The organism is Francisella salina, from assembly GCF_000219045.1.
Classification (GTDB): Bacteria; Pseudomonadota; Gammaproteobacteria; order Francisellales; family Francisellaceae; genus Francisella; species Francisella salimarina.
In genome coordinates, this window is the sequence record NC_015696.1 from 1,845,487 (window position 1) to 1,903,157 (window position 57,671).

Genomic DNA, 57,671 nt, shown 5'->3' on the forward strand with positions numbered 1-57,671 from the left:
CACTCGTACTATCGCCACATCTGAGACACTTGTTAAGCCTTTAATAAGACCTTGGTCTTCATCCTTGTCAGCACTAATCTTAGTACCAACCTCATCTGGTGAATAACTACTTTTTATATAAATAGGTGTTCTCTCTAGAGCCATTGGAGCTATAGTTAAAGGATGTACAACAGATGCACCAAAATAAGCAAGCTCAAGAGCTTCTTTATATGTTAATTGTGTAAGAGGTTTTGCCTCTGGAACTACTTGTGGATTAGCACTGTATACACCAGCCACATCTGTCCAAATATATAGCTTATCAGCTTGTAATAACTTTGCAAAAATAGCTGCTGAATAGTCACTACAGTTTAAGCCTAATATTGTTCTCTTACCAAGCTTATTTTGAGCAATAAAACCTGTGATAACATATACATCAGCAGGATTTTCAGATTTTATAGCCTCGATTGACTCCAGGCTTTGTTGCCAATTAACGGTAACAGGATAATTACTATCATTGACAATCAAACATTCTGAAGCATCTATAAAATACGCATTCCTATCTCTTGATTGCAAATATAACGTAAGAATTTTAGCTGACCATATTTCCCCAAAGCCCAAAATAAAGAATCTCAAACTATCAGCGCAGAACCCTGTAATTACTATAGTACTGAGAATATGCTTAATATCTCTTAAATCTTTAAGAATCGTTTCTCTTAGGGTATTCTCAGCGGGAACTAAATCATGAAGTATAGAACTATGATGCTCAAAAATAAAATTAAGTGTTTCGCTATAATCTTGAGACTCAATTGCTTGATCTATAGCTTTTTGTAAATTACTAGTAGTTTTTGCTGATGCAGAAACTACCACAGCCTCATCGATACAACTAATTATATTCGAAACATTTTTTATCTTCTCTGATGTAGCTAAACTACTGCCTCCAAACTTATGTACTATCATATTCTATACTCTTACTCTTAACAAATATCAAATCGATTACTTTTGTATTATACTTAACCAATAAATTTTATCACTAATAATTATAGGGGTTTTATGCTTAAAGTTGGTTTTATTGGTTGGCGTGGTATGGTTGGCTCAGTTTTGATGTCTCGTATGGTTGAATCGAATGATTTTGATGATATATCACCAACGTTTTTTTCAACATCTCAAGCAGGACAACAGCCTTCAGGTTTTATGGAGAAATATGGCATACTGCAAGATGCTTACAATATCGAAGAATTAGCTAAAATGGATATACTTCTAAGCTGTCAAGGTGGTGAATATACCAAAGAAATTCACTCTAAGTTAAGAGAATATGGTTGGCAAGGTTTTTGGATAGATGCTGCATCTACATTACGTCTAGAGAATGAAAGTACCCTAGTGCTAGATCCGTTAAATCATAAGCAAATAATCAACGCTATTGATAGTGGTAAAAAAGACTTTATTGGTAGTAACTGCACTGTTAGTTTAATGTCTCTAGCAATCGCTGGACTACTCAAAGAAGATCTTGTCGAGTGGGTTAACTCTAGTACCTACCAAGCGATATCAGGCTCTGGTGCTGCAGCAATGCAAGAACTTCTCCAACAAGCTGACCTTTTGAGTAAAGCTGATGATATAAATGCAGATATCCTAACAAGAGAAAAAACTCTAAGAGAACTATCTAAAGATTCTTCAAAAATCCCTCAACAAAAAACTATAGAAACTTTGGCTTATAATCTATTGCCTTGGATAGATGTTGGTATGCCAAGTGGACAAACAAAAGAAGAGTATAAAGCCGCTACAGAACTAAACAAGATTCTAGATACCAAGAAAACAATTCCAGTTGATGGCGTATGCGTTAGAGTTCCCAGCCTAAGATCACACTCTCAAGCTTTGACAATCAAACTTAGACAGAAATTAACAATTGATGAAATTAAGCAAATAATATCTCAAGGTAATGAGTGGGTTAAAGTAGTAGATAATAACAAAGAAGATACTCTCAAGCATCTAACACCTCAGGCGACTTCAGGAACTCTTGATATTGCTATAGGTCGTATTAGGTCATCCCTATTAGCTGATGATATATTTCATTGCTTCACTGTAGGAGATCAGCTACTATGGGGAGCTGCAGAACCACTAAGAAGAGTTTTAAATATTATTAAAAATAAAATCTAAGATAAAATATTAGAAAGTTTAGACGATAATTATCAATCCTTTTGGACTACTCCCAAACATAACCTTTTGGCAAATCACAAGATACACCTTTTTGACTTAGCATCAAAGTTTTCATATTTGTAATAGGACAACTACAATTCGCATACTCTTTTGAACCTTTCTCATATTTACATGGTTGAGTCATACAACCTGCTACATCAATATTTTGACATTTAACTCCTTCACCTGGTTTTGCGATATCATAGTCCTTATTCATATCAAAACCATAAGTTGAAATTAAGTCAGCACCTGGGATAAAAGATACATTATCATCTTGAGTATTTTGATCAGCTATATATTTACATACTGGAGCTTCTACTCCTTTACAATCACCACTACCATCCGGTAGACAAGTAGAAAGGTTTTTACACTTTGAACCATCTTTACCACAAACTGCTACTGTCTCATAATAAACGCCTAAGTTCATAATTCCATCAATATTGACATAATTAGGACCTGTGAAAACCTTGCATCTACAATTAGCTGCTTTCCCATCTTCGCTTACTTTACATGGCATAGCTTGATTGTTTGGATTTATACCTGTTGCTTTTGGAGAACCTGAGTAGTGACAATTTGCATAAGTAGCTTTTGCACAATATAGTTGTTTAGTTGCACTAGTTGCTCCACCACCAGACCAAGCTGATCCATATTCAGTAGGCTTACATAAGGTAGGATAAAAAGGCATATTACTACAGTTATCACCACAAAATGGTCTTACAGAATCACAAAGTGCATTTGACTCCATTAGTGGATACTTTATGATATCTTTACCAAAAGATACACTTACAAGTAATACAAAAACTAATATGGCAAAAAGTCTTTTCATAATGTCCCTTATAAGTTTTCCTTAACAAATTTGACAACTTCTTCCATCTTAAAGCTTCTAGCTCCTTTGACAGTAAGTTTAGTATTTTGAGACTTATACCCATCAAGTACTTTTAATAGATCATTATTTAACTGTTGTTTATCATCATAATATTTAACATTTGAACCTTTATACTCTTCTAAAACAAACTTTATTAAATTTTTTTTGCCAAATAAAAATATATTATCCAAGCCAGCCTTATTGAGCCATTGTCCCATTTTACGATGATAATTCTCGCCCTCATCACCTAATTCTCTCATTGAAGTAATTGCTATAACTTTTTTACCATCAAATTCAGCTAAATCTGCTATAGCAGCTTGGACAGCACCAGCACTAGCATTATATGTATCGTCTACAAGAGTTAACTTATCATTTAGTTTTTCGGTTGAGAATCTGCCTTTATAGTTTTTGATATTTTGCGTATTTTGTAAGAAATCATTAGGTTCTAGTCCTGCAGCAATCACACTTGCTATCGCAAGCATACTATTAGACAAATTATGTTTACCTATGTTGGGTAACTGATAGCTATATTCTTTGTCAAAAATTCTAATCTTAACATCGTATAACTCTGGCGTAACCTGATAATCTAAAATGATGATATGTGCATCTTGATTACTCATTGAGCAAGTAATTTTGTTACAGTCTAATTTATCTGCATAGTTTGGTATTCTTTCATCATCAAGATTTACAATGCAAAAACCATCTTTTGGTAAAGCTTTAAGAAGCTCTCCTTTTTCAATCATTACACCATCTAGAGTTTTAAGATTCTCTAAATGACTAGCGCCAACATTTGTAATCATCGCAACATTAGGCTGGATAATTTCAGCAGCAGCTTTTATCTCACCTGCAACGCTTGTACCAGTTTCAATCACAGCAAAATCGACATCTTGTGGAGTTTCTAAAACTGTCATAGGCACACCAAGATAGTTGTTGAAATTACCTTGTGTAAAATGTACTTTTTTACTACCAAGTAGAGTTACAATCATTTCTTTAACCGTTGTTTTACCACAACTACCTGTTAAGGAGATAATAGGCATTTTTAAACTTTTACGATATTCCTTTGCTAACGCTCGAAGCCCCTTAATAGTATTACCACAAACTACTTGTGGAATATTTATATCTTGTTTCTTTGAAACCAACAATGCTTTTGCTCCATTAGCAATGGCACTCGGGATAAACTCATGCCCATCACGATTAGCTACAATTGCAACAAATAAAGCATCTTGCTTAATATCATTAGAATTAATGCTAACTGTTTGAATTAATACATCTTCGCCGATATATTCTAAGCCAGCCTGTGTTGCTAATTGTTTTAGTGATTTGATCATAAATATAAGATTAAATAGTTTAGTTAGATATATTCTAAGATAATCAGTAATTAAAGGCTAGTTTTATAATTTTCCACATCTATTAAGTGTTTAAATTTATCACGCAGTAAATCCACTATTTATACAACTTGAATTCATCAGATTCTGAAAGCTCGCACAAACCTTTTAACATACCATACAACCTAGCAATAGCTCCTACAATAGACTTACTATTTAATTTTTGTACATTATTAACTGTAGATACAAAACTGTTTATACGCTTATCTATATTTTCATCATTAAGAGTATGCGCTAGTTTATTACGAATAGCATTCAACTCTTTTATTTGCTTCCATAACCATACCGGTTCTTCTTGATCAAGACACATACTTTCAGCGATAGCTATACATTGAGCAGCACTAAATGTTTGTTTTTGTAAGGCGTCTGGATTAGGTAATCTAGAATTTATAAACTTCCTAACTTTTCTTTCAATTAATAGCTGACCTTTCAAAATAATTAAAATAGGATCTTCATTTTCATTGGGTAAATGTTCTACTAATTCATTATACGCAGACCATTCTTCTTCTGTTGCTGTCTTTAAATCATCTCTAATCTTAAGAAGCATCTCTAGAGTACTCTCACACCCTCTCCCATCTTGGACACGCTTTTCACATTCAAAAATATCTTTGTCTAAAGTATCAAGATCCAGCATCTAAATTCCCTAAAATTGCTATTAATAAGTAAATCTTATTTAAATAAGAACTTTTTATCAAGAATCCAAGCATTAGATAAAGATATCAATATTAATTAAACTAGTCCTATACTAACCACCCTTTCTCTACAGCCAAATCAATCTGTCCTTTTACATATTGCCATAGCTCTGGAGCAATGTCTTTTAATCCTGAGTTTCTACTGATAACTTTTTCTTTAGGTACTTTGCCATAAGCTACCCAACTACCACCATTATTCTGCATATTTTGTAAAACTGGAACTGCTCGCTCGATAGCTTTTGAATATTTTGCTTCTGCTGTTTGATTATCTTCAAACTCAATCCATAAAGCTTTATACTCATTAGCTTCATCTTCTGGTAACAATGAAAATATTTTCTCTAAAGCTTCTAGTTCTTTGGCGTTCTGTTCCTCAAGTACTGCATGATTATCAAAAGCATAAGTATCACCTGCATATATCTCAACAATATCATGAATCAATAGCATCTTAAGCACTTTTAGCATATCAAACTCTTCACTTGCATATTCTTCCAATATAACGCCCATAAGAGTTACATGCCAACTATGTTCTGCTGTATTCTCTCTACGATTATTATCACATTTTATCAATGCTCTACGATATACGCCTTTTAGCTTATCTATCTCTTGGATAAAACTTATTTTCTTTTCTAAATTTGTCATTTTATCTTTTCTTAAAAATTATACTTAGCGATAACTTCTCGCTCATCAAAATACTCTTTAATACCATTTTTATCAAGATAGCACTCATGTCCTTTGCCAGCTAATAGAATAACATCGTTAGCTTTCGAGTTTTCAATAGTATATTTGATAGCTTTTTCTCTACTATCAATAAAAGTATGCCTTTCAGGATGACTAAAACCTTTTTTGATATCATCAAAAATACTTTCAATATTTTCAAAACGGTTATTATCTTCTGTAACGACTATTTTATTAGCGTACTCTTCTGCTATTTGAGCCATTAGCGGTCTTTTGGTAGTATCTCTATTGCCACCGCAGCCAAAGATACACCATAAATTGTTTGGATGGTAGTTTACTAGAGTTTGTAGAGCTTTTTCTAAAGCATCTGGAGTATGCGCATAATCAATTATAATCTTTGCACCATTTACTAGTGCAATTACTTCCATACGCCCTTTTACAGGTTTTAATTTAGAAATATTTTCTAGAAGTTGTTCTCTAGTAGAGATATCATCTAATGCCGCTAAGCTCAAACCTAAATTCATTAGATTAAATTCGCCAACTAAAGATGTTTGATAAGTACCCATGTACTTTTGAGAAATATATAAATCAAAGCTTGTTTGCATATTCTCTATACTCTTAGACTCTATATATATATCTGCTTTTTTTGACTTTAGGCTGACTGTTATAATCTCAATACTATACTTTAAGTTAGTATCTATGGATTCCGTGGTCGGAGCCTGACGGAATGACGATTTATTGGTATTTCCCCAAAGTTTCAGACCATATTCATCATCTATATTTATTACCGCTTTTTTAAGGCTTTTAAACTGGAACAATTTTGCTTTAGCCTCAAAATAATTATCCATAGTCTTATGATAATCGAGATGATCATGACTAAGATTACTAAACACTGCAATATCAAAATCTAAACCTTCGGTACGCTTTTGATCCAATGAATGAGAAGATACTTCCATAACAAGATTTTGATAATTCTTATAATATGAAATAGTTTGATATAAAGATAATATATCTAATGTCGTATGGGTACTCTCTTGTAGATCTGGATAAATCCCATTACCATTTGTACCTAGTAACAATGACTTTTGACCAATTAATTTTTGCAATTGTGCAATATAACTAGAAATCGATGTCTTGCCATTTGTACCTGTTATACCAATTATATTTTGTGGCTTTTTATAATCATAAAACCATTTAGCAAGGTTCGATAACTTATCTTTTAAATTTTCAACATAAAAAATATTAGGTAATTCCCCTTCAGCTACTGAAGGGGTGGCAATCGAAGATTGACGGGGTAGTTTATCACTCAAAATAAGTTTTGTACCTTTAGCTAAAACATTATCAATATATTTATTACCATCATTTGATAGGCCTTTGAGAGCTATAAATACTGATTTTGCGTCACATTTACGACTATCTAAAGATAACGATTCAATTTGAAAGTTATTTTGAGATAAGGTTTGAATATCTAGAAATTTTAATATTTGATTTATACTTTTCATTTTAATTTTCACCACATTAAAGCACTTTGTGGCAAGCTTATGTCAAAGTCATTGATCCAGTGACAACAACTGTCTGAGCTTGCGAGTTTTGTATGCACCAATGACTTACATTAAAGCGCGAACATGTGCTAAGCAGTTTTGCATACTTTTTCTGCTATTGCAAAAAGTATGTCGCTAAAACTTACATCGTAAGTTAGCGAAAGCATTTAATCAATTGTCTTTTTTAAAAGCTGGAAAACCCAATTTTTCTCTAGCGCTATAATATTCTTTAGCTACTTCTAGAGCTAATTTTCTAACTCGTAGAATATAGCCTTGTCTTTCTGTCACAGATATTGCATGACGCGCATCTAATAAGTTAAAAGTATGTGAAGCTTTCAATACAAATTCATAAGCTGGTATTGGCAGATTTTTCCCTACTAGTCTATAACCTTCTTTTTCTAATAAATCAAACTGTTTGAAAAGCTCTTCAACATTAGCCTCTTCAAAGTTATAAGTCGACATTTCGATTTCATTCTGCATAAATACATCACGATAATACAAAGGACCATTTTGCGTATTAGCCCATAAGATATCATACATACTATCAACATTTTGGATATACATAGCTAATCGCTCAAGACCATAAGTAATCTCACCCATTACAGGCTTACACTCCAGTCCACCTACTTGTTGAAAATATGTAAACTGTGTAATCTCCATACCGTTTGACCATACTTCCCAACCAAGACCCCAAGCACCTAAAGTTGGCGACTCCCAGTTATCTTCAACAAAGCGAATATCATTCTCTAATGGATCTATACCTAGCTCTCTAAGTGAACCAAGATATAATTCTTGAATATCATCAGGCGATGGCTTCATCACAACTTGGTATTGGTAGTAATGTTGCGTACGGTTAGGGTTCTCACCATAGCGACCATCTGTAGGACGTCTAGATGGTTGAACATATGCTGCTGTCCATGGCTCTGGGCCTATTGCTCGTAGTGTTGTCGCTGGATGAAAAGTCCCAGCACCTACTTCCATATCTAATGGCTGGATAATCGCACAACCTTTAGATGCCCAGTAATGATGTAGTTTTAAAATAATTTCTTGAAATGTAAGCATACTAATTAAAAATTTTACATAATTATAATTTTGTAAAAGATTTTATCATATTTAGATATCAATAAATATTATATAAAAGTATCAATTTTATATTATTAAGTAACTATCTTAAGTTTTTAATATACAAGTCTAGTTGATTAATCTCTTGCTTGACAGAACCATCTTCCTGATATGTACTCCAAGGATATACAACATTTTTATCAGTTTTCTCAAACTTGTTAACCTGCCAAATATTTGACTTTTTAAAAGACTCTGGTTTTCTTGGATCATTATCTCGATTAACTATCAAAGCACATATCTTTTCATAATTATTTTCTTTTACATAGCCTATATGTTTCTGATACAGATCAAATGCAATACCTTTTCCCCAATGATCTTTCTTTATCATAATATCAGCAAAATAATACGCCTTGTCCATATTTATATCCATATCAAAAAGTGGTTTTGTTAAACCAAAACTTTTAGATATTGGACATCCTAAAGATGCTCCTAATATTTCTCCATTCTCTTCAACATAAAAAATATCAACATCAGAGCTCATTACTAAATAACTTTCAAAATAATCCTCTTCCTCTTGGATATTATATTTATATAGATAAGGAAAATATTTATATATCCTTCTAAGCTCTTTTATCTGATTAAAATATCTAAAGTCTTTTAAGCCTTTAAAATGTTTAACTTTCATAACTTTTTTATACTTCTTATTCAAGTTCTAAACTTCTGTTCTTAATAAGTCAAAATCAACCAACTTCCATTGCCAATTTGGCGAGCCAACAGTACCAGGTGTATTTAGCCTTGCACTTCCATCTAGTTCTAAAACATCTTGTACTGGCAGGATTACATATTCAGCATCACAATTTAGTAAATACTTAATAATCTTTCTAAAAATATTTCTATCATTAGCTTTAAAATATTTCTTTAATAGCTTTCTTTGGTATCTATTTAGTTCATCAAAATACCATCCTTTGAGAGTATTATTATCGTGAGTACCTGAGTATGCAATGATATTAGTACCCTCAACAAACTTAGCTGTTTTTAGATCAAAATGAAATGGGAATACTTTCATACCCTTTAAATTATAGTGATCACGCAACTCAAGTACTTCAGGGCGTAAATCACCTAAATCTTCTGCAATAATATTAGCATCTGGAATACGCTTATAAACTGTATCAAAGAAATCATATCCAGGAGCCTCAACCCACTCACCATTTATAGCAGTCTTTTCACCTGCTGGTATTTTCCAGTAAGTATCAAAAGCTCTAAAATGATCAATCCTAACGATATCAAATAGCTTGAAGTTACCATTTAGTCGATCTATCCAAAAATCAAAATTTGTTTCTTTAAGCTTATCCCAATCATATAGAGGATTACCCCATAGCTGACCAGTTTCTGAGAAAAAGTCAGGTGGAACACCTGCAACAAAACTAGGATTTAGATTCTCGTCTAATAGAAATATATCTTGATGCTCCCACACATCAGCAGAGTCAAAACCAAGATAAATAGGCAAATCACCCATAATTTCGATATTATTTTGATTAGCATATTCTCTTAGCTCAAACCACTGCTTATAAAAGATAAACTGCAAAAATATTTGATAATCTATCTCGTTTTGAAATTGATCAAGTTCTATAGCTTTATCTTTGATCCAGTTTTTATATTCTTGCGACCAAAAATTCCAAGCCTGGTTATTATTAGCCTTTCTAAAAGCTTTAAAAATAGCATAATTTCTAACCCATGAGTTTTGAGCTATAAAATTATTATATTCTTGTTCAAACTTATCTTTTGAACTTTGAAAATTGCTAAATGCTTCTTCGAGATACTTATCTTTGAAATTACGAACAAGTTCATATTCAACTTTGTCAGAGCTTACATTCAAACTTTTAAGAGATGATTGTTCAAGCAAACCATAATCTGCTAGTTTTTCTAAGCTAATATAGATTTCATCACCTGCAAAAGAAGAGCTTGACTGATATGGAGAGTTGCCAAAACCTAGTGGTGTAAGTGGCAACACCTGCCAAATTTTAGTATTTGCTTGTTTTAAAATATCAACAAATTCATAAGCACTTTTACCTAAATCACCAATACCATGTTGGCTTGGTAAACTTGATATGGCTAATAATAATCCAGATTTTTTCATATACTCTCTATATACATCATAGTAATGCACCTTGCGGCAAGCTGTTGTAAATTAATGATCTAACAGTTACAACTGTCTGAACTTAAGTGAGTTTTGTAACTGTCATTAGTTTACAACATACCGAGAGCAGAGTGCTAGGCAGTTTTGCATACTTTTTCTGCCATGAAAAAAGTATGTCGCTATAACTTGCAAAGCAAGTAGCGAAATCACATTTTATACTAAATCTTCCAGATATCTCTGTTATAGTCAGCAATAGTTCTATCTGAACTGAAGAACCCAGCTTTTGCAATATTTACTAAAGCCATAGACATCCACTCTTTACGGTTTTCATAATCTTTGATCATTTGATCTTTAACTTGTGTATACTCTACAAGATCTATCAAAGTCATAAACCAGTCTTTATTAAGTAGCTCGTTATACAACTCTTTCAAGTTAGATTTCTTACCAAGCTTAACAAGTTTTTTAGAGACTATAAAATCTACGATCGGCTTGATTGCAGGCTGCTTGTAATAATCTTTGGAAATATAACCACTAGTCTTGTATAGATCTATGATAGTGTCACTATCCTTACCAAAAGTATAGATATTATCCTGTCCAACTAGCTCAGCAATCTCAACGTTAGCACCATCCATAGTTCCTAATGTGATAGCACCATTTAGCATAAACTTCATGTTACCTGTACCACTAGCTTCTTTAGATGCTAGAGATATTTGCTCAGAGATATCAGCAGCTGGGATTAACTTCTCAGCAACACTTACATTATAGTTCTCAACAAACAATACTCTCATGTACTTATTCACATCAGAATCATTATTGATAAGCTCTTGTAAGCATAAGATTAGATGAATAATATCCTTAGCTATAATATAAGCTGGAGCTGCCTTACCACCGAAAATAAAGTTAATAGCTCTTGCAGGCTTAAGCTTACCTGATTTAATCTGTAAGTATCTATGGATTATATACAAAGCATTCATTTGTTGGCGTTTATATTCATGGATACGCTTGATTTGTACATCAAATATTCCATCTTTGATAAGTTCTACACCATAGTGCTCTTTTGCAAATTTAATAAATTGTGCTTTTTTAACCATTTTGATATCTTCAAGAGCTTTTAAAGTATCATCATTATCAAACTTCAGAAGTTTTTCTAAATCAGTAGCTTTAGTTTTAAAACTATCACCGACAACACTTTCTAAGTATTTTGTTAACTCAGGGTTAGATTGTAATAACCATCTTCTGAATGTTATACCATTAGTTTTATTATTAAATTTCTTCGGATAAATATCATTAAAGTGTTTCAACTCATCATTTTTAAGAATCTCTGTATGAAGAGCTGCCACACCATTCACACTAAAGCTATAATGAATACTCATATGAGCCATATGTACAATACTTTGATCATCAATGATAGATAACTTCTCATCAATATGCTCTAGCTTAACTTTGGCATCTAAATATCTAATAATATCGATTAACTCTTGAGTTAGTACTTTTTTAAGATATCTTAGAGGCCATTTCTCTAGCGCTTCAGCCAAGATAGTATGGTTAGTATACGCTACTGTTTTCTTAACTATTTCGATAGCTGCATCTATAGATATACCTCTAGCCATAAGCTGACGTACAAGCTCAGGAATCACTAAAGTTGGATGAGTATCATTAATTTGAATAGTTGCATGTTCATGAAGCTTCTCAATTGAGTAGCCTTTAGCATCCATATCAGCAAAAACTAAATGCACCGCATTACTTACCATGAAATACTGTTGGAAAATTCTTAATAAATGTCCTGCTTCATCGCTATCATCTGGATATAAGAAAAGCGTTACATTCTTTTCGATAGCTGTTTTATCAAAAGATATACCTTTTTTAACGATACTAGAGTCAACACTCTCAGCATCAAATAAGCATAATTTATTAACAAAGTTATTTTGATAACCAACCATCTCAATATCATACATCTGGGATTGTATACTAAAACCATTGAAATCAATCTTATAAGCAGCTTTTCTCTTATTAAGCCAGCCTTTGTCTTCTATCCATGGATTTGGTGTTTCTTTTTGTAGATTCTTTTTGAATTTTTGCTTAAATAAACCATAATGATAGTTCAAACTAACACCTGTTGCAGGAATAGCTAATGATGCTATTGAATCTAAAAAGCACGCTGCTAATCTACCTAAACCACCATTACCTAGAGATGGTTCTGGCTCACATTCTTCGATCAAAGCAATATCTTTATCATTAGCCTCAAATAGCTCTTTAACATCATTATAAATTCCAAAATTTATAAGATTATTTGCTAGCATTCTACCGATCAAAAATTCACTAGATATATAATATATTTTCTTTTTAAAATCAGGCGTTGGTAGTTTTTCTGTTTGCTCTTTAACATAAGATAATAGTGCATAATATAGATCTTGATCACTTGCTTTAGCTATATCACATCCTAAAGCATCTTGTAAAAAAAGCTTGATTTGATTTTTGTTGTCCATTTTTTTAGAAACCTTTGATAATAATTTATTGATAAAAAGTAATTACATTAAAAATCATAATACCATTTAAGTATTTTTTTTGGTAAAAAAATATTGATTTTTTGAACTTTTTTGAAAGTCTATTAAACTAATTGAGAATAAATTTGATGTATTTTATCAGCAGCTGCATTCCAATCTACTTTTTGTTGCATTGCAGTTTTTCTTACCTTCTTCCAGTCTGCTTTACGATTATATAATGCGAATGCTCGGCGAATTGCTAAAGTGAGCGACTCCACACTGAACTCATCAAAAACAAACCCTGTAGCCATACCATCTGCCAAATTTTCCAATGAAGAATCTGTAACAGTATCTGCTAGACCACCAACTTTGTGTACTAGAGGCAAAGTTCCATAAGTCAGACCATATAGTTGTGTCAATCCACAAGGCTCAAAACGTGATGGTACCATTATCACATCAGAACCAGCAATTATACGATGCGCTTGGTTTTCATCATAACCAATTTGTACAGCTATTGATTTAGGAGATTTCTTAGCCGCAGCTAAAAATGCTTCTTCTAAAGCTTTATCACCACTTCCCAATAAAACAACTTGACCACCTCTACTAGTGATTTCACCTATTGCTTCAATTAAAAGGTTTAGGCCTTTTTGCTCAGTTAAGCGTGTTACAATTCCAAAAACTACTGCATCCTCTTTTTTCGCAAGTCCAGTCATTTTTTGTAGAGCTGCCTTACATTTTGCTTTACCAACATTAGCTGTAGTAATCGAGTAGTTAGCCTCTATAAGAGTATCTTTTTTAGGATTCCATACTTGAGGATCCACACCATTAAGTACTCCATATAGATCATTATGACGATCTGCGAGTAGCCCTTCTAATCCACATCCCTGCTCATAAGACTGAATCTCTTTAGCATATGTAGGACTTACTGTGGTGATCTTATCAGCAAAATACAAACCTGCTTTCATGAAAGATACTTGACCGTAAAACTCTAAACCATTCATACTCAAGAATATACCTGGTAAATCTAACTCCGCAAAAACACTCATTGGGAAAAGACCTTGATAAGCAAGGTTATGCACAGTGAACACTGTTTTTACAGCTTTTTTGCCAGATGCTAGTTCACTTGCTTTAATATAAGCTGGTACTAATCCAGCATGCCAATCATGACTATGAACAACTTCTGGCTTCCACTTAGTATCCAAGCCTTCAGAAATTCTTGCTGCTACCCAACCTAATAAAGCAAATCTAAGATAATTATCTGCATAAGCTTGATTACTACTATCTGCGTATGGATTACCCGGACGAGCAAATAAACTAGGAGCATCTATTACATATATGTCGATTTTAGTATTAGGAATCTTAGCTAAAAATATGTTTATCTCTTCTGCACCAAAACGAGAAGGGATATTCATCAAAAGCTGCTTATCCTTAATAGCATTCATAAATGCAGGAAACCCTGGAACCAAAACCCTACTATCAACCCCAAAACTAGCTAATGCAGGAGGCAAAGCAGCTGTAACATCTGCAAGACCCCCTGTTTTTAGAATTGGATATAATTCACTACATACATGTAAAACGCGCATAAACTTCTCTTATTTTTCTTTTAGTTCATCTATCATCTTTTTAGTTACTAGTACCACACCCTTGTCGGTTCTAAAAAAGTTTTTAGCATCCTCTTTTGGATTTTCTCCAATCACCATACCAGCTGGGATATCACAACCTTTATCAATCACAACTTTTTTCAGACGGCAATTTTCACCTACTACTACCTCAGGCATTATCACGCACTGATCAATCTCACAACCTGCTGAGACTCTAACTTTCGAGAACATCAATGATTTAGATATTTGCGAACCAAGCACTATACAACCACCTGAAGCAAGAGTATTTGTAATCACACCATGATTACCCTTTCTATCTGGCACAAACTTAGCCGGAGGAAGCTGCTCTTGAGCTGTCCACACAGGCCAGTCTTTATCGTAGATATTCAACTCAGGCATATTAGCTGCTAAATCAAGGTTAGCTTCCCAGAATGCATCTATAGTACCAACATCTCTCCAATATGGTTCAACACCCTCTCCTCTAGGAACACATGACATACTAAATGGGTGTGCTAAAGCTTGTTTTTCACTAACCACTCTTGGAATTATATCTTTACCAAAGTCATGGCTTGATTCTTTATTTGCAATATCTTCCTCAAGTAAATCATACAAATAATCAGAATTGAATATATATATACCCATACTCGCATAACATCTGTCAGTTGTGCCAGGAATTGTTGGTGCATTATCTTTAGGCTTTTCGACGAAGCTTGTAATTTTACGATCTTCATCAATACCCATAATACCAAATGCAAATGCTTCTTCTTCTGCAATTTCAACACACCCTACAGTACACTTATAACCGCTTTGGGCATGATCTCTTAGCATTACTGAGTAGTCCATCTTATATATATGATCGCCAGCTAGAACTATGACATACTCAGGACCATAAGAGCGTAAAATATCAATATTTTGATATACCGCATCGGCAGTACCGCGATACCAACTCTCTTCATCAACCCTTTGCTGAGCTGGTAGCAAATCTATAAACTCATTTAGCTCACCACGTAAGAATCCCCAACCACGTTGGATATGACGAAGTAACGAGTGCGATTTATACTGTGTAACCACACCGATTCTTCTGATACCAGAGTTTAAGCAGTTGGATAGAGCAAAATCTACAATTCTAAACTTACCACCAAAATAAACAGCTGGTTTAGCTCTAGTGTCTGTTAGATTATATAAACGAGAACCACGCCCACCCGCTAATACAAGTGCCATAGCTTTTTTATATAATTGATGTGATGATGAATTATGATTATCCATGATAATTAACTCCTTAGTGTTAATGCATTTTTAAATTAAGTTACTACAGTTGGTTCAGTCATTCCTGTCAGAGATTTAATATTGGTTAAATCTCCAGCAATATCTATCAGACTAGCTAAAGCTTGTTGGGCAGGTATATTAAATTTAGAAGAATCAGACTCATATTTCTCTAAATATATACGCAAAGTAGCCCCCTGTGTTCCTGTGCCTGACAACCTAAACACAATTCTAGAGCCCTCTTCAAAAATAATTCTTATTCCCTGATGGTTAGAAACTGAACCATCTATTGGATCTGTATAACTAAAATCATCTGCTTTAGCCACTTTCTCACCATTTAACTGAATTCCTGCAAGACTAGATAATTTATCCCTTAAAGAACTCATGATAGAGTTAGCAATCACAGTATCTATAGCTTCATAATCATGTCTTGAATAGAAGTTACGACCAAATTTTTGCCAATGTTCCTCAACCAACTGATCAACATGTTCGCCTGTTGCAGCAACTAAATTCAACCAGAACAATACTGCCCAAACTCCATCTTTCTCACGAATGTGATCTGAACCTGTTCCATAACTCTCTTCACCACATAGTGTAATTTTCTGAGCATCTAATAAATTCCCAAAGAATTTCCATCCTGTTGGAGTCTCAAAACAAGGTAGACCTATTGACTCTGCCACCCTGTCAACTGCAGTTGATGTAGGCATTGATCTAGCAACACCTTTAATTCCTTTTGAATACGCTGGTATAAGATGCGCATTTGCAGCCATAATTGCTAGACTATCTGAAGGTGATACATCTATTTGTTTGCCTACAATCATATTTCTATCAGCATCACCATCTGAAGCTGCACCGAAATCATACTTACCACTACGCATATGCTTAACTAAGTCTTCAGCATTTACAGGATTTGGATCCGGATGAAAACCACCAAAATCCTCAAGTGGTTCAGCATTGACAACTGTACCAGCTGGAGCTTGCAAAAGAGTCTCAAAAATATACTTTGCATAAGGACCAGATACTGCACTCATAGAGTCAAAACGAACCTTAAAACCATTTGCAAATAGTTCACGAATTTTATCGAAATCAAATATTTGTTGCATTAACTCAGCATAATCAGTTACTGAGTTAATAACCTCGACGGTTGTATTTTCAATTTTGTATGTGCCTACCTTGTTTAAATTAACACTATCTTTAGGTGCATCACTTATTAAGTATTGGTCAATCTTTTTAGTTTCTGAAAAAATTCTATCTGTAATTTTCTCAGGTGCTGGACCACCATTAGAAACATTATATTTGATACCAAAGTCTCCTTTTGGACCACCCGGGTTATGACTAGCCGATAAAACAATACCACCAAAAGCTTGATACTTTCTAATAACACAACTAACAGCTGGAGTAGAAAAGATACCATTTTGTCCAACTATAATTTTACCAAACCCATTAGCTGCAGCCATTCTAACAATAATTTGTACAGCTACATCATTATAGTACCTACCATCACCACCAACAACTAGAGTCTTACCTCCTATATCATCCAAAGAATTAAATATAGATTGTACAAAATTTTCTAAATATCCTACTTGCTGAAAAGCAGTGACTTTGTTACGCAGACCTGATGTTCCTGGTTTTTGATTTTCAAAAGGTTTGGTTAATACTCTTTGAATTGCCATTTTTCTACCCTAGTATTATGTTAACAGAATAAACACACTAATTTGGCGAACTACCTAGTCACCTTAATAGAGCATAGGTGAAAGCCCATACATTTCATCTTATCACTATCTCTATGAATTTAAAATAACCAATATCTGTATTGCTGGTAAAATTATTTTTTAAATTAATTATTCAGTTTACTAAGCTTATATAAACGATTAAGATTGTAATTATAGAGATTTTTAGTACTTATTAGCGTCTACGCTGAAAAACACACTGATTCTATACTTTTGACTAGGAGCTTTTATGAAAAACGTAAATTCAAAACAAAATAAACATTCCACTATTGGCGAGCAAGATATACATTACTTCCATGAAGGCAAGCACATATATGCATATGAATTTATGGGTGCTCATGCAGCCTGCGAAGATGGTATTGATGGTATTAGATTTACAACCTGGGCTCCAAATGCAAAAAGTATTTGTGTCATAGGTGACTTTAGTCACTGGGAGATTCAAAGCAAAAATCAAATGAAACCCATTAGTAATTCAGGATTATGGAGTGTATTCATAGCTGGTGCCAAAAATGGACAAAAATATAAACTTGTTGTAACAAATAAAGATACTAATCATTACGTTTATAAAAGTGACCCTTATGCTTTTTTCTCAGAATTAAGACCGAATACAGCATCCATAATAAATACTCAAATGGAATATAAATGGCATGATGACAAATGGCTAAAAAAACGTGCTACTGATGACTATTACAATAGTCCAATGAATATATATGAACTACATCTTGCTTCTTGGAAAACCAAAGATGGCGAATTTATGAGTTATGAAGAGATAGCCCAGATGCTGCCTGAGTATATCAAAGATATGGGATACACACATGTAGAGTTTATGCCATTACATGAACACCCACTAGATGCTTCGTGGGGTTATCAACCAACAGGTTTTTACTCAGTGAATAGTCGTCATGGCGATTTAGTCGGTTTGAAGCACCTAGTTGATAAACTTCATACACATGATATAGGTGTAATTTTAGATTGGGTACCAGGACACTTCTGCAAAGATCAACATGGATTAATCAACTTTGATGGTAGTGCATGTTACGAATATCAAGAACCTACCAAAGCTGTTAACGAAGGTTGGGGAACTCATAATTTTGATCTGGGTAGAAATGAAGTAAAATGTTTCTTGATTTCAAATGCAATGTATTGGATCAATGAGTTTCATATAGACGGACTTCGTGTAGATGCAGTATCGAATATCTTATATCTTAACTATGATAGAGAAGATGGACAGTGGATACCCAACATTCATGGTGGGCATGAAAATTTGGAAGGTATTGCTTTCTTAAGAGAACTCAATGGTGTCCTAAAGCATACCTGCAAAGGAGTGATCACAATTGCTGAAGAATCATCATCTTGGCCAAATATCTCCACACCTGTTGAGCAAGGTGGTTTAGGGTTCGACTTCAAATGGGATATGGGTTGGATGAACGATACATTACGCTATATCTCTTTAGATCCAGTTTATCGTAAGTATCATCACAACTTAATCACTTTCTCTATGGTATACCACTATTCAGAGAAATTTATCTTATCTATTTCACATGACGAGGTAGTTCACGGCAAAAAATCTCTCATAAACAAAATGTGGGGAGACTTATGGAATAAATATGCTGGCCTACGACTATATATGTCATATATGATTGGTCACCCTGGTAAGAAACTTATTTTTATGGGAAGTGAATTTGGACAGTTTGTTGAATGGCGAGAATATGAGCAATTACAGTGGCAGGTTGTTGATGAATATCACACACATAAAGAAACACTACATTTCTTCAAAAAATTAAATGACTTCTATAAAGCTGAGACTGCATTGTGGGAGTGTGATTACGATCACCAAGGCTTCCAATGGATTGATGCCAACAACTCTGAACAGAGTATCTTATCTTTTGTCCGAGCTAGTAAAGATAACCAAAAAAAGCTAATATTTGTTTGTAACTTTACTCCTGTAACTTATTACGACTACAACATAGGTGTTCCTGATGCAGGATCATATATTGAGGCTTTTAATTCTGACAGCCTTGAGTTTGGTGGTTCAGGCCAAGTTATTTCAGATGAAATACTATCAGTTCCAGAAGCACAGCATGGCTTTGACCAAAAGATTGCCATAAAAATCCCGCCTATGGCCACCCTTGTTCTCAAACTCAAAAAATAAGGCTATAATAGCTTAACTAAATTTTTTAAAAAATATATAAATTATTAAGCAAAAGTTGTAAATATGCAGTCATTAAATAATATATGGATAGAAAAAGACAGCATCTTCGAAAAGTTCGATGCTGAATACTCTCTAGACCAAGACCCAGATACAAACAGTATTAGATTTAGAATAAATGCGCATGGCTTCTCATACGGTTATGTTACAGGGCAATTTAATCAATGGAAAAAAGAAGATAGATATAGGCTAATATGGGAAGCTGACCCTGATGATGGTAGCTTATGGCTGACAAAAAATATTCTTAAGATCTCTGGGCTTATCAATGGCTCAAATCAATATACTTTTATTTTGATAGATCTAGAGGGCAATGAAAGAAGACTTTCTGCAAGCAATAGAGTTTTTGAACCACTGACTTTCAACTGGCTTGTAAATCCTCAGATTCTTTCAATAAAAGCATCTGAAGACTATATAGTACCAGGTTATAAAGTTGACCTGATAGCGATAACAGAGTCTTTAACAAAAAAAAGAAGTATTGTTGATGTTACATGGCGAGTAGAGCCAAAATCAAAGCTTATTGAAGTCAAAGATAATAAATTAAGTGTTGACCCTTCTGTAACAGATATAAGTGAAGTCAAAGTATATTGTAGTAGCAAAAACAATCCTAACCATAAAGCAGAAAGAATTTTTAGAGTAGCTAGGGAACCTCGTAAAGGTCAACTTATTCACTTTATAAAAAAGGATGAACAATATCTAGGACAGGACTTTAGTTGGGATTTATGGACGTATGATGAAAAAGGAAAAACACGCCCAAAATCACTTTCTAAAAAGAGCGACTTTGGACTATATGCTGATTGTGTAAATAAAAACATAATAGCGCGCAAAAGAACATGGAGCACGTACTGGCAGAACGATTGGGCTGAACAAACAAGCTCATTCAAAATAGATGAAGATCATGATAACTATTATATAGTTTATGGAGATCATGATATTTATACTTCTCTAAGTGATGTTGTCAACAGAACTAATGCCAGAATAAATTATGCTGTACTTGATGAGCCAAATAAAATAGAGGCTTATTTATCAGATACTCCTCTGATAGGTACTATATTTGAACTATGGATAAATTCGAAAAAAGTTACAAACGCTGTAAATATCGTTAAGTATAAGTCTAAAAAAGTTATATTTACCAATTTGCCTTCTGAGCTTAAGCCAAGCGATTTAATAGAAATTCGTGCAAATAATACCTTTATGCCAACGAAAGTATTATTCGGTAACTTTTTGGATAAATACTACTATCCAAATGATGATATGGGTGTTGTCTTCTCTAATGACACAGTATCATTTAGGATATGGGCTCCAACAGCGAAACACGCCGAGCTTTTGATATATCATGAAGATGATAATGACAAACACGAGATGCCTGATGATGCATTTAATTTAATTCCAGAATTAGAATATGGTACACATAGTGCCTGTATACCTAGAGACCTCTGTGAAAATAAATTCTATATATATCGACTTTATTTTGATGATATAGACTATCGTGGTAATAAGTATACAAAAATAACTTATGCTATAGATCCTTATGCAGTTGGACTTGGTGCCAATGGTAGAAAAGGATTCATACTAGACCTTAACTCAGATGAGCTATCTCCTGAAAGCTGGAAAAACAGCTACTTCCATACACCTCAAAACCCTCAGGATACTGTTATCTATGAGTTACATGTCAGAGATTTCTCTATTGGCTCCGATAATGGAATACCAGAAAACATCAAAGGCAAGTTTTTAGGTACAGTATATGAAGGATCTGAAATAACTACTCCAAATGGTGAGCTATCTGTTTCAACGGGTATAGATAGTCTTCATGAACTTGGTGTCACTCATGTACATCTATTACCAATATTTGATTTTTCATCAGTTGATGAGTCAAATGCCAATATCAAAGATAATAGAAACTGGGGATATGATCCACAAAACTACAATGCACCAGATGGAAGCTACTCTATTAATCCTTTTGATCCAACTCAAAGAATCAAAGGTGCTAGAGAAATGATTGCCGGATTCCATAACAAAGGTATTGGTGTCGTTATGGATATGGTATATAACCATATGACTGATACATCGAACTTTGACAATATTGTGCCAAAATATTATTTCAGGACTGATAGCCAAGGCCACTTTACCAATGGTTCTGGGTGTGGTAATGAACTTGATACCGAAAAACCAATGGTGCGCAAGTTTATCAAAGACTCTGTTCTGCACTGGGTCAAAAACTATAAAATCAATGGTCTAAGATTTGACTTAATGGAACTAATTGATCTTGATACTATCAAAGAAATTACTGAAGAAGTAAAACAAATAGATCCAGGTATTATAGTCTATGGGGAACCATGGAAAGCTGGTGACTCACCTCTAAGAAATGGTACATATAGGGGCACTCAGAGAAACCAAGACTTCTGTGTATTTAATGATACATTCAGGGATGCGATTAGAGGCAATAATAGTCCAGGTAATGGTTACATCAATGGAGATGCTCATAATCCAGCTAATATCGGCAAGGTTATGGAAGGTCTTAGAGGCTCTATACATGATCTAACTGCTAACCCTAAAGAGACTATCAACTATGTAGATGCTCACGATAACTATATACTTTGGGACCAAATTGAAAAAAGCCTGCAAAGGAACATCCAAGCTGGAGATTATCGAAAAAATATTCCCGAAAATATCTTTGAAAGCCGTAGAGTTCGCCAAAACGGTTTAGCCCTTGGTATTTTATTAACATCTCAAGGAGTGCCATTCTTGCATGGTGGTTGTGAGTTTTTGAGAACAAAGCAAGGTGATCATAACAGTTATAAGAGTGGTGATGATATTAATGCTTTTCACTGGCAAGATAAATTACAATACAAGCCTTTTTTTGATTATGTAAAAGGACTTATAAAGATAAGAAAAGAACACCCTGCTTTTAGAATAACTAGTCCTGAGGATATCAGTAAACACCTAATTGTTTCAGCAGCATACCATGATCTTCATTCTGGAGTTATCGTATCTCATCTCAAGGATAATGCCAATGGAGATATGTGGAAAAATATTGTTATAGTTTATAATGCAACAGCAATTGATAACTATGACATCAACGATATTGTTCCAACTACCGAAACTAATGTGTGGCATGTGATTGCAAATCATGAAAGAGCTGGTACGGAGACTATAGAAAAAACAACTAAAGGCAAGCTCCCTCCTCTTAGAGCATACTCAATGTTAATTATTCATAGCTAAGGAGATAAGATGTCGGATAATTTTAAAGCTCCTCTTAATACTGAGACTAAGTTTTTATTTTCTACTTCTGGGAGTAACTCATCTATATCAAGACATAACACTGCTATACAGAAGCTAGGCTTAAACCTTTGTTATTTTACATTTTCTGGTGATATAACTGCTAAGACTTATACTGATGCTATTAGAGCACCTTTTGTCAATGGTGGTACAGTAACGGCTCACAATGGCCTAAAATCAAAAGTAATACCATTTTTAGATTACATAGAGCCTCTAGCTAAAGAGACTTTAGCAGTCAATACAATCATCAATAAAGATGGCAAGCTTTATGGTTATAATACAGACTGTCATGGCTTACAAACAGCTCTTAAAAAAGGTATCAAAGCATCAAACAAAATTATAAAAACCGCAGTAATATACGGTAATGGTGGCGTATCTGGAGTTGCTTTTAAAGTATTACAAGACTTAGGTATCAAAGTAACTATCGTCGGTAGAAGTGCCGAAAAAGTAGCTCAAAAAAGAAAAGAACTAGGTATAGAAAACATCCCTCATTTTGAAGGTCCGTATGATCTAGTAGTTGATGCTACACCAATATCATCATCACCAGAGCTAGAGCAAAATACCCAATTTATAGACTTAGTTAAAGATGCAAAAATTGTATTTTGTCACGCTATGCCTGAAAAAGATAATAAGAAAAACTATCTACTCGAGTATTGTAATAAAAATGATATTTTCTATATCTCTGGTGAAGATATGTATATTAACCAGCTAATTAAACAATATATAATCTACTTTGAAAATCTCAATCAAAAGAAAATCACTGAAGAAGATATTATTACTGCTTGGGGTTTATAATTCTGCTATTTAATATCTTTAATAATATCCAACCAATTAGAATAAAAAGTCTTTCTATCATTTTGCCATGAATAATTAATATTATTTTGGCTATCATAGTAGTTATATGGCTTATCTATATTATTGGTAGTTGCTTTATCCCTTAAATACTCTGCTTCTAGGGTATCTTGAGTATATTCTAGGTGATTAAACATATAGGTAATATCATACTTTTTATCAGCTAAACAATCTAAACCATCTATTGCAGATGCTAGGATAACATCTGTATGCTCCAATACTTTCTGATCTGTAATTTTTGTTTGTCGAGATATACAAGCTTTAAGCTCACCATCTATACCTTTTAATAGTGGATGATCATGTTTAATAGGTTTATGTTCATATACACCAAATAACTTATTTTCTAGACATTGTTTATTTATATCATATAAATAATTTAGACCAGCCTGAGCAGCCCAGCAAACTAACATCACAGATAATTCATACTCAAGGCTTTTTGAAATTATCTCACAAACTTCTGGATAAAAATCAACGCTCTCAAACTCTAATAACTCAACTGGAGCCCCTGTTATAATAATTCCATCTAAATCAGCAAAATCATAATCCTGCCAATTAGCATAATTTTCTTGTAAGTAACTCTCGCAAACTCTTGTACTAGGACGTACTAATGAATGAAAAAACACTAACTCAACAATTGTAGAGTTATTATGAGAAAGTACATCTGCCCAGTGCTTTTCAGTTTCTTTGACAGTTGGCATCAAATTTACAATAGCAATTTTTAATCTTTTGATACTAGAGTTATTCTTGATACTAATTTCAGTTTGATAATTAAGCTGTAAGTCTCTAAAAAACTCAAATGGCTTTTTTGCATTGATCGTCATACTGCACCTCCGAATAATCCAAAGCCTGCTTTAAGTCCTCTATTAGATCATTAGCATCTTCTAAGCCTATTGATAATCTTACCAAACCATCAGATACTCCTGATTGTATGCGCTCTTGTTCTGTTAACTGTGAATGTGTGGTTGAAGCTGGATGTATAATCAAGCTTCTAGCATCACCGATATTAGCACAGTGTGTGAATAGCTTTGTTTGCTCGACCAAATTCTTACCAGCCTCAAATCCTTCATTTAACTCTATTGTTAGCAATCCAGCGACACCTTTTGGAAAGTATTTATTAGCCAAAAGATTATATGGAGAGTTAACAAGACCAGCATAATTAACTTTTTTAATCTTGGGATGAGCATTTAAAAATTTTGCTACTTTTTCAGCATTTTTGATATGCTTATCTAACCTTGCTCCCAATGTTTCTAGACCTTGTATGGCCAAAAAAGCAGTATGTGGACTAAGAGTAGCACCTATATCTCGCAAACCAACCGCAAGCCCCCTAACGGTAAAAGCCAACTTGTCAAAAGTTTCATGAAATGAAATATTATTATAGGATCTATCAGGTTTTGCCAATAAAGGAAATTTATCATTAGCTGACCAATCAAAAGTTCCTCCATCAACAACTACACCACCTACTATAGAGCCATTGCCACTTAAATATTTTGTCAAAGAATAAGAGACAATATCTGCACCATGTTCTAATGGATTTAGTAGATAAGGTGTTGCAACAGTATTATCCACTATCAAAGGAATACCCGCTTCATGAGCAATTTTTGCAAGTGCTTTGATATCGGCAATAACTCCAGAAGGATTAGATTGAGACTCTATAAATAGTGCTTTGGTGTTCTCTTGGATAGCATTTTTGACCTCATCTAATTTATTTATATCAACTAGAGTTGACTGCCACCCAAACTGCCTTGGAAATGTATGTGTCAATTGTGTTACTGAACCACCATACAAATATTTAGAAGCAACTATATGATCTCCACTTTGAAGTAGATTTAAGAAAATCAAAAGTTGTGCTGCATGTCCTGATGAGCAGGCAAATCCTCCAGCAGCTCCATGAAGATTAGCTAACCTAGAAGCATACTCATCTACTGTTGGGTTAGTTAATCGTGAATATATACTACCAAACTCTTTTAATGCAAAAAGATTTGCAGCATGCTCTGTACTTTCAAATACAAAACTAGAAGTTTGATGTATAGGTGTTTGTACCGACCCGCTCTTTTCTGGTATAGAGCGATGTACAGCTAATGTTTCTAAAGAATATTTACTCATAGTTTTCTCCTACTTATAAAACTCTTTAGCTTGGGAGAAATCTGAGAGGAAAAGATGGAATAATCCAAAACACCTTTTAGCAGATTATTTTTCGTGTCCGCAAGCTGAGTTATCAAATCAACACGTTTATAAGACTATGCTTATAATTCATCTGGAATTAAATCCATACCTTTCAGCATATTACTTAGAATTATCTTTGTCAAATGATTATTTAACAAAATTTTGAAAAATCACTATCACTTATCTCTTGTGACAGGCCTAACTCCTAATTCTGACAATATATAGTTATATAATGCCCTATGCACTTGATAGGTAGGATGAACATGATCCCAAAACGCATAATCTTGGGGATTATCACACATACTACCAGCATATCCTGCATCTATAACACTTTGCATCGATGGCTGATCTAATAGATCATTCATTTTGACTTTAGAGTCTGTTTTGGCGTTAGCCTCTAGGCTATTATATGCACTATCAATACTAGACTTCTCAGATAAAAAATATCCTCCCAACCAACAAGAATCTTTAATATGATCCAAGCTTATAGTTGCATTATATTTTTTATTAAAGCTCTTAGTATTATTTACCATTTCATCAAATACTGTAGCAATATCTATAAACTTCATTTTATGCTTATCTGCATATTCTCTTAAAATTTTGTTATGCTGTTTGTATATTTTTTTGAGAATTTTTTCATTGCTAAGTGATTTAGACTCTCCTGTAATACTTAGATCCGGTAGTCCAACAATAACTGTCTGTTTCGCTGATACTTTTTCAATAGCATTGATAATACCATCGGTCACTTGTTTGACTGCTCCATCAATATCAGTCATCTCTGGATTAGTAGTTAGGTAGTCATTACCTCCGACAAAGAATATTGCTAAATTGTCTTTTATATCATCATTAGCCTCTAAATCTAGGTACAAGTTGACCTGATTATCTAAAACGTATGGGGTACTATTCTCAGCCCATTCAGGAAACACTATAACCGAACTACCACCTACTGCATAGTTACTCACAGGGATATTATTTAAATAAAGTCTATTTGCAAACTGTTCTGACCATACCTCACCATTAGAAAACATCCCTCTATAGTATGGTGTTGATTTTGGTAAAAGCTGTAATGAGTACTTATATAGGTTGCCTTTATCACTTAAGCTATCACCAAATATCATTATTCTTTTGACACCAAATAATAAACTATCAAATATATCTAGCTCTTGATGACATGCAGAAACTGTAAAAGTTGGTGTTATTAAACTACCGTTTATCAATGTTTTGAGGTTCACTGAATAGTTAGTCCAATAATATTCATAACCATCATTGTCAAACTGATGATTTATTTCTATATTACCTTTTGAATCTTTAAATAAAGCTCTATTTGCACCCTTTTTACCAAAATAAAAAAAGCCATTTGATAACTCGTATTCTACAGAACCTGACGAATCTTTAGATTTGAAGCCAATATCATAATACGATGTTGTTGAATCCATGAAGTTGTCATTTGCTAGCTCTTTCGTTATATAGTACTGGTGTGGTTTTAGTGTCTTTGTGAAAGTTGATTTGTTATTTTTTTCTTTAATCGTAAATACAGCATCAGTACTACAGTTATTTTCTAGCATTAAATGGGTATGTGCATATCCAAAAGTATAATTTATAGATAAAAAGGCCAATAAAAGAATACTAGATATTTTTAAGAAAATGTTACGCATCTAATAGTTTGAAAGGATTAGCATATAACGAAAATTATACACTAATGAGCATAAAAACTTTAGCTCTAAAAATACACCCACAAAAATATTAAAATTGTCATATCTGCAAATGTATGAGTAATGATAGGAGCAAATAATCCCTTGACTTTGCATCTCATCAAACCCAAAGCACAAGCATAGACAAAAGTCATCGCAAAACCTATTAACCCATTAGGGAACCCTCCCGCATAATGAAATCCGGCAAATAAAAATGCTTGTAAAAATATTGCTACGGAAATACTAAAAACTTTAGTCAATTCAGTTTGGATAATTCCTCTAAAAACAACCTCTTCAACAATTGCATTTAATAATGCTCCAACAGGTATTAGCATTAAAATTACAATAGTACTAAGCTTCGCAAGCTCTTGAGAAGTTGCCTCTCCAACTCCAGTTAGCTCACTTGTTAATATCTCCCAAACTATCAAGCTTATTGAAGCTACTACAGATACAAGCGCTACTGCTAACCAGATTTTAATATCTTTTATTTCCCCAAAATTAAATAGCCCAAAAATCTGCTTTTTATATACTAGTGCAGATATTAATAGTGTGATTAATAATGTTGCAAGCATTGGATTTTGATAAAGAGGTATTATCAAATAAATTGGCAAGGTTGATAAAAATAAAAATAGATTTGAATTGAAAATCTTCTTATCAAAAATCACACTTGTCATAAGTGATATAGCTGCACATAGTACTGCAAGATTACTAGATAATTCACTCTGAAAATAAAAAGATAAAGTTATAAAAACTATATTTATTACAAATATAGTTTTGACTATATTATGGTTTGTAGGCATGTATATATTTTTTTGATAAATCTACAAGGATTATAAAGAAATTTGTACTAATTCCAATGCGAGTTAATGCAAACAACTAGTGATTTAGTATATAGCTAGAATCAGATACCACGTAGATAAGTATCTGCACATTAGCGATTAGCTTTTACTGAAGACAATGAATTAAAAATAGAATTGTCCGAGTTCATTTTATTTTTTCATTGGATTGAAATGCGGTAGCGCAGTGCTAGGCAATTTTGCATACAGCACCCCTCTTGAGAGGGGTGCCATTTCTATGGCAGGGTGTGGTTGCCATGCAAAAAATATTTCGTTATAGCTTACGAAGTAAGCAACGAAAAACAAAGCTTCATGCTTTAGTTTAGATAATATTTTTACTTAGGCTGCCAAACAATATCTAGCTCTTTAGCTGCTTTGACATCATCAAGACGACGCGCTGGTAGATTATAAGGAGCTCCTTTTAGATACTGAGGATCTTTCTTAGCAATATCTCTGATTTCTACCATTGCTTGGATAAATTTCTCCATACTATCAACATTTTCAGTTTCAGTAGGTTCTATTAATAGACACTCGGGTACCAATAACGGAAAGTACATAGTAGGAGCATGTACACCTCTATCTATCAAGCACTTAGCAAAATCAGTAGCTGTTACACCATAATTTTGGAACTCAGGCTTCAAAGTTACAATGAACTCATGAGATGCTCTTCTCTCAGGATATGCAATTGTGAAGCCTTCTTCTTTTAAGCGAGCCATCATATAGTTAGCATTTAGAGTAGCTATTTCAGAGGCCTCTGTTAGACCATTGCCACCAAGCATTGCCCCATAAATATATGCTCTAATTAATACACCAATATTACCATTAAATGCTGATAATCTACCGATAGTATTTGGTATATCTTTTTCTTCTAGCCATACAAATTTATCATCTTTTTTACCAACCATCGGTACAGGTAAAAACTCTTTCAGCTTATCATTAACAGCTACAGGACCAGCACCTGGGCCACCACCACCATGAGGAGTAGCAAAAGTCTTATGAAGATTCATGTGTAAAACATCAAATCCCATATCACCAGGACGAGCTTTACCCATGATTGCGTTTAAGTTCGCACCATCATAGTACAGTAAGCCACCAGCTTCATGAACTTTCTTGGCGATCACAGCAATACTTCTCTCAAACACACCAACTGTAGATGGATTAGTCAACATAATACCAGCAGTCTTGGGCCCAAGTACTTTATCTAGGGCTTCGATATCAATATCACCACATTTTTTAGTTGGAATCTCGATAACCTTCAGACCACAAACTTTTGCAGTAGCTGGATTAGTACCATGAGCAGCATCAGGTACAATAATCTCATTACGTTCAAAATCGCCTCGCTTGTGATGATATGCTTTAATCATAGAAACACCAGCAAACTCGCCTTGTGCACCAGCCATAGGAGCTAATGATACACCTGTCATACCAGTTAGCTCTTTGATTAGGTCTTGTAAATCATACAAGCACTCAAGAGTACCTTGAACACTCTGGACACTTGCATAAGGATGCCTTTCTAAAAATCCTGCTAATGAAGCATACTTATGCGCCGCTCGCGGGTTGTATTTCATAGTACAAGAACCTAACGGATAGAAGTTCGTATCTATACAAAAGTTCTTGCGTGATAGTTGTGTATAGTGCCTGACAACATCAAGCTCAGCTTGTTCTGGTAAAATTGGTTTTTTAGAACGAAGCATATTTGCAGGGATATTTGAAACATCTCCTTTTTTGCTAGGCATTACAGATGGCGAGTTTTTACCTCTAGTTTTTTCAAAAATAACCATTTAAATTAACCTCCTATCCTAGCTAAAACTTTTTTGGTAGCTTCTATGTACTCTTTGATATCTTCAGATGTATGAATCTCTGTAGCACAAACCATAATAGAGTTAGCTAAATCAGTATGATACTCACCTAAGAAATAACCAGCATCTATACCTTCTTTTTCCATCTCAGTTACAAAATCTTGCGCATTTACAGGTAAATCGATCACTGCTTCATTAAAGAATAAATTATTAAATCTAGCATTTACTCCATCTAGTTTAGATAATTCATTTGCTAGCTTAGTAGTATTTTCATGAGATACACTCGCCACTCTTTCTAAACCTTCGGCACCTAATAGACTCATGTAAATAGTTGCAGCTGTTACCATTAAGCCCTGATTAGTACAGATATTTGAAGTAGCTTTAGCACGACGTATATGTTGCTCTCTAGCTTGTAGCGTCAAACAAAAACCTTCGTTACCATCTAAATCTACTGTTCTACCTACAATACGACCTGGCATTTGACGAATATGAAGCATCTTACAAGTCATAAAGCCAAAGTATGGACCGCCAGAAGCTAATGGTACACCCATAGGTTGACCCTCACCACATACTATATCAGCACCATTGTCACCCCATTCCGCAGGTGATTTTAATAGCGCAAGTGACATAGGATTAGTCACGGCAATTGCCAAAGCACCATGCTTATGTGCCCAGTTAGTCAAAGCATCAACATCTGCAAGCTGCCCTAAGAAGTTAGGACTCTGGATAACTACAGCAGCATATTGAGTATCGGCAAAACTATCTAATCCAGCTACATCAGTCTTACCATTTTTAGAGTCCAAATTTACAACATCAACTTCGATACCTTGATGCTTTGTAATAGTTTCAAGTACATTTAAATAAGTTGGATGTAGAGCTTCTGCTATTAAGACTTTTTGTGACTTGGCTTTTTTATTTGAACGAATCGCCATTAGTACTGACTCTGCCAAAGCAGTTGCCCCATCATACATCGAAGCATTTGAAGCATCCATGCCTGTCAGCTCTGCCATCATAGTTTGGAACTCGTATATAACTTGTAAGCCACCTTGAGACGCCTCTGCTTGATATGGAGTATATGCTGTATAGAACTCTCCTCGAGCTACTATATCCCATATAGCAGCAGGTATATGATGACTATAAGCACCAGCACCTATAAAATTTGTATTATGATGATTCTTATTTGCTCTTTTTCTAGCTACCCTAGCTAGCTCCATCTCATTGATTCCATCAGGAATTTGTAGAGTATCGGCTCTTAACTGAGCTGGAATTTCATCAAAGAGTTGATCTACGGAGTTAGCTCCAATAGTATCAAGCATTTTTTTGATTTGTTCTGGTTTATGTGGAATAAAAGACATATTTCCTCCATGTCTTTGTATATAGAATTTTATAAAGACTAAATAGAAATTCTAAAGGTTTATACTAATTAGTCTTCTAAAGTTTTTGCATAAGCATCAGCAGACAATAGATTTGCCAGTTGAGATTCATCAGAAATTCTGAGTTTAAATAACCATCCATCTCTATATGGTGCATGGTTTACTTGAGAAGGATCGTCACTTAATGATTCATTCACATCAATAACCTCGCCATCAAGAGGAGCATACACATCAGAAGCTGCTTTCACAGATTCAACAACACAAGTATCATCTCCAGCTGAGAATTCTTCTCCAACCTCTGGTAGCTCAACATATACTAAATCACCTAATAAAGATTGAGCATGTTCGGTAACACCTACTGTAACTTCCTCACCATCTACTTTAACCCACTCATGAGATTTTGTGTATTTTAATTCATTAGGAATATTCGACATTTTATACCTCCGTATTGACTACGATTAATTATTGTTGTGAAAATATTTATTGTTTTAAATCAAAGATTGTCCATTTTTGACAAACTTTGCCTTAACTAATTCTACTTCTAATTGTTTACCACGTATATTTACGACTGGATTAGCACCCTCTTTAGGTACATAAGCTAATGCTACTGCAACTTTAAGAGTAGGTGAAAAGCTACCACTTGTTATATAACCTTTCTCACCATTATCAAAATCAATCTCCTGACCTGCTCTAAGCACGCCTTTCGACTTCAAAACAACCCCTGTCCATTTGGTAGCTATACCCTGTGATTTTCTCGCAAGATATGCTTTTTTACCAATGAAATCTCTACTTTCATCAGAGAGATCAACACTCCAACCAAGCCCTCTCTCTAAAGGAGTTGTGGTTGTATTCATATCTGACCCATATAAGTGCATCCCTGCCTCTAAGCGTAAAGTATCTCGAGCACCTAAACCTACTGGTTCGGCACCATTTTCTAATAAATTATCCCAAAAATCTGCTACTTGATCTGCTGGCAGCATTATTTCAAAACCATCTTCACCAGTATAACCAGTTCGAGCGAACATCCAGTTACTAAAAAACTTAAATGTAAAAGGCTTCAATTTAGCTATTTCTTCTGCAATCTCAGTAGTCACAGTATGCTTGACAACCTCTACTGCTTTTGGACCTTGTACAGCAACGATAGCTAAACTTTGTTGTGGAGTTATAGCAACATCTAAATCCTGAAAGTTTTCTTTAAACCATGCTACATCCGACTCTCTATTACCAGCATTTACAACAATTCTGAAATTTTCAGAATCAATTTTATAAGTAATAAGATCGTCAACAATACCTGCATCATGATTTAACATACAGCCATACTGCGCTCTACCCGCTTCTAGTTTAGCAACATCATTAGCTAAGATATGACGTAAAAACTTTTCAGCATCTTTACCTTGGATATCAACTGCTAGCATATGTGATACATCAAATACACCACAGTTTTCTCTAACATTATTGTGCTCTTGAATTTGTGAACCATAATTAATTGGCATTGACCATCCAGAGAAGTCTACCATTTTAGCATTTGCTGCTATGTGCGATTCATAAAGAGGAGTTTTAAGCATTTTTCCACCTAAAATTAGACTCGATAAGCAACACTATACATTTTTTTTTAGCTGAATATAAGCGTTTTATTTCAAAAAAATCTAATATTATTCTTCAATCACTTTGATATATAATTTACCATCTTTTGCTCTCTCTGGACCATGTATATCTGTATCGAATCCTGGCAGCATTGATCCTATCTTTTCTAGCATCAATAAGAAGTCTAATATTACCTTAGAATCTTCTGTTACTTTTTCTCCAGGGAATATCACTGGTATACCTGGTGGATATGGTAATATCATCACAACTGAAGTCTGTCCATATAGCTCTGCTAGAGGAACTTTTTTGACCTTACCTTTTAGCAACTTCTGAAATGCCCTATGAGGATTAAGTCGCTGCTCTGGTAGCACATTAAAAGCATGATACATAAGATTAGGAAGATTAGCCTCTTTCATATACTGATGCAACCTTTCACTAACTTCTTGAACTCTCATATCTTCATAGAATTTAGGGTCTTCAGCATATAATGTTGGTAGCATTTTCTCAACTAATGTATTTTCATCATACATTTGTTTGAATTTATTAAGTACCGATATTAGCCTTACTGATTTTGCCTTTGTAGTGCCTAAACTAAAGATAAATAACAATGAATAAGGTCCAGATTTCTCAACTACAATATCATGCTCGTCTAAAAACTTAGCTACTATATCTGCTGGCACGCCCCAGTCCTCAACATTGTTATCTTTTATGCCTGGAGTTAAGATTGTTATCTTAATAGGATCTAGTGATAAAAAATCACCATCTATATTTTTAAATCCATGCCATTTATCAGCATTTCTTAGTAGCCAAGCCTCTTTATTAGCAATATTATCAGGTTGCCAAACATCAAAGAACCAATCACCAGCTTCTGATCTAAGCTTAACTAGCTCTCGTCTAAAATCTATCGCTAGATTGATAGTTTTGTCAATAAGATTATAGCCCTGCTCGCCCTCCATCATTGCTGCTGCTGTCTCAACACTAGCAACTATTGGATAAAAAGGAGATGTTGAAGTATGCATCATATATGCTTCATTCAAAACTTCATCGTTATAATCACCTTTTATGTGCAACATTGATGATTGGCTGAAAGCTGCTAGAAGTTTGTGAGTAGATTGTGTCTCAAAAATTATATGCTCTGGCTTTGGTTCAATCTGCATTGCAGACTTATGTTTATAGATTGGATGAAATATCGCATAAGGTATCCAAGCACTATCAAAATGTAATTTTTTAACATCTAGTTCATGATGAATAGTATCTGTATTATAGAGAATACCATCATAAGTTGAATTTGTGACAACAGCATATTCAGGCCATTTATCTGCAATGCTACTATTATCAATTTTTTCTTGGATAGTTTGGCGCTGAAATTCTTTTTTAGGTATACCTCCAATTATGCCATAAGCATTTCTTGTTGGTTTTAGATATATTGGATTAACATCTACCATCATCATTAGGTGTGTAACTGATTTATGGCAATTTCTATCTACAAGAATTGTATCGCCATCAGCAACACTATACATACCAACTATCTTATTAGCTGTTGATGTCCCATTGGTAACAATCAACGATCTATCAGCTTGGAAAACTTTTGCAATATACTCTTCTGCATCTTTGTGAGCTTCCGAATGATCTAATAAACTTCCTAGCTCTTTCATTGAAATAGATAAATCAGTCTTAAAAATATTCTCGCCATAAAAGTCATAGAATAAAGCGCCCACTGCCGAACGCTGAAAGCCATAACCTCCTTGATGTCCTGGTGTACAGAAAGATGAGTTAAAAGATTTGGAATATTTAAACAGCTCATAAGTTAAAGGTGGCAAAATATCATTGAAGTAGTTTGTGATAGTTCTATGGATAAAATCAGAATCCTCGCCAGCTAAAGCATCATACTGTAAGAAGTTAATATTTAAGTTAAAATCACGCAGATTGAGTTTGATACTTTGGTTATAATCAGAAACGACAAATACTGGTAACTTAGTGTTAAGATGCGCAATATTGTGAAATGCTTCAATACTAAAACTAGTTCTATCAAGGACTATACAACATATTCTTGAATTATCTTCGAGAATCTCTACAACCTCAGATAAATCATCTACTGTTAAAGTATGATATTCATAACTTTGTAGATCTTTTTCAATCTTTAGTAAAAATTTTTCTTTATAGGATTTTAAAGAGTCTTTATATACAAATACAATTGTCTTCATTAGCTTTACCACTTATAGACTATATATTTATGCAGTATACTAAAAGTGAGTCAGATAAAAATATTTTTTGCTAATGAAAATCAGTAAATAATAAATTAGTTAGTATGTTCAACTAATTCTAATTCACCATCTACTAATCTATAGATTTTATTCATACGACTAGCTAGTCTCTCATCATGCGTAACAATTACAAAGCTAGTTCCAAAATCATCACTAAGCTGCTGCATCAAAGCAAATATACTCTCAGATCTTTGGCTATCTAAGTTTCCTGTAGGTTCATCTGCTAAGATACAGTTAGGATTGGTAACTAAAGCTCTCGCAATAGCAACTCTTTGGCGCTCACCACCAGAAAGCTCGGCAGGTTTGTGATGTGCCCTATGCTCTAAACCAACTTTTGTTAGAATTTCATTAGCAAGCTTTATTGACTCTTTTTTTGTATATTTTTTGGTAATAGCTAATGGAATCATTACATTCTCAATAGCTGTAAACTCTGGCAATAAATGATGTAACTGATAGATAAAGCCTAAATGCTTATTTCGCATCTTTGCACGCTTATTAACAGACTGATTATCAAATCTCTCGCCCATAAGCATTACTTCACCTGAACTACATTTATCTAGTCCACCCAAAACATTTAGCAATGTTGTCTTACCTGATCCTGATAGACCCAATATAGCGACTTTTTCACCTTTATTAATTTCAAGGTTTACACTTTTGAGTATAGCTATATCTGTCTTAAATTCTGTGTAACTTTTTGAGACATTCTTACAACTTAAAACTATATTACTCATATCTAAGCGCCTCCACTGGTTGAACCTTAGAAGCACTCCAAGCCGGATAAAGTGTAGCTAAGAAACTTAAAAACATAGAAACTAAAGTAACCTTAAGTACATCCGACCACATAAGCTCCGATGGGATATAATTAATCAGATACACGCTAGCACTCAAGAATTGTCTCCCTGTAACATGCTGGATGAAATTAACAATCTCTGTAGCATAAGTCGACAGTAAAATCCCCAATAGAACTCCTATAACTGTACCAATTAAACCAATTATAAATCCTTGGTAGATAAACACAGTTATAATTTGTCTTGATGGCATCCCCATTGTTCTAAGAATAGCTATATCACTTCGCTTATCAGTCACAACCATCACTAAAGATGATAATAAATTAAATACAGCAACCGTAATTATTAGCAACAGGATAAAGAACATCATTGTCTTTTCCATTTTTAAAGCATCAAAGAAAGATTTGTTTTCATCAGTCCAATCACGAGTGAAATAATACGGAGGTATAGCGTCATCATTAAGTTTATTTTTCACGATAGGTGCATCGTAGATATTTTTTAGGCCTAATTGAAGAGATGATACTGAATTTCCAGTCTCAAATACTTTTTGAGCATTTTTGATATTAATCATCGCATAATAAGCATCGTATTGATAACTTACTGAGAATATACCAGATACTTTAAATTGCTTGATTCTAGGAATCATCCCTGCAGGTGTTAAGCTTACTTTAGGGACTATTAAAGTAACTTTATCTCCTACGGTAACACCTAAGCTATTTGCTAAAGCACTACCTAAAACGATATTATACCCCTCATTATCATCTAGTGATGATAACTTACCTTCTATGATATGATCACCAATTGGTAACACCTTAGTTTGATATTTTGGTTCTATACCTTGTATCTGTACAAAAGCAGTTGTACTACCACCATTATTTGCACTTAACAATCCTTGAGACTCCACAATAGGAGCTGCTGCTGTAACACTTGGTGCGCTTTTCTCAACTTCTTTTGCTAATTTTGGCCAATCAGTAACTTGCCCACCCATCTGATATACTTTCAAAGGTGGTACCATCATCAAAATTCTATTTTTGATTTGTTGATCGAAACCATTCATCACAGACATTACTGTAATTAATACAGCAACTCCCAAAGATATACCCAAAAAAGATATAGCAGAAATAATAGATATAAACCGATTACGCTTCTTAGCACGGATATATCTTAATCCTATAAAAAGAGGAAGACTTCTAAACATTTAAGCTTTATTTTACATATAAAATTACCATGTATAATAACATATTAAGGGGCTAAAAACATTTCAAATAAACTTAGCTGAATTTATCAAAAAAATATCTAATTATCAAAATTTGATTAGCCTTGTTAATTTTTACTAATTGTTGAAATATTTATATTGCTATATTATATGCCTCATTGACAAAAAGACATGTAAGTGGATAAATATGAGAAGAAATTTAAAACCTCAGTTTTGTGCTTTACCAATATATTTAGGTGGACTAACTATAGCTTACATAGTAACAGCATCAATAATATCTAATTTGTTGTTCTAAATATGGCTGGCTTAGTTAGGTTTTGATTTAGAAGGTTTATGTTGATCCGCCCCCACACAACTGGACACATAAAGCTATATAACGAGTCTATACATAACTAACTTGAAAACTAACTTCGGTCAGCTATATTTAAACTTCCTTCGGAAAAAAACTTAAAATATTTTGAAAAAAAGATAAAAAGTTGAAAAAGGTTTGACGATTACCTACTTTCACCTGGGCATTGCCAGACTATCATTGGCGTGAGACCGTTTCACTTCTGAGTTCGGAATGGGATCAGGTGGTTCCAGACTGCTATTATCGTCAATGCGTGATATAATACTCTCATTAATTATTATGTCAACTCTATATTTAAGAGTTTTGTCAAAAAACAGGCACTTCCTAAATATCGTTACCGATAACATAATCATCTATGATCAATGGTATTTCATCACCACAGTCTTCATAAGCGTTGATTTCTCCGCTAGCAAATCTTGATTGAAGCTCTTCGTTATCCATATATTCAGTATCAAAATCAACATACACAGAACCAAGCAGATGATTGAACTCATGTTGAAATATTACCGCAGCTATGGAATCTAACTTACCTGTAATTTTCTTACCATGCTGGTTATATGCTTCATACTCAATCTCTTTATATGTTGCTAACTTACCTCTTTTTTCTTCTAAGGCACTTAAACAGCCATGCCAAAAACTAACTCGTTCCTCAGACACTTTTGTAATTTTAGGATTTATAAAAACTTGAAAAGGAACACTATCAAAACTTAATGGATATCTTGCATTAGAACTATCAAACTCTATCATAAATATTTGATAAGGATAGCCAATTTGATTAGCCGCAAGTCCTATACCATTGCCTTGCATTTTTTCATACATTTCAGCTATGATATTTTGTATTTCAGAACTTTGAATATCATTTACAGGTTTGCACCTTTGATATAGCACCTCATTATTTGAGTCATTATATTGTATAAATTGTGATTTCATACTAAAAACTACATTTCCTAACTTTACTTAATTATAGGCGCTAAAGGATTACCATACTTTTTAAGATACTCTTTAGCTATCTCTTGAGAACCTAAGTAATTTAGGTGGTGACCATCTAAATATACTGGTATACCATTTAGAGAGGTCTTACAATAACTATCATTACATAAGACCTTTTTAGGATTTATCAACACCATTTCAGGATACTTGGCTTTAAGCTTATAAATCAGTTTAATAAACTTTTCTTGTTGCTTCTGCACATACTCCAAAGGTAATTCACAATGATGAGGATCAAACAGTAAAATAAACTTAGCTGTTGAAACAATACAATAGTTATTAAAACCTTTTGGTAGTTTTGGTGTATCCAGTATTACTACTGGAACGGCATGATTTTTTATTATCAATTTTATAGATTCTTCAATGCCTGAGATATAAGGTTGATTACTTTTCTCAGACCAATCACCACCCAAAACAACATATTTAAAAGACTGCTTTCTTATTAAGTCTTTCAACGCATTGTTTCTATCAATCATTGATACTCCTAATTCTGTATTAGGAAGATTTTCTATAAAAGGAGTACTTCTTTGAGATACTAAGTAGGCACTTTTATGAATATTTGATAACCATACCCCCAACATTGGAAACTCTGCACGAGCGTGAGAATCACCAATAAATAGTATATTTGTATCTTTATCTTGTGAAGCATCGCCTATTAAACATTTACTTTCCGGAGGCAGCATTTTTGATGTAAACTCTGGAGATGAGTTTTGTAAAAAACATTTATTCTCATCAACTCTTTCAAATCCATAAATACCATTTAATTTACGAAGATCTACAATCGGCGGTGGAATATTAACAGCAAAGTTTTTGATATATCTAGTACATAAGGCAAATGAAGATGCTAGTAATACTGGGATTATCCATAATACAACTAATGTTTTAGAAAATGGCATCTTAAACTTATATCTAAAAGGTTTCTCTACTAAGAAATAAGTAAGTGTAGCTAAGCCAAAACTAGCAATAAGAATAATAGCCTTGATAAAGTAAGTACTATCAATACTCAGGTAATTGACATAAGCAATTATCGGCCAATGCCATAAATATAATGAGTATGATATTAAACCAATCGCAACTAATGGTTTAAGTGAGAAAACTCTGTGTATAAAAGAGACATTATTATTCAAGCCTACATATATAAATAAAGCAGCCCCAAGACAAGCTTCTATCATACCCAAACCTGGATAAAATACTTTTACAAAGAGTATAGGTACTAGCATCAATACAACAGATATTAATCCTAAAATATTTGCGGTCAACTTACTTAGAGTAATTTCTTTGTTAACTGAATATATCGCCAAAAAACAGCCAAACAATAACTCAAATGCTCTTGTAACTGGAAAGTAGTAATACTCTGAGCCATTTAAAAATATCAAAGAAACCAACGACAAAATGGTCAAAATTATACAACCATACAATAGTTTATGATGTATAGACATCTCAACTGGGTTTTTTAGCTTAACAGGAATACTAAAAGCGGCTATCAAAAACAATGGCCAAAAAATATAAAACTGCTCTTCAATCCCTAGAGACCAAGTATGCAATAGAGGTATCAATTCTGAGTCGGTACTAAAGTAGCCAAAACTTAGTGAATGAAAGAAATATAAATTTGAAAATGACCCTAAAGCACTAACTAACGACTTAGAATAATCTCTTAAATCTTGAGGTAATAAAATTAACCATGCAAAAATTGTCGAAAATATAAGCACCACAATTAATGCAGGCAAAATACGCCTCATTCTTCTTAGATAAAAGTTCTTGATAGAAAAAGTCTTATTTTCTAAATCACGAATAATAATACTAGTTATTAGAAACCCTGAAATAACAAAAAATATGTCAACTCCAAGAAAGCCTGACTTAATCCAACTAATATTTAAATGGAATAACACTACAGCTAAGACTGCTAGTGCTCTAAGACCATCTATATGCTTATAATACTTCATTATAAAAATCTACTTTTAATCTTGCTAATAAGTATAGTACAAAAATCCAATCAAAGTAATAACTTTGAACCAACCCATTTGGAGAGTATTTTGCATTTTAGGACAAATTTACAATAGTCTATAAGACTAAATTATCACGGTAGGTAGCATCTAATAAGCTTAACTGATTTGTGAATTTTTATTCAAGAAAATAATAAAAATCTCACTTTCATGATAAAAAAGTTCCAAACGAGATGTTTTTAAACTATCATATATGAATAATTATTCAAAATAATGAAATATGAAGCAGTTTATAGGTGTATTTTTGATTATTGGTTCGACTATAGGTGGTGGCATCATAGGTTTACCTATAGCTGCTGTTAACTTAGGATTTGTGGGAAGCTTATTGGCAATATGTTTAGTATGGTTAATAATGACATTTACAGGATTATGTATATTAAAGATATCTTATAACCTCCCAGTTAAGCACAATACATATTTCTCGCTATCTACCAAATTCTTAAACTTTAAAGGAGCTAAGGTTACTGTTTTTGGAGGTTATCTATTAATATTATTATTTAACACTGACAACTTACATATCTGGCATTAGTTCATCCGTAAGCTTATACTTTGCACAAAACAGTAATTTAAGTTACTTATTATCTGGTGTGATTCTAGTATTTATACTAGGTGGAATTACAACTTATAACTCTAGAATTATAATCAAGAGTAATGTTATATTTGTCGTAGCTAAACTCTCGCTTATTATTGTAGCTATATTTCTAATTTTTTATTCTACAAGCAAAATTAGTCTTAGCATTAATAGCTATCCTATTCAATCAATAGGAACATTTTCATTCTTATTTGTATTATTTAATGCTTTTGGTTATCACTTTATTATCCCAAGTTTAGTAAAGTTTTATGATAATCGTATTTCTTTTAAATCTTTTGTTGCGTTACTTATCTTTAGTACGACAGTCATAGCGCTGATTTATATAGCATGGATTTTGGCAATTTTTTTGACACGGAAACCATGGAATGATGAGTATTTATAATAGTAAAAATCAGCTTATAGCTTTTAATAATAGTATTAGTTTTTTTACTCAGTCATACACTATCAGCAATATGTTGAGCGCTTTTCAATTAATATCTATGATAGGCTCTTTCTGTTGTATTTCAATAGGTGTAATCGATGCACTAAAAGATGCTTTTGGACAAAATGCTTACATTAAGGTCTTAATATGCACTTATTTGCCACCACTAGTTTTAATGAGTCTTTCTCAAAATATGTTTCTAATTGCAATGTCATTAGCTGGAATATTAACATTTTATATTGAGGTTTTTGTACCAATTTTAGGTGTTAGAAATTATTATAAAACTTCTAGCAAGGTAAAAGATAAATCTTTATTTAGTCATCAATACTCAAAGGCTTTTAGTTAGATTTTGAATAATCACTATTCGCTTAGGTTTTCGGCTTTTAAAATCTTTTGAAGTTTTTCTTTTAATAACTCAACAAATCCCTTGTAACTAACATTATCTGCTAAATGTAGATCTATTGTTGATATTTGTAGATTAAAGCCTATATCTTTCGAACTAAACTCATTATCAAAACTCTTTACAAACTGTGGATATAAGAGAATACATTTCTCAGTCCTATAATACTGACTATAGGCAAACATCTGATATACATCACTTTGAGAAACTTGCTTTTTAGTGGAGTTAGACTCTTTTATAGTTTCTATAAGTTTATATTTTGTATCGACAATTATCGTCTTTCCACCCTTTTCAATATAAATATCTGGCTTCATTTTGAAGTTAGCAACACTACCCTTATCAAAAATTTTCTTCTGTGGACTTTGTGCTTTAATATTGGTTATGTCAAAATCACTTTTGTTACTATCTAAAATCTCAAAGATTGCTTCTTCAAATAATGCGTTCATATCAAACATTATTGAAAATGTATAATTATCCTTAGTTGTCAACTTTGGAGAATTGCCAAAAAGTAAAAGTTTAGCTAAGTTAAAAACATATTCATATTTTTGATTTAGACGAGTGAATTTAACTCTCTTACAAATATTAGGATTTGTAAATCTTTTATCATCGACATCTGTCAAAAGCTGATCGCATTTTTGTAATATTGCAAAACTAGATTTTGTAGATGATATACACTTTTTGATAGTTGCTTTTAAGAGCTGATTTAAAAGAATATTTGATTCATACTCATCATAATTACAATAGAACTTTGATTTATCAATATAGTTATGGCGAAGATGTTTTGTAAAATTGATTTTGCCTTTTACAAATTTAAGATTATCCTCTTGAGCAACATAGTTTCTACGATAATCATTTTGCAGCAACTCTAATAAATTATCAGCAAAAAGCCTAATAAAAACTTCTAGCATGCTATCCGTATGCTTACATAATTTAGCTAGCTCAACTTCATTAATCTTTAGCTTTTTAGTTATCTTTAAAAGATACATTAAGCCCGTGATACTATCATTTATAGAATTAGATTCTATGGTCACAGCCTGACGGAATGACATCTTATGAGATTGTTTACTAAAAACTTTTGGTAAAACTTGGACTAACTGACCACCTAGAGAAATAACTCCGACATATTGCTTAGCTTTTATACCTTTTGCAGTGTATTTAAATGGTTTGAAGTTTTGCTGTTTCTCTAACCATTCGAGAGTTTTTATAGCTTTAGATTTATTAGAAACCTTAGACCACTCTAACTCTTGATGTTCAAATATAGTTTTAGCATTTTTCAAACTCATAAACCATTACCAATTTTTACTCTCTATATTCATCGTCATCCTCGTGCTTGACACTGGGATCTTATGGCTATCTGATATTCCCGCCTTCGCGGGAATGACAAAATTCTCATACATGCACATAAGCGGTTAGTAGCTCTAAAAATAAATGATTAGAAAATAAAACTGTTTTAACGCAGTGAGTTTTTTATTTTCCATTTATTTTAAGCTACGCTAGCGAAGTGCTAGGCAGTTTTGCATACTTTTTCTGCCATGAAAAAAGTATGTCGCTATAGCTTACGCAGTAAGCAGCGAAACTTTATAACTAAAGAGTCACCCCTCATCATCCATTCACAATCTAACTATAGATTCTACGATCATAGAATGACACGTTTTTATTCAGTTTTATCCTCAGCCTTTTCACCTAGTGAGCTATCAAAATCTTTCCCTAGTTGAAACCAATAATCATACTTAGTTTCTTTATTAGAATTTTCTAGCAGCTTTTTGATATTAGCTATATCTTTATATTTTTCATGCTTCTCAAATTTTTCAGATGATAAGTTATTATTACCCAAAACCAACTGTATCTTCTCATAATCACCATAAAAATACTCTTCTAGCAAAGGCACTATTTCATTTTGCATAATTGTCGATATTTTATTATCTAAATTACTTTCGTTTTCTGAAATACCACAGAAAAAACTATGCCCTATTAGATGATCTTTATCTAAAAGTATTTCTATTCTTTGATTTAACTCTTCTAATAATTTTGCACAAGAATCATCTAATAAATTTTCTCCATTACCATCTTTAAGGTCATATTTTGGCAACATCTCAACAAAACCAAAACGACGTCGCAAAGCAATATCTAAATGAGCGATACTTTTATCAGATGTGTTCATTGTGCCAATAATATATAGATTTGGTGGTATACCAAACTCATCTTTTGAATATGGGAGTGTCGTAGTTAGCTCATTATCTTCACCAAGTCGTTTGCTGGATTCTAAAAGAGTAATTAGCTCACCAAAGATTTTTGAGATATTACCACGATTTATTTCATCGATAATTAGGTAGTAGTTTCTAAGCTTATTATCCTCTTTTGTCTCTGTAATATCTTTAAAATTTTTAGATTCTTTATCAAATTCTTTTAAAATATTTAAGATATAAGTATCTACTTGCCATTGAGTAGTCCTTTTAAAGATTTTTAAGGCATACTCTTTAGATGTCGATAATTTTTCTCTTTCTTCATAGCCTAAAGCTGTATAAAAATCATTTAACTTAATTTCTATTCGATGATTATTATATTTACTATCATCAGAATTAATAACTAAACTTTGACTATCTATAGATATTATTGTGAAAGTTTTATTTTTCTGTGTTTTAGAAAATTCTCTTTCATTTTCTATAGAGTCATTTACAAAAGATATAAACTTTTGCTTTATTTGTTGTTCATGGTTAACTTGTTGAGTACTTTTAAAACTATTTATATAGTTTTCTTTTGCTTTTTCACAAAGTTCTTTAAATATACCATTTTCAACCTTGTAAGAAATATTACCCTCAACTTCTTCGTTTAAATTTGGTTTTATCCCCTCGATAAAATCCTCATAAGCAAAAGATTGATGAAAAGTTACAAATTCTACTCTGCCTTGATCTTGTAGCTCTTTATATCTTTCATCTATTTTATCTTCATCTACATTATCAAAGGCATGATTCACAATAATATTTTTTGTATTATAAGTCTTACCTGTACCAGCTGGACCGTATAGGATTATTTGTTTTTTATTATTTAAAAGTTGTTTTGAATCAGTTGTCAACTTACTGTTTATATCTATCATAATCTTTCCCATTTTATATTCTTCATTAGCTTCTTTAAAAATGAGATCTTTCTGAGCTTCAAAATCTTTAACTATTTCATCAATAATAGTGCTGTTTATTTCTTTAGATGCAAAGTTTGTCCTACTAATATGTTTCTTATCTTGATGTTTATAAGTACCAAACTGAATACCTTCTTGGCTAATATTTATAAAATACTGTATGCCTTCACTTTGAGATTTCTTTTTAGGATCATATAACGCTATCCAACAAATATCCGAACCAAAGTTTTGTGCTCCATCAAAACTATTCATGGTAACATTGAACGAAATATCTGTTTTGTTTTTTATCTCTTCCACTATATGATTTAACTTCTCAACTACTGTATCCTTTATTGGATTGTAAAAGTACACATAAAGTATTGAAAAAGGTTTTTTCCAACTTTTTGTTATATCAGTAGGATAGTCACTATTAACTTTTTTCTTAATTTTACCTAAAGCACTATGATCGAGCTTCTTATCTAACATTAAGTTTGCAGCTAAATACCTGATTTGATTAATTTTTTGTTTGTTTTCATAACTCTGTTGAACTAACTTAACTTTATCACTATCTAAGTTATTAGCTTGATTAAAAAGGAATTCTTCATTGTTTTTTAATTTATGAAAATATTCAGCTTTTTCAACTATATATCTAAAATCATCTCTCACTTTCACCCCTCATACATTTAAACCCTACAAACAAACCACAAAATGACAGCTTTTTTACTAAAACCTAACATATATCCACCAGTCGTCATACTACGGCTTGACCGTAGTATCCAAAACCAAACAAAAAATTAATCAAACCATCTATCTTAAAATACTAGCACATTTTTAATACTTCACATATCAGCCAAAGAAAGTTTCAAAATTACCCCACCCAATCCACTACTACTTTCCATCCTAGTGGTTGATACTGTTTATTCATCAAACTAACAAACTTATTTTTCGCCTCTTCAATATGCTCTTTTGATGAAGCTTCATTATCTGTAAGTTTTTGAACTTCTTTATATGCGATATTTGCCAGATGATTATCAGGATCAGTATTTATAACGCCTAATCTAGGCAATACCTTAAATGTATATGCTTGCCTACTTAATTGCTTAGTTTTATCAAAATCTATTGTAACGGATGTTACTTTGGGTGGTTTAACTCTTAGTGTTATAGTTTTATCTTTCTCATCAATTTTGATATCAGATTCATCAATATTCATCGATAAAGCAGCAGATGCTTTATAGCTATATTTAGCAGTATTTTCTACTACTGTAGCATTATCAGAGACATATAAAGAATTACCACTGACTGTGACTTTTAATGTAGATAATTCACCGATTTTTTGAACGCTAACAACTGTTGGAACTATCTCAGTATCTTTCTTACTTGTAATAAGTGACACTGTAATTATCAGTATTGCAATAATGAGGATATACTTTAAAAATTTAGACATCTATCCACTCCTCTACAAAAAAAGTAGAGCTAGAATAATCAATATTATCAATATCACTACATATCGCATTTTTTGTTACCTCTGTAATTTTTTTATATTATTTGCCCAAGTGTTACGCGCCGATGTAGCGTTCCATTACATTTACTCGCTAGAATATACACAAATGCCATTGCTAAACCTTTCTTTGGATTCTACGATCAAGTCGTAGAATGACAACTTTTTTACTAAGTCCTAATATATATCCACTAGTCGTCATACTACGGCTCCGACCGTAGTATCCAAAAACCAAAATGTGAAATTAAATCCACTATGCTAAAATACTAGCATACAAATCTAACCACCTAGGATTAAACTTATTTATTAAGTCTAGTTTCCATTTTCTTTGCCAAGTTTTTAATCTTTTCACACGATAAATAGCGTCTGTTATATTGTTAAACTGCTCATAATATACTAGCTTTTTGACATCATATTTTTTCGTGAAACCATCAGAATAACCCTGCTTATGCTCGTAAACTCTTTTGATTAAATTTGATGTTACACCTATATAAAGAGTTCCATTACATTTACTCGCTAGAATATACACAAATGCCATTATCAAGCTCTTCTTTAGATTCTATGGTTAGGCCATAGAATGACTTTATATGTTTTAAAGCCCACTCAAACTAACAGTAGTACCCTCAGCTATTAACCTACTAATATCATTAACAAACTCATACACCGAGAAGGGCTTTCGAAAATATTCAAACTTAGCATCAACATCATCTAGAGATACTTTTATTTCTAAGACATTTTCTCTTTGAATATCAATAGTGGCTATATTTTTCTTGAGGTTATCTAATACTTTTTTTAGGTTTGTAGGGTTTACATTTTGACTTCTAAGATTCAGCTCAACTTTACTAAAATTCTCATCAATATATTGTGATATCGGTTGTACCTTATCAACACTTAGTTTATTGCACTCTCGTTGTTTATCATAGCTAACTTTACCCTCTACTACAACCACATCATCAACTTGGATATTATCCTTAACTGCAGCAAATACATCTTCACCAACTAGACAATCTGCTCTTTCGAACTCATCATCAATATTAATAATATACAGAACTCTACCAGTTTTAGTTTTTCGTCTAGCTGGTGGTGTTATCATACTTGCAATAATTCTTACAGAATTACCATCCATATTTGGTTTTTGGATTTTCTCAAGATCACTAAAGCTAACATGATTACGCCAATGACTTTCACCATCAATAATATGCCCTGAGAAATACATCCCTAATGCTTTTTTCTCATTAATCAAAAGCTCTCTAAGATTCCACTCTTCTACAATACATTCTCTTTCAAGCTCTGTATCAGTATCACTCTCTTGTTCTGTGAAACCAAATAAATCATTTTGCCCTGCAGCAGCCATTTCATTCACATAACCAGCGTTTTTGATAGCTTTTTCGATAGAATTAAAAGCTGTTGCTCTATTTTTAGATATATCCTTGATAGCTCCTGCAAAACATAAGGCTTCGAGTGCTTTTTTATTAACCTTACGCAAGTCCACTCTACGAGTTAAGTCAAAAATAGAACTAAACTCACCACCTACCTCACGCTCATTAAGTATACTTTTAATTGCTTCACCACCAAGACCTTTGATAGCACCTAGACCCAATAAAATTGTTCCTTTTGAAGCTGCAATACAGTCATGTACACTCTTATTTACATTTGGGGCTAAGACTGTGATACCCATATTCTTAGCATCTAAAATAAATTTAACCAACTGATCTGTATTACCCATATCTCCTGACATAAGAGCAGCCATATATTCATCAGGATAATGAGCTTTTAACCAAGCAGTTTGATAAGCAATCAACGCGTAAGCCGCAGCATGAGATTTGTTGAAACCATAGCCAGCAAAGGCTTCCATTTGGTCAAATATTTCATCAGCAAGTCCAGCTTCGATATTATGATATTTAGCGGCACCCTCTTTGAAGATTTTACGCTGTTGCTCCATCTCTTCTGGCTTTTTCTTACCCATCGCACGACGCAATAAATCTGCTCCACCAAGAGTGTAACCAGCTAGCTTCTGCGCCATTTGCATTACCTGCTCTTGATAAACTGGGATACCATAAGTCTCTCTAAGAACTTCTTCTAATAATGGATGTAAGTAGATAGTTTGCTTTCTGCCATGTTTGCGATCTACGAATGTTGGGATATTCTCCATCGGACCAGGACGATATAGTGCTACTAAGGCGATAATCTCCTCAAAGTTTGATGTGCCAAGATCTTTGACAATCTGTTGCATACCTTGTGACTCTAGCTGAAATATACCGATAGTTTTACCAGCTTGAAGCAGTTTAAATGTTTTCTCATCATCAAGAGGAATATCAGAAATATCTAGAGGCGTTTCATTAGCTGGTCTTTTAGCATTGATGCTTGCAATAGCATTTTTGATAATTGTTAAGTTCTTTAGCCCCAAGAAGTCAAACTTAACAAGTCCAACATCTTCCACATCGCCCTTATCAAATTGGGTAACTATATCTCCACCTTTATCTTCACAATATACAGGAGCAAAATCTGATATCACAGTTGGCGATATCACAATACCCGCGGCATGCTTACCCAAGCTTCGTGGTAGACCTTCTAATTTTTGAGCTTTTTCAACAATCTCTGCTACTTCTTCATCTGCTTGCATTTCATCGTACAGGGGCTCTCCCTCATGGAGAATCTTCTTAAATGTTGTCCCTGGCGTTTCTGGTATTAGCTTAGCAATCCTATCTCCAAAACCAAAACTCTGCCCCATCACACGCACTACATCTCGCACCACACCTTTAGCAGCCATAGTGCCATAGGTGATAATTTGCCCAACACTTTGCTTACCATATTTTTGCTCTACATATTTGATAACTCTATCTCTACCTTGGATACAGAAATCAATATCAAAATCAGGCATAGATACCCTTTCAGGATTTAGAAATCTCTCAAAAAGTAAACCATACGGTAAAGGATCAATATCGGTAATAAGCAATGAATAAGCTACTAATGAGCCAGCACCAGAACCACGCCCTGGACCTACTGGTATATCATTCTCTTTTGACCATCTAATGAAATCTTCAACTATCAAGAAATAGCCAGGAAAGCCCATATCGCAGATAATATCGATCTCGCGTTGTAGTCTATCTTTGTAAACTTTTATAATATGCTCATGCTTATCAGCTGGTCTATTTTCTAAAATTTTTGCTAAACGTTTATCTAAACCTTGATAGCATAGCTTTGAAAAGTACTCTCTTTCTGTCAAACCATCTGGAATATCTACCGTTGGCAAACATGGTTTACCTAAATCAAATGTTACATTACATCTTTTTGCGATTGCTAAAGTATTCTCTAACAATACTGGTAGCTCTGAAAAAATTTGATATATCTCATCAGCTGACTTTAGATACTGTTCTCTTGTAAATTTAGATTTACGCGACTCATCAAGAATTGTTGTTTTTTCATTGATACAAGCCCTAATTTCATGGATATCATAATCATCTGATTCCATAAAAACAGTTAAATTTGTAGCTACAGCTATAAGATTATGCTTACTTACAAGTTCAAGTGCTTTCTCGTTATACAAGCCCTCATTTTCATATCCAAGCTTATGAATCTCTACGATATAGTTATCAACACCAAATATTGCGATATTTTCAGCTATTACTTGCTCTGCTTTTTCAATATCTTTAGCCAATACAGCTTGTCCAAATTCGCCATATTGACCACCATTTAAACAAATAACATTATCTAATTTAGTATCTTTCAAACAACTTTTGGGAATTAGTGGAATTGAGCCAAACCTCTCAGCTTCTTGATATGCTTTTGAAACTAAATCAACAATATTTTGATAGCCTTGATTATTCTCTGCCAATAAAACCAGATCACAAACACCAAACTCAGTATCAATCTTTAGCTCTACACCAAAGATAGGCTTAATCCCATTTGACAAAGCTTGCTTATAAAATTTAACTGCAGCAAATAAATTACATACGTCCGTCAGTGCTACTGCAGGGATATTCTTATCTTTTGCTCTGGCAAAGAGATCACTCAAACGAACAGTACTATCGACAACAGAAAATCCAGTATGGATACGAAGGTGAGAAAACATCTTAGTTACTTATCATTTATAAACTTAGCTACAAATATTACTATAAATAATATTTAAAATCATATCTCTTTACGTATGATAACTTAGTTAATATCTCCTAGCCTTATCAATACACAAGGCTAAAAATAAATTGCATAGCTTTTTTCATTAATCTAAAATCACTTAGTTACTTATCTTAAAGTTTATAAAATATGAATAAAAATAAGAATCTATCTAAAACCCTACTATTTTTAAAAATAGTTTTTCTCATATTGTTCATAGTATCCGCATACCTCTATATTAAACCAATGGTTAATGCCACATATTTATCAGAGGCTCAATATAAGGCTCTAGAAGATGGTTCATTCGGCTTCTTGAGTAAGAGTGAAATGGATAAATTCAATAATAAAACACCTCAAAATTTATTTACTAATTTCACATACAAAGCTTTAAGTCTATGGATGGGATACCATAATTACTATTATGATGTGATAAATACTATCTCTCCTGAACCTGTCAAAGTTAATGATTATACTAGCAGTGAAAAAGATATAGATATTGATACCATGCTAGTAGCCATACTAAAAACTGATTTTAAAATAAGTGATGTGCCTATTAATACCACAGGAAATAAACTAGATTTAACGCTGGGTAAAGGTAATAACAAACAAACATTTTATTTAGCAAAAAATAGTCATGGAAACTGGTATTTTACAAAAGAAAATTTCACAGACACTAATACACTCAAGAAATTTGCCGACTTCAAAAAAGAAAAGAGCCTAGGCGAAGATAATATAAGAAATATATCAATGCCAGTATTATCATACATGCAGTTCATATTTGGAGCTAATGATGCATATAAGTTCAAAATGGCAGATGCTTTAAACATAATGGATACCAGCTGGATTAAGGAGAATATTAGAAAAGATTTTGCTTCATTTATAGCTTTCAGTATGGATAGAGTCTTCAAAACTGCTAAAATCACTATACGAAATATACCTGGAGAAGTTCTTCCAGGTAGTAATTTAGTAATGGTCTACACCTCACCTATTTCAGGCAAAAGTATATATTTAGAAAATATTACAAATAAGGATAGCAAGACTAAAAACTGGATTTTCCCTAAAAATGCTCAGATAGATGGGGTAAGTATATTTTTAGATGATTTAGATAGCAATATAAGAGCTCCTTTTGGATCTAATCTACGTAACTCTATCTGGGAAAATATTCCTAGCCTTCTAAAAGAGTATGGACCAAATCTGTATATTAGTATTATATCAATAATCTCACTAATGATATTTTATGTAATTTATAAAGTATTATTTATAGTTTTAAGGCCTATATTTAGAATCACACGTAGTCTTTTTGAAAATAAAGATTATAAAACAGTGAGGAAATTAAATATTGCGACATCACTAATAGTATCAATGTATGCTGCATATTTTTTCTTTTTTAACTCATTAATCATATTCACAAATGCTTCCAACTATTTCAATATAATTTTTAAAATTGTATATGGAATTGTAATAATGTTCTTATGTACAGAGATTATGAATGTACTATGCTCATTCATAATCTCTTCTTACAAAAAAGTTAAGGACCAAAATAGATCTGCAAGATTTGCATTTGCCATAGTAATAGCTAATAAAGTAATTAACCTTATTATTATATTAATAATTGCCGGAATCATAATCGAAGAGCTAGGAGTTGATATGATTCACTTCTTAACAGCTCTTGGAATCGGTGGTGTTGCTATTGCATTAGCTGGTAAAGATACAATTGAAAATCTCTTTGGCTCAATAATCCTAGCCATGGAAAGACCTATAAAAATTGGAGACTGGGTAATCATAAAAGACAAAGAAGGAATAGTTGAAAAAATAGGACTAAGAAGTACAACTATTAGAACTTTCGAGGACTCTGTTCTTATTATACCGAACTATGCTTTTGTAACTTCACAAATTAATAATATGGGTGAGAGAATATATAGAAGATATATGACTACTCTTGAAATTGACGAATCAACACCTACCTCTAAACTTAGATCTTATGTTGATGGTATTAATGAACTAGTATTAAATACCCCTCATATGAGAAAAGAGGGATACTATATACGTGTAAATGATTTAAAACCTGCATCTATCAAAATATTAGTCTATGTTTTCTTTATATCTACAGATTGGGGAGAAGAGCTAGAACAGAGGGAACAATTTATTATGAGCGTACTAGATTTGGCTGAAGAAATCGGTATCAAGTTGGCACCATCACAAAAAATTCAGTTTGATGCTAATTATTCAGAGTAACTCATACCCTAAAAACTTTATTGATAGGTATGAAAACAAAAAGCCTCTTATTTAGTATAATTCTTTTTTTGATAGCAAACCAAGCGTTAGCAAATACTGAACTTGATACTAATATTAAATCAGACTCCAGTAAGCTTGAAAAAGATACTAGAGGCCTTTATCAACTACCTCCGAACTACTATAACATTAACGATCTTGACGATATAACTAAGAAAACATTTAAACCATCAATATATGTAGCAATTAATGGTGGTTGGGGACAACAAACTAACATGTCTAAAGGTGGTGGAACTGTAGTTGCTAACTTAGGATATAGATTTAGCGAATCTTATGCTGTAGAGTTTGTTTACCAAAACTTTCTTGTTAGCCAATATAATACAACCCAAGTTAATAACTACTTTGCTGGGGCTGCAAAATACTATTACAAAATAAATAACTATATAACCGCCTATGCTGCCGCTGGACTTGGAATAGGACATACTAATATTAATGGTATAGCCAACCAGCGTAACGCCCCTAGTAGCTATTTAGATACAAATAATACATGGGGAGGATTTGCAGTCTTCCCAGTAGGTGTAATGTTCCCTATCAAGTATATCGACAACCTTAGTCTAAAAGTAACATATACATATACCATTTCATTCTCTGGAGACTCTCAGAATTTTGTAACATCAGGCTTACAATATTCTTTCTAAAAAAGAATACCTAGCTAAATAAATTGCCTATGAGATACTGTCAATTTGGAATCACCGGAAGAACACCTTTTATTGAGTATATAAGTATGTAAAAAAACTTAAAATATCATTATTTTATGGGTTCTTGAAAATTGCTTTTATTTTGTTGCTCCTAATCTCAGAAGTTTTGAAAATTGGAAAAGATATGGGAATCAAATTTGTTTCCACAAAAGAAATTCAGCTTGAATCTAGTAATAATCAGGGCCAGAAATAAAATTTATGATTTTATTTTTGATTTCTATCCAAGACGAAAACTATAATAATCTTAAGCAATAGTGCTAAACTAAAACTAATCCACAAAGCCAATAGTATAAAATGATAATTTGACATATTAAAGTGTGCTTTTAGAAATCCCCATATTGACATACACAGTGCCACTGAGAATGTTATCATCGCTGCCGCTGTACCATGCCCTTTAGTGATATTGCTCATAGCAGCACCTGTAGCCATTGGTATAAAAAAGCCTAAAAAATAACATATTAAATGCAAGGTTGTCACAGTACTATATGATGATATTTCTAAAAAACTATATAGAGCTATAAAGATAAATATAATAGCTAAAACACCTAAATTATAGCGTTTCTTATGACTACTATCTGCCTTAATACGATAACTAAATATCCCAAGAATATATAGTAAAGATGTTACCAAAAATACCATAGTAAAGACATCCATCGACATATTTAATTCATCAACTAACAAACCTTTAAATGAGCTCACCAAGACACCTAAATAAAAAGAAAAGAGTATCGCTACAATCATTACATTTAACAAGTATCTAGGCTGAGATAGTGCATGAGCAAAGCCAGAGAATATTTTAGATGCTGGAATTACGACCTGTCTTTGAGCATCAGCAGTTAATATCTTTATTGAAAAAATAAATAATACCACTTCAATTGTTGCCATACAAAAATAAGCTGCTCGCCAAGAAATCGGAATCAATAATAAAGCTAAATATGTACTAACTATCGGTGCAACTATTATCATTACTGATAAAACCGAATGTGCTTTTTTCATTTGGCTATTATTGTCAGCATTACGTGATATCAATGCTCTAGCGATAGACGAGTAACATCCTGTACCAAGCCCCAAACTCACAAAACCAATATATACAGTATAGATACTATCTGATAGTCCTATGCAAACTAAACCAAATATAGACAAGCTCTGTGAAAAAAATAGTACTCTCTTTGCTGTAAAAACATCTGATAAAGTCGCAAATAAAATCGCAGAAACACTAAACATAAAAAATGATAGACTCATAGCTATCTGAGTTACATAATTAGACAGATGCAAATTAGATGCTAACGATGGTGTTAAGGTCATTGAGATTGTTAGAGTCATATACCCAACGTATGTCAGAAAGTATGCTAATAAATTCTCTCTTTTAACACCACTTATTACACGCATTAGCTTTATACTATAACGAAATAATTACCATTGATTATAATATACTATTTAGATTTTTAAGAGTTTATTTTCTAAAGCTCTGTTTATCAGATATTTTATAGTCCAAGAAATTACTAATATGATTCTTTTTGTCTTTAAATACAAAATTATTATATACAATCATATACATTAGAACCTTTCTAACATAATGACGAGTTTCGCCAAATGGAATATTCTCTATCCAAATGGTTGCTGGAACCTCTTTACTGTTTAGCCATTTAGCAACATTTCCTGGACCAGCATTATAAGCAGCTATTCCCAATACAGGATTTTTATCAAAGAGCTTTTCCAAGAAATATAAATTAGCTGTACCAAGCTTAATATTATTCTCCGGTATAAATATCTGGCTAGCCATGCCTTCGGATTTATTACCAACAAGAGGTAATTTATATTTCTTTGCAATAAATTTGGCTGTAGGCTCTGTTACTTGCATTAGCCCCTTTGCTCCTGCCCATGATCCGGCTTCAACATCAAATAATGACTCTTTACGCATTATTGATAATACAAGATCTTGGTCTATGCCAAATTTTTTAGCATTCTTCTCAACTGTAGCCAAAAATGCTTTTGGGAACAACATATCAATATTATTGTATTTACCAATTACAGCCATATTAAATATTGCAGCATAGTACATTTTATTATCTTCTGCTAATCTAGCTAGCTCTTTGATCTGTGTAATATCTTTATTCTTAAGTTTATTACGTATTGTCCATTTCCAAAGGCTTGTAGAATCCTTAAATTGCTCAATCTGATATAAATCTATCGCTTGTTGAATAGCTTCTTCTGATTCAAGCTTCTTGGCTTCACGACTATCTAATTTATCAGCATTATCATTACCAAAGTTATATGGCTTACCAAGCTTGTCAGATGCTAGGAATGAATAGTAATCCAGAGAGGTCTTAGTTAAATTTTCAAACACTTCATTAGCTTTTGCTTTTTGTCCTGTTTGTTCGTAACTATATGCTAGCCAATATCTCCATGCTTCATCCTGTTGAGACTTTTTAGGTAACTGATTATATGTTTTTATATAATCTTTGAAATTTTGATTATATAAATCAACTCTCAATAGCCATTCCCATGCAGTGGTATCAAGATATTTTTTATCAACCCTCGCTAGCCAATGTTTAGCTTGAGGTGATTGTGACCTAGCAAAACTAACTGCTATAGCTGAAATACACTGCTGCTTGGTCTGATTACTAAGATATCTTTTATTTCTTAAACTATCCCATATTTTTGCATATTTCTCAGAATTTTTTCTAACCAAATCTTTCGATATATCAACGAATATTTTGTCAAAATTTCTATAATTGTGAAATTTACTTATAAAATCGTCTAGATTATTAGGATTTTTTATCGCATTTCGCCATGCTGATATATAGTTCACATAATCTTTATTGTCTTTAACATAAGTGTTTAGTAACCATAAACTATCATCAAACTTATTAGCAAAAGCTAGAGTATATGCCTTTGTAGTTAGATAGTCTCTTGATTTATCTTCAGAATTATCCCAATACTTTTGCATATCATTACACGCTGATGGCATATAGACACGATTTTGCCAAAGCTGTCCGTACTCATCTATAGCTTTAGACTTATTGCCTAACTCATATTCAGCCTGCATTGACCAACATTTCCCTGATATCCCTAAACCACCGGCATAATACTTTTTAAAGTCTTGCCAATCTTTTTTATTAGCATAATAACTAGCAAGATCTTCTTTGATTTGATTATTCCAATAGCTATCTTGATGTGTTCTTAAATAATCATCAATTGTCGCCGACTCAAAAATAGCTGGATCTGCGATTATTTCTTTGTATTGAAGGTATGGGTATATACTTGTTTCTTTCAGTTTTGATTTTAAGTAATAATAAGATTTATAATCTTTTTTATCTAAAGCTTTAATTGCTTGCTGAGAATATTTTTCTTGTTGGCTTGTGAGAGTATAGCCCGCACTGATAGACAAAAGTGCTAAACTACCTATAATAACTTTTTTCATTGAAATTTAATAATATAAGGAATCATTTTGATAGAAATACTAACATTATTAATGATAAAAGCCCAACACTACTATACGAAATCAGTTTTTAAAATTATATTTATTAGATACTTCTGTATTTAGTAGAT

The 57,671-nt window shown here is 33.0% G+C and carries 43 protein-coding genes, 1 rRNA gene and 1 riboswitch (2 of these 45 only partly in view); of the genes, 9 read left to right on the top strand and 35 right to left on the bottom strand.

Annotated elements, in window-relative coordinates; translation table 11 throughout:
• A protein-coding gene (thrA, locus tag F7308_RS09005; RefSeq protein WP_013923560.1) for a bifunctional aspartate kinase/homoserine dehydrogenase I crosses the window boundary here: on the bottom strand, positions 1 to 936 show its start. The gene continues 1,485 nt to the left of window position 1, outside the view; only the first 936 of its 2,421 coding nucleotides appear in the window; its start codon is at positions 934 to 936; the stop codon falls past the left edge of the window.
• Between the two features lie 93 nt (positions 937 to 1,029).
• On the opposite strand from thrA, the gene asd reads away from it, so the two are divergent.
• Complete coding sequence (asd, locus tag F7308_RS09010; RefSeq protein ID WP_013923561.1) at positions 1,030 to 2,130, top strand: aspartate-semialdehyde dehydrogenase; 1,101 nt, start codon at positions 1,030 to 1,032, stop codon at positions 2,128 to 2,130.
• A gap of 46 nt (positions 2,131 to 2,176) precedes the next feature.
• On the opposite strand, the gene F7308_RS09015 is transcribed toward asd, so the two are convergent.
• From F7308_RS09015 to F7308_RS09070, 12 genes are all read right to left on the bottom strand, one after another.
• Positions 2,177 to 2,995 carry a hypothetical protein gene (locus F7308_RS09015; protein ID WP_013923562.1) on the bottom strand — a complete coding sequence of 273 codons (819 nt, stop codon included), beginning with the start codon at positions 2,993 to 2,995 and terminating at the stop codon, positions 2,177 to 2,179.
• An 8-nt stretch (positions 2,996 to 3,003) separates the two neighbouring features.
• Positions 3,004 to 4,362, bottom strand: coding sequence for a UDP-N-acetylmuramoyl-tripeptide--D-alanyl-D-alanine ligase (locus F7308_RS09020; RefSeq protein WP_013923563.1), 1,359 nt, complete (start codon positions 4,360 to 4,362; stop codon positions 3,004 to 3,006).
• 115 nt (positions 4,363 to 4,477) lie between these two features.
• Entirely contained in the window at positions 4,478 to 5,053 is a 576-nt protein-coding gene (locus F7308_RS09025; RefSeq protein ID WP_013923564.1) for a hypothetical protein, read from the bottom strand.
• A gap of 106 nt (positions 5,054 to 5,159) precedes the next feature.
• A complete protein-coding gene (locus F7308_RS09030; protein ID WP_013923565.1) occupies positions 5,160 to 5,750 on the bottom strand; it encodes an HD domain-containing protein in 591 nt (196 codons plus the stop codon).
• 11 nt (positions 5,751 to 5,761) lie between these two features.
• Complete coding sequence (locus F7308_RS09035) at positions 5,762 to 7,288, bottom strand: UDP-N-acetylmuramoyl-L-alanyl-D-glutamate--2,6-diaminopimelate ligase (protein WP_013923566.1); 1,527 nt, start codon at positions 7,286 to 7,288, stop codon at positions 5,762 to 5,764.
• 210 nt (positions 7,289 to 7,498) lie between these two features.
• Entirely contained in the window at positions 7,499 to 8,389 is an 891-nt protein-coding gene (glyQ, locus tag F7308_RS09040) for a glycine--tRNA ligase subunit alpha (RefSeq protein WP_013923567.1), read from the bottom strand.
• 103 nt (positions 8,390 to 8,492) lie between these two features.
• A complete protein-coding gene (locus F7308_RS09045) occupies positions 8,493 to 9,074 on the bottom strand; it encodes a GNAT family N-acetyltransferase (RefSeq protein ID WP_013923568.1) in 582 nt (193 codons plus the stop codon).
• Positions 9,075 to 9,101: 27 nt separating this feature from the next.
• Positions 9,102 to 10,556, bottom strand: coding sequence for a 4-alpha-glucanotransferase (malQ, locus tag F7308_RS09050; protein WP_269562903.1), 1,455 nt, complete (start codon positions 10,554 to 10,556; stop codon positions 9,102 to 9,104).
• Positions 10,557 to 10,744: 188 nt separating this feature from the next.
• Positions 10,745 to 13,012, bottom strand: coding sequence for a glycogen/starch/alpha-glucan family phosphorylase (gene glgP, locus F7308_RS09055; RefSeq protein WP_013923570.1), 2,268 nt, complete (start codon positions 13,010 to 13,012; stop codon positions 10,745 to 10,747).
• Positions 13,013 to 13,134: 122 nt separating this feature from the next.
• Positions 13,135 to 14,592, bottom strand: coding sequence for a glycogen synthase GlgA (glgA, locus tag F7308_RS09060; RefSeq protein ID WP_013923571.1), 1,458 nt, complete (start codon positions 14,590 to 14,592; stop codon positions 13,135 to 13,137).
• 9 nt (positions 14,593 to 14,601) lie between these two features.
• Complete coding sequence (gene glgC, locus F7308_RS09065; RefSeq protein WP_013923572.1) at positions 14,602 to 15,876, bottom strand: glucose-1-phosphate adenylyltransferase; 1,275 nt, start codon at positions 15,874 to 15,876, stop codon at positions 14,602 to 14,604.
• Positions 15,877 to 15,911: 35 nt separating this feature from the next.
• Entirely contained in the window at positions 15,912 to 17,546 is a 1,635-nt protein-coding gene (locus F7308_RS09070; protein ID WP_013923573.1) for an alpha-D-glucose phosphate-specific phosphoglucomutase, read from the bottom strand.
• Between the two features lie 286 nt (positions 17,547 to 17,832).
• Between F7308_RS09070 and glgB the strand changes: the two genes are divergently transcribed.
• From glgB to F7308_RS09085, 3 genes are all read left to right on the top strand, one after another.
• Positions 17,833 to 19,755 carry a 1,4-alpha-glucan branching protein GlgB gene (gene glgB / locus F7308_RS09075; RefSeq protein WP_013923574.1) on the top strand — a complete coding sequence of 641 codons (1,923 nt, stop codon included), beginning with the start codon at positions 17,833 to 17,835 and terminating at the stop codon, positions 19,753 to 19,755.
• A gap of 63 nt (positions 19,756 to 19,818) precedes the next feature.
• Positions 19,819 to 23,031, top strand: a complete 3,213-nt coding sequence (gene pulA / locus F7308_RS09080) for a type I pullulanase (protein ID WP_013923575.1) — start codon at positions 19,819 to 19,821, stop codon at positions 23,029 to 23,031.
• Positions 23,032 to 23,040: 9 nt separating this feature from the next.
• Positions 23,041 to 23,883 carry a shikimate dehydrogenase family protein gene (locus F7308_RS09085; RefSeq protein ID WP_013923576.1) on the top strand — a complete coding sequence of 281 codons (843 nt, stop codon included), beginning with the start codon at positions 23,041 to 23,043 and terminating at the stop codon, positions 23,881 to 23,883.
• A 5-nt stretch (positions 23,884 to 23,888) separates the two neighbouring features.
• On the opposite strand, the gene F7308_RS09090 is transcribed toward F7308_RS09085, so the two are convergent.
• The 14 genes from F7308_RS09090 to F7308_RS09155 all read right to left on the bottom strand — a co-directional run bounded on the left by F7308_RS09090 (position 23,889) and on the right by F7308_RS09155 (position 40,933).
• Positions 23,889 to 24,761, bottom strand: a complete 873-nt coding sequence (locus F7308_RS09090; protein ID WP_013923577.1) for a homoserine O-acetyltransferase/O-succinyltransferase family protein — start codon at positions 24,759 to 24,761, stop codon at positions 23,889 to 23,891.
• Positions 24,733 to 26,043, bottom strand: coding sequence for an O-acetylhomoserine aminocarboxypropyltransferase/cysteine synthase family protein (locus tag F7308_RS09095; protein WP_013923578.1), 1,311 nt, complete (start codon positions 26,041 to 26,043; stop codon positions 24,733 to 24,735). Before F7308_RS09095 ends, F7308_RS09090 begins: the two co-directional genes overlap by 29 nt.
• Positions 26,044 to 26,099: 56 nt before the next feature.
• Positions 26,100 to 26,177: riboswitch (SAM riboswitch) on the bottom strand.
• A 102-nt stretch (positions 26,178 to 26,279) separates the two neighbouring features.
• Entirely contained in the window at positions 26,280 to 27,668 is a 1,389-nt protein-coding gene (locus F7308_RS09100) for an SGNH/GDSL hydrolase family protein (RefSeq protein ID WP_013923579.1), read from the bottom strand.
• Between the two features lie 155 nt (positions 27,669 to 27,823).
• A complete protein-coding gene (locus F7308_RS09105) occupies positions 27,824 to 28,594 on the bottom strand; it encodes a CPBP family intramembrane glutamic endopeptidase (protein ID WP_013923580.1) in 771 nt (256 codons plus the stop codon).
• A 371-nt stretch (positions 28,595 to 28,965) separates the two neighbouring features.
• On the bottom strand, positions 28,966 to 30,411 hold the full coding sequence (gene gcvPB, locus F7308_RS09110) for an aminomethyl-transferring glycine dehydrogenase subunit GcvPB (protein ID WP_013923581.1): 1,446 nt from the start codon (positions 30,409 to 30,411) through the stop codon (positions 28,966 to 28,968).
• Between the two features lie 5 nt (positions 30,412 to 30,416).
• A complete protein-coding gene (gcvPA, locus tag F7308_RS09115; RefSeq protein WP_013923582.1) occupies positions 30,417 to 31,784 on the bottom strand; it encodes an aminomethyl-transferring glycine dehydrogenase subunit GcvPA in 1,368 nt (455 codons plus the stop codon).
• 68 nt (positions 31,785 to 31,852) lie between these two features.
• Positions 31,853 to 32,236 (bottom strand): glycine cleavage system protein GcvH, encoded by a 384-nt coding sequence (gene gcvH, locus F7308_RS09120; RefSeq protein WP_013923583.1) that lies wholly within the window; start codon positions 32,234 to 32,236, stop codon positions 31,853 to 31,855.
• A 54-nt stretch (positions 32,237 to 32,290) separates the two neighbouring features.
• A complete protein-coding gene (gene gcvT, locus F7308_RS09125; RefSeq protein WP_013923584.1) occupies positions 32,291 to 33,367 on the bottom strand; it encodes a glycine cleavage system aminomethyltransferase GcvT in 1,077 nt (358 codons plus the stop codon).
• Positions 33,368 to 33,454: 87 nt separating this feature from the next.
• The gene (locus tag F7308_RS09130) at positions 33,455 to 35,590 is read right to left on the bottom strand and encodes a lysine decarboxylase LdcC (protein ID WP_013923585.1); all 2,136 of its coding nucleotides are present in this window, start codon (positions 35,588 to 35,590) and stop codon (positions 33,455 to 33,457) included.
• A 95-nt stretch (positions 35,591 to 35,685) separates the two neighbouring features.
• Entirely contained in the window at positions 35,686 to 36,381 is a 696-nt protein-coding gene (gene lolD, locus F7308_RS09135; RefSeq protein ID WP_013923586.1) for a lipoprotein-releasing ABC transporter ATP-binding protein LolD, read from the bottom strand.
• The gene (locus F7308_RS09140) at positions 36,374 to 37,636 is read right to left on the bottom strand and encodes a lipoprotein-releasing ABC transporter permease subunit (protein WP_013923587.1); all 1,263 of its coding nucleotides are present in this window, start codon (positions 37,634 to 37,636) and stop codon (positions 36,374 to 36,376) included. The genes lolD and F7308_RS09140 overlap by 8 nt, the downstream gene beginning before the upstream one ends.
• A gap of 503 nt (positions 37,637 to 38,139) precedes the next feature.
• Positions 38,140 to 38,254: ribosomal RNA gene (gene rrf, locus F7308_RS09145) — 5S ribosomal RNA — on the bottom strand.
• A 73-nt stretch (positions 38,255 to 38,327) separates the two neighbouring features.
• Positions 38,328 to 38,933, bottom strand: coding sequence for a peptide deformylase (locus F7308_RS09150; RefSeq protein WP_013923588.1), 606 nt, complete (start codon positions 38,931 to 38,933; stop codon positions 38,328 to 38,330).
• Positions 38,934 to 38,956: 23 nt separating this feature from the next.
• Positions 38,957 to 40,933: an acyltransferase family protein gene (locus tag F7308_RS09155; protein WP_013923589.1), complete on the bottom strand. Its 1,977-nt coding sequence runs from the start codon at positions 40,931 to 40,933 to the stop codon at positions 38,957 to 38,959.
• Positions 40,934 to 41,213: 280 nt separating this feature from the next.
• Between F7308_RS09155 and F7308_RS10435 the strand changes: the two genes are divergently transcribed.
• From F7308_RS10435 to F7308_RS10445, 3 genes are read left to right on the top strand one after another with little or no spacing between them, the layout of a single operon-like run.
• A complete protein-coding gene (locus tag F7308_RS10435) occupies positions 41,214 to 41,522 on the top strand; it encodes an aromatic amino acid transport family protein (RefSeq protein WP_013923590.1) in 309 nt (102 codons plus the stop codon).
• Positions 41,518 to 41,967: an aromatic amino acid transport family protein gene (locus F7308_RS10440; RefSeq protein ID WP_269562929.1), complete on the top strand. Its 450-nt coding sequence runs from the start codon at positions 41,518 to 41,520 to the stop codon at positions 41,965 to 41,967. The genes F7308_RS10435 and F7308_RS10440 overlap by 5 nt, the downstream gene beginning before the upstream one ends.
• On the top strand, positions 41,951 to 42,352 hold the full coding sequence (locus F7308_RS10445) for an aromatic amino acid transport family protein (protein ID WP_013923592.1): 402 nt from the start codon (positions 41,951 to 41,953) through the stop codon (positions 42,350 to 42,352). Before F7308_RS10440 ends, F7308_RS10445 begins: the two co-directional genes overlap by 17 nt.
• 14 nt (positions 42,353 to 42,366) lie before the next feature.
• On the opposite strand, the gene F7308_RS09165 is transcribed toward F7308_RS10445, so the two are convergent.
• From F7308_RS09165 to dnaE, 5 genes are all read right to left on the bottom strand, one after another.
• The gene (locus F7308_RS09165) at positions 42,367 to 43,689 is read right to left on the bottom strand and encodes an McrC family protein (protein WP_013923593.1); all 1,323 of its coding nucleotides are present in this window, start codon (positions 43,687 to 43,689) and stop codon (positions 42,367 to 42,369) included.
• A gap of 371 nt (positions 43,690 to 44,060) precedes the next feature.
• Positions 44,061 to 46,184 (bottom strand): McrB family protein, encoded by a 2,124-nt coding sequence (locus F7308_RS09170; protein WP_013923594.1) that lies wholly within the window; start codon positions 46,182 to 46,184, stop codon positions 44,061 to 44,063.
• A 202-nt stretch (positions 46,185 to 46,386) separates the two neighbouring features.
• Positions 46,387 to 46,962: a DUF4230 domain-containing protein gene (locus tag F7308_RS09175; protein WP_013923595.1), complete on the bottom strand. Its 576-nt coding sequence runs from the start codon at positions 46,960 to 46,962 to the stop codon at positions 46,387 to 46,389.
• A 307-nt stretch (positions 46,963 to 47,269) separates the two neighbouring features.
• A complete protein-coding gene (locus F7308_RS09180) occupies positions 47,270 to 47,554 on the bottom strand; it encodes a GIY-YIG nuclease family protein (protein WP_013923596.1) in 285 nt (94 codons plus the stop codon).
• 54 nt (positions 47,555 to 47,608) lie between these two features.
• Positions 47,609 to 51,088, bottom strand: coding sequence for a DNA polymerase III subunit alpha (gene dnaE, locus F7308_RS09185; protein WP_013923597.1), 3,480 nt, complete (start codon positions 51,086 to 51,088; stop codon positions 47,609 to 47,611).
• A 287-nt stretch (positions 51,089 to 51,375) separates the two neighbouring features.
• Here dnaE and F7308_RS09190 point away from each other — a divergent pair, with 287 nt between their 5' ends.
• Together F7308_RS09190 and F7308_RS10125 are read left to right on the top strand one after the other, a co-directional pair.
• On the top strand, positions 51,376 to 53,364 hold the full coding sequence (locus F7308_RS09190) for a mechanosensitive ion channel family protein (RefSeq protein ID WP_013923598.1): 1,989 nt from the start codon (positions 51,376 to 51,378) through the stop codon (positions 53,362 to 53,364).
• A gap of 29 nt (positions 53,365 to 53,393) precedes the next feature.
• Positions 53,394 to 54,059, top strand: coding sequence for an outer membrane protein (locus F7308_RS10125; RefSeq protein WP_013923599.1), 666 nt, complete (start codon positions 53,394 to 53,396; stop codon positions 54,057 to 54,059).
• A 264-nt stretch (positions 54,060 to 54,323) separates the two neighbouring features.
• Here F7308_RS10125 and F7308_RS09200 read toward each other — a convergent pair whose 3' ends face one another.
• The 3 genes from F7308_RS09200 to F7308_RS09210 form a co-directional block, all read right to left on the bottom strand.
• Positions 54,324 to 55,508 (bottom strand): MFS transporter, encoded by a 1,185-nt coding sequence (locus F7308_RS09200; protein ID WP_013923600.1) that lies wholly within the window; start codon positions 55,506 to 55,508, stop codon positions 54,324 to 54,326.
• 64 nt (positions 55,509 to 55,572) lie between these two features.
• The gene (locus F7308_RS09205) at positions 55,573 to 57,549 is read right to left on the bottom strand and encodes a lytic transglycosylase domain-containing protein (RefSeq protein WP_408610315.1); all 1,977 of its coding nucleotides are present in this window, start codon (positions 57,547 to 57,549) and stop codon (positions 55,573 to 55,575) included.
• Positions 57,550 to 57,624: 75 nt separating this feature from the next.
• Positions 57,625 to 57,671: the end of a lytic transglycosylase domain-containing protein gene (locus tag F7308_RS09210; RefSeq protein ID WP_232215347.1), read on the bottom strand. 1,378 nt of this gene lie beyond the right edge of the window; the window shows 47 of its 1,425 coding nt (coding positions 1,379-1,425); its start codon lies off the right edge, out of view; the stop codon is at positions 57,625 to 57,627.

Bases quoted from the DNA above. Each gene is read 5' to 3' on its own strand.
- F7308_RS09020 (WP_013923563.1), bottom strand. From the start codon at position 4,362: ATGATCAAATCACTAAAACAATTAGCAACACAGGCTGGCTTAGAATAT.
- F7308_RS09090 (WP_013923577.1), bottom strand. From the start codon at position 24,761: ATGACGATCAATGCAAAAAAGCCATTTGAGTTTTTTAGAGACTTACAG.
- glgP (WP_013923570.1), bottom strand. From the start codon at position 13,012: ATGGACAACAAAAATCAAATCAAGCTTTTTTTACAAGATGCTTTAGGA.
- gcvPB (WP_013923581.1), bottom strand. From the start codon at position 30,411: ATGGTTATTTTTGAAAAAACTAGAGGTAAAAACTCGCCATCTGTAATG.
- F7308_RS09150 (WP_013923588.1), bottom strand. From the start codon at position 38,933: ATGAAATCACAATTTATACAATATAATGACTCAAATAATGAGGTGCTA.
- dnaE (WP_013923597.1), bottom strand. From the start codon at position 51,088: ATGTTTTCTCACCTTCGTATCCATACTGGATTTTCTGTTGTCGATAGT.
- F7308_RS09035 (WP_013923566.1), bottom strand. From the start codon at position 7,288: ATGAAAAGTATAAATCAAATATTAAAATTTCTAGATATTCAAACCTTA.
- F7308_RS09190 (WP_013923598.1), top strand. From the start codon at position 51,376: ATGGTTAATGCCACATATTTATCAGAGGCTCAATATAAGGCTCTAGAA.
- glgA (WP_013923571.1), bottom strand. From the start codon at position 14,592: ATGCGCGTTTTACATGTATGTAGTGAATTATATCCAATTCTAAAAACA.
- F7308_RS09130 (WP_013923585.1), bottom strand. From the start codon at position 35,590: ATGAAGACAATTGTATTTGTATATAAAGACTCTTTAAAATCCTATAAA.
- F7308_RS09070 (WP_013923573.1), bottom strand. From the start codon at position 17,546: ATGGCAATTCAAAGAGTATTAACCAAACCTTTTGAAAATCAAAAACCA.
- asd (WP_013923561.1), top strand. From the start codon at position 1,030: ATGCTTAAAGTTGGTTTTATTGGTTGGCGTGGTATGGTTGGCTCAGTT.
- F7308_RS09180 (WP_013923596.1), bottom strand. From the start codon at position 47,554: ATGGCATTTGTGTATATTCTAGCGAGTAAATGTAATGGAACTCTTTAT.
- F7308_RS09155 (WP_013923589.1), bottom strand. From the start codon at position 40,933: ATGAAGTATTATAAGCATATAGATGGTCTTAGAGCACTAGCAGTCTTA.
- gcvT (WP_013923584.1), bottom strand. From the start codon at position 33,367: ATGCTTAAAACTCCTCTTTATGAATCGCACATAGCAGCAAATGCTAAA.
- F7308_RS09175 (WP_013923595.1), bottom strand. From the start codon at position 46,962: ATGTCTAAATTTTTAAAGTATATCCTCATTATTGCAATACTGATAATT.
- F7308_RS09025 (WP_013923564.1), bottom strand. From the start codon at position 5,053: ATGCTGGATCTTGATACTTTAGACAAAGATATTTTTGAATGTGAAAAG.
- F7308_RS10435 (WP_013923590.1), top strand. From the start codon at position 41,214: ATGAAGCAGTTTATAGGTGTATTTTTGATTATTGGTTCGACTATAGGT.
- lolD (WP_013923586.1), bottom strand. From the start codon at position 36,381: ATGAGTAATATAGTTTTAAGTTGTAAGAATGTCTCAAAAAGTTACACA.
- F7308_RS09200 (WP_013923600.1), bottom strand. From the start codon at position 55,508: ATGCGTGTAATAAGTGGTGTTAAAAGAGAGAATTTATTAGCATACTTT.
- F7308_RS09085 (WP_013923576.1), top strand. From the start codon at position 23,041: ATGTCGGATAATTTTAAAGCTCCTCTTAATACTGAGACTAAGTTTTTA.
- F7308_RS09045 (WP_013923568.1), bottom strand. From the start codon at position 9,074: ATGAAAGTTAAACATTTTAAAGGCTTAAAAGACTTTAGATATTTTAAT.
- F7308_RS09095 (WP_013923578.1), bottom strand. From the start codon at position 26,043: ATGAGTAAATATTCTTTAGAAACATTAGCTGTACATCGCTCTATACCA.
- glgB (WP_013923574.1), top strand. From the start codon at position 17,833: ATGAAAAACGTAAATTCAAAACAAAATAAACATTCCACTATTGGCGAG.
- F7308_RS09105 (WP_013923580.1), bottom strand. From the start codon at position 28,594: ATGCCTACAAACCATAATATAGTCAAAACTATATTTGTAATAAATATA.
- pulA (WP_013923575.1), top strand. From the start codon at position 19,819: ATGCAGTCATTAAATAATATATGGATAGAAAAAGACAGCATCTTCGAA.
- F7308_RS09015 (WP_013923562.1), bottom strand. From the start codon at position 2,995: ATGAAAAGACTTTTTGCCATATTAGTTTTTGTATTACTTGTAAGTGTA.
- glgC (WP_013923572.1), bottom strand. From the start codon at position 15,876: ATGGATAATCATAATTCATCATCACATCAATTATATAAAAAAGCTATG.
- F7308_RS09165 (WP_013923593.1), bottom strand. From the start codon at position 43,689: ATGAGTTTGAAAAATGCTAAAACTATATTTGAACATCAAGAGTTAGAG.
- gcvPA (WP_013923582.1), bottom strand. From the start codon at position 31,784: ATGTCTTTTATTCCACATAAACCAGAACAAATCAAAAAAATGCTTGAT.
- F7308_RS10125 (WP_013923599.1), top strand. From the start codon at position 53,394: ATGAAAACAAAAAGCCTCTTATTTAGTATAATTCTTTTTTTGATAGCA.
- gcvH (WP_013923583.1), bottom strand. From the start codon at position 32,236: ATGTCGAATATTCCTAATGAATTAAAATACACAAAATCTCATGAGTGG.
- F7308_RS10445 (WP_013923592.1), top strand. From the start codon at position 41,951: ATGATGAGTATTTATAATAGTAAAAATCAGCTTATAGCTTTTAATAAT.
- F7308_RS09100 (WP_013923579.1), bottom strand. From the start codon at position 27,668: ATGCTAGAAAATAACTGTAGTACTGATGCTGTATTTACGATTAAAGAA.
- F7308_RS09030 (WP_013923565.1), bottom strand. From the start codon at position 5,750: ATGACAAATTTAGAAAAGAAAATAAGTTTTATCCAAGAGATAGATAAG.
- glyQ (WP_013923567.1), bottom strand. From the start codon at position 8,389: ATGCTTACATTTCAAGAAATTATTTTAAAACTACATCATTACTGGGCA.
- F7308_RS09140 (WP_013923587.1), bottom strand. From the start codon at position 37,636: ATGTTTAGAAGTCTTCCTCTTTTTATAGGATTAAGATATATCCGTGCT.